This is a genomic window from Spongiibacter taiwanensis, from assembly GCF_023702635.1.
Taxonomy (GTDB): Bacteria; Pseudomonadota; Gammaproteobacteria; order Pseudomonadales; family Spongiibacteraceae; genus Spongiibacter; species Spongiibacter taiwanensis.
The window spans coordinates 741508-797866 of record NZ_CP098455.1 but is presented as its reverse complement, the minus strand read 5'-3'; the positions used below and the strand labels follow the sequence as shown (position 1 = coordinate 797866).

The following is a 56359-nucleotide window of genomic DNA, read 5'->3' as shown; positions in this document are numbered from 1 at the left end:
AGTTCGGCTGTAAATACGTGCTGAAGCAAACTGAGAGCATCAAGCTGGAGATTAACTTCGCGCTGGATTCTGATGCGATCCCGGCAGCTTACCGTGGCGAGCTTGAAAAAGTAGCGTCGTTCATGAAGAAGTATGGCGGCGTAAAAGCGGTGATCGAAGGTCATGCTGACAGCACCGGTGCAGCGGCGTACAACAAGCAGTTGTCTCAGCGCCGTGCGGATGCCGTTCGCAACGCGCTTATCCAAGGGTATGGCATTGAGCCAAATCGTTTGAGCGCGGTAGGTTACGGCGAAGAGCGTCCGGTAGCGAGCAATAGCACTGCTGAAGGCCGCAAGGCTAACCGTCGAGTAGTGGCGGTAATGGAAGCCGAGACCGAGCGTTAAGGGCTCCGTTGCTAGTGTGTTGAAAGCCGGGGCGTTCGCTCCGGCTTTTTTTTGGCTTGCCGCTATGACACAACTACCGGCGGGACAGTGACGTACGCGAAAAGTGCTGTGATCCAGTCGGTAAAAATACGGATATCTATACGTGCAATATCATATTGGCGTGATACTGTAGAAAACAGTGGTAGGGGAGCTATCAACTACTTAATCCAATGAAGGAATGTTTTTGGCCAAAGGGGAAAACTATGGAAAAGCGTTCAATTTGTGCCTTTATCGTCGGAGCCGCGTGTGTCAGCTCTGGCGCAATTGCGGAGACTGAGGGAAAGTGGTATCTGAACCCTGCAATAGGGTACCAGGTCTTCGATCATTCTCAGGATCTGGATGAAGAAGCTACCGCCCTGTTCGGTATTGAGAAAGAGCTGAACAATGACTGGGGTTTGGAGCTTCGGGCAATCTATTCCGATGCAGATAACTACCGGGGCAACCCTGCCGGTGATGCCGAGGTAGCCTCAGCCGGTCTGGATGTTCTGCGTTATTTCAAAACACCAGGCAGCAAGGTCACGCCTTACATGGCGTTTGGTATGGCCCACGCCCAAGCTGATTACGAAGGCATTCACAACGACGTGTACACGCAACTTAATGTTGGTGGCGGTGTTCGTTACGCCTTGAGTGAAAGCTGGTCGTTGCGTGGTGACGCCCGGATGCTTTACGGCACAGACAACGAGACGCGCAATGGCGTCGTTTCTCTGGGTGTCAGCTATGCCTTTGGCGGAACCAAGACCGCAGCGCCCGTGGCTGCCCCCATGGATAGCGACGGCGACGGTGTGGTTGATAGTGCAGACCGTTGTCCAAACACGCCGGCGGGTGTCGTAGTGGGCAGTGATGGTTGTCCGCTGGATAGCGACGGTGACGGCGTAGCTGACTACAAAGACAAATGCCCAGGTACGCCTGCTGGTGTCTCGGTGGACAGCAACGGTTGTGAGTTGAAGCTGACAACCACTGAGAGTCTGAAGGTTGAGGTGAACTTCGACTTTGACTCTGCGGTGATTAAGCCGACTTTCAAACCCGAGTTGCAGCGTGTTGCTGACTTCCTCAACAAGCACGGCAATGTTAAAGCGGTGATTGAGGGGCATGCCGATAGCACCGGTGGTGAAGGCTACAACCAAGGTCTGTCCCAGCGTCGTGCCGATGCCGTACGCAACGCACTGATCAACGACTTTGGTATCGCTCCCAATCGCTTGAGCGCAGTTGGTTACGGTGAGAGCCGTCCGATTGCGAGCAACGCGACTGCTGAAGGCCGTGCCAAAAACCGTCGTGTTGTCACGGTGAAAGAGAGCAAATAAACGCGTTATTTGCGCTGTGAGAAGGGGGCCAATTGGCCCCCTTTTTTTGTCGCTGAAATCGTATTAATCTCGATTCCTGTGGTCGGCGCCAGGTTCCAATCGTGCAATTCCTTGATTGTTAAAAAATATAATAAAAACAATGAGATGAGCTGCTATTTTGTGTGGGAGCTTGGCTTGTAAATCGCCTTGGCATGGTTCTTGTAATTCTCTTCCGAAATTGACTGAAAACGCCCTTTTTTCACCATTATGGTGCGTTATTTCAGGGTTTGAATAAATTTAAGTGACCGATTTTGGTGCGGTCGCCGGGAGACATGCTTCATGATTTTTGGCCGCAAAAAGCGCAAGCCAATTACGATTGCCGATAAAAAAGTGGTTGAGTGGAAATACGCCGTCTGCGGGTATTGCTCTACAGGCTGTTCAATTGAGGTGGGCTTGAACGAGGCCGGAAAGCCGGTCGCCAGTCGGGGCAAAGGTAATGCTCCGGTCAACCAGGGCAAGCTTTGTATCAAAGGCATTTTTGAGCACGAGCTCAGCGCTACACCGGGTCGGGGTACCCAGCCATTGATGCGCAATAAGACCTACGAGGCCTTTCAGCCGGTGGAGTGGGACGCTGCGCTGGATCGTACTGCTGAGGAGTTCAAGCGAATTCAGGCGAAGTACGGACGCGATAGTGTTGCCGTGGTGTCAACCGGGCAGCTGCTGACCGAAGAGTTTTACACCCTGGGCAAGTTGGTCAGGGGAGTTATCGGCACCAATAATTACGACGGGAATACAACGCTGTGTATGGCCTCCGCGGTGTCAGGCTACAAACGCAGCTTCGGTTCTGACGGCCCGCCCGGCTGCTACGAAGACTTTGAACACACCCACTGTCTGATGGCCTTTGGGTCCAATCTGCCCGAACAGCACCCCATTATTTACTGGCGGCTGAAGGAGGCCTTGGAGAAGCGCAAGTTTCCGCTCATTGTGGTGGACCCTCGGGTGACCATGTTTGCCCAGTTCGCCGATATTCATTTGCCGATCACCCCCGGCACCGATCTGGTTCTGTTGAATGCATTGGCCCATGTCATCCTCAAAGAGGGGCTGCAGAAGCAGGACTACATCGACGCCCACTGCAATGGCTATGACGAGCTAAAGGCACTCGTCGAGAAATACGATCCCGTTACCGCTTCCCGAATTTGCGGTATCGACCCAGACACCATCAAACATGTGGCGCGGATTTATGCGAAAGCCCCCTCCGCGATGAGCATCTGGACCATGGGCATCAACCAGAGTACCCACGGTACCGATGGCGTCTGTGGCATTAATAATCTCAATCTACTTACCGGCAATATCGGCATTCCCGGTGGCACCAGTATGTCGATCACCGGCCAGTGTAATGCCATGGGTACCCGGGAATGGTCGTCCTGTTCCGGCTTGCCCGGCTACCGCATGTTGGAAAAGCCGGAGCACCGTGAGGAAGTGGCCAAGTTTTGGGGCGTGGATGAAAGCTTTTTCCCCGCCAAGCGAGGCCTGCAGCAGACCGATATTTTCCCCGCCATTGAGTCGGGTGAGATCAAGGCGCTGTGGATTGTTGCTACCAACCCGCTCACCTCCATGCCCAATCAGCCGCGCATCAAAAAGGCCCTGGAGAAACTTGAGTTCATGGTCGTGCAAGACGGTTATCAGGATTGTGAGACGGTGAATTTCGCCCATGTGTATCTGCCTGGTGCGGTGTGGGGCGAGAAAGAAGGTGTGCAGACCAATACCGAGCGGCGGGTAAATCTGGTACGCAAATTTGTGGAACCGCCGGGTGAGGCCAAGCCTGACTACTGGGTATTTAATGAGATGGCCAAACGCTTCGACAATGGTCGAAAAATGTCCTTCCCCGAATCCACCTCGGCAATATTCGACGAGATGAAGCTGCTCTCAAAGGGACGTGGGCGCAATCTCGATATCTCCGGGATGAGTCACGACCTGATTGAGGCCCAACGGGGCATCCAGTGGCCGATGCGGGAAGGGGATGACACTGGCAGTCCGCGACTCTACAGCGATGGGGTATTCCCGACACCCAACGGCAAAGCCAATCTACTGGCAATGGATTACATCGAGGACAACGAAACTCCGGATGCTCAGTATCCATTCTGGATGAACAGCGGCCGGGTTGTAGAGCATTTTCACACCCGGACCAAAACCGGAAAGATCGGTAACCTGAACAAGTTCAGCCCAACTCCCTACATGGAAATGAACCCGGATTCTGCGAAGGAGCAGGGCGTGCGCCACCAGCAGTATGTGCGCCTGGTGTCGCGCCGGGGCGATGCGGTGGTGATGGTGCAGCTCACCCAGCGGGTGCCGCGAAACATGTTGTTTATTCCGATGCACTATCACGATTGCGTTAACCGCCTTTCCCTCGGGTTGCTGGATCCCTATTCGCGTCAACCGGCATTTAAACAGTGCGCGGTGAGGATTGAGCACATTGACCAGAAAGAGGCAGCGCGTCTAAACGTCGAGCGCAGAACATATTAACGGGAGGCGCTGTAGGGGAGACGGAAAACGCCAAACTCGATAACCGTTTGCGTGGCTAAGCCAAGACAAGCCCGCTTTTGCGTTTCCCATCTCCCGTCCAGCATCCAGCAAAAAGGTTTTACACAATGTGGAAAGTTAGAGACGACGAACCCCAATACGCATTCTTGAAAGAGCCTGCGCCCCGTGAGGTGAATTTTTACGAGGCGCCCATCGACCTGATTGCCCGCAGTGGCGGCGCAGTGCCGGCCGGTCGCGAAATGTTTATTAACGAAGAGCCGGGGGTCGGCAGTAACCCTAACCGCAACAAGCAGCACGCCTTTCACTTCACCGCGGATAACTGCATTGGTTGTCACGCCTGCGAAGCGGCTTGTAGTGAAAAGAACGACAATCCGGCCCACATCAGTTTTCGCTCGGTGGGCTATGTCGAGGGCGGAACCTACCCTGATTTTCGCCGCATGAATATCTCCATGGCCTGCAACCACTGCGACGACCCGGTGTGCTTGAAGGGCTGTCCGACTCGCGCCTATACCAAACACGTGGAATACGGCGCCGTGCTGCAAGATCCGGAAACCTGTTTCGGTTGTGGCTACTGCACCTGGGTATGCCCATACAACGCCCCGCAGCTTGATCCAATCAAGGGCCAGGTCTCCAAGTGCAATATGTGTGTTGACCGCTTGGAGGTTAATCTGAAACCTGCCTGTGTATCGGCCTGTCTGGGTAACGCCCTGAATTTTGGTGTGGTGGAAGATCTGCCGGAAAATCGTGAACAGGCAAAGCTGTCGATTCCGGGTTTCCCCGACCCGGCGATTACCCATCCCAATATCCGCTTCCAGCAGACTCGCAACATGCCCGACGAGGTGACCCGTCCCGATGGCATGCCAGTGAAATACCATAAAGCCGAGGATGGCCAATATCGACCTGTGGTAGATCAGAAAAAGGGTGTTGAGAAAAAGTGGAGCCTGAAAAAGCTTAGCTCCCGCGAAAACCCCTTGGTGATTTTTACCCTAGTGAGCCAGACGGCCTTGGGTGCCTTTTTTCTCAGCTTTTTGGGTGCAGAGTTCGGTGTCGATGCTCTGGTGCAACTGCGTGACTCCGTGATGTATGTTCCTTTGATAGCCGTCGCGGTGGGCTTGGCGGGGCTCGGCATGCTGATGTCGGCCACCCACTTGGGCAAACCGCTGCGGGCCTATCGAGGGTTCAATAATTTGCGCCACTCACCCGTGTGCAGGGAAGGGCTCGGTATGTTGCTGTTTATGGTGTTTGGTGGCCTGCACCTGTTGGCAATGCTGCCGGAGAATCCCGTGTTTATTTCCTGGCTGGGTGAGTGGGGCCAGTACCGTGGCCTTGCAACGGTGTTCGCTTATCTAGCGTTGATATCTGGCGGTGTGGGTTTGTACTACATGTACCGCTGTTATCGAATCCCTGCCCGGCCATTCTGGAACCACTGGCAAACGGGTAGTGCCTTTGTCGGTAGCAGTGTAACCCTAGGGGGGCTGCTGGTTGCGGTGATGGGTTTGCCAACACTGCTGTTTATTGGTGGCGATGCCGGGGCATTGATGGGGATCGTCCTGGCAGGTGTGGTAGTGGGGAGTGTGATTGAGTTGATTGGTCTGTGGCGCCATGCCGCCGATATGAACCTGGCCAACAATGAGGGCAGCGTATCGCACTATGTTCAGAGCACACTGTTTGGCAAGAGTTACTGGCTGCGAAATGGCCTGCTCGGCGCAAATGCTTTACTGGCAGGGGTGATGCTGCTGTTCGGTATGGAGGTAACGGGTACCGGCCTGGTATTGCTGGCCAGCCTGCTGTTGTCGGCCCTTGTCGTCGCCACGATCGGTCGGGCCCTGTTCTATGTGCTGGTGGTGCCTACCACGATGCCGGGGGCGTTCTTCTGGAAGAATAAGGATTTTGAGGAGCATGCCAAGGAAATTGGCCTGGCGAACCTCCCTCAGGTCGGTGTGGTGGCGCACGGGCATTGAGCCGCTGGGGATAGACGCTCTGGAAATCGAATCTCGGGAAATCGAACCCGGCGTGTCCCTGGCGACAGACAATATACTCCTGCGGCAAGTCGTCGCCGGCTCTTGCGGTGGGCTAAGTCTGGCGGCAGCGCGGAATCGCTTAGCCCGGCCCTCTGGACATGGCGAGTATGCGGCTAAGTTCGGCGTGGCTGCGGCCGCTGTCTTGGCGCAAATTGTTGAAGCATGCCTGAATTTTGGCCAGGTCGCGTTTGGAGGTGGGGGTGTCTGTGTCGATAACGCCTTCAGTGCGTAATGCAATGCACACATCGCGGCTGAGGATAAAGGTATCTTTGCCGACAAAACGCAGGAAATAGGCACCAGAGTTGCCGCCCAATCGGCTACCGTGCTTTTTCAAGTAGGCCCAAAGACCGATGGTGTCGTCGTCGGGCCAGTCGGCGAGAAACTGGCCAACACTGCCGTGCTGTTTGATTAGATCGAGCACCATCATGGCATTTTCCTGAACCGCCCTGACCTTGCTCAAGTTGCGAATGATTCTGGGGTCCCGGGCCAGGTTTTCTAATTCCTCTGGTGAGCGCGAGGCAACCCAGACAGGAATGAAATGATTGAACACCGTTTCAAAACCAGACCACTTCTGCTCAACCACTCGCCACACGAAGCCTGCGCGAAAAATACACGCGGCCATTTCTGCCAGATAACGATTGTCGGGCGTTCGTATCAATGTCTGAGGGCTGGCGGGACTGGGGAGCTGCTCTTCAATAGCGGCGATGCTGCCGTGATGCTCGATCGCTTGAGTGAGAAAGGACTTGTAAAGGGAGGGCATGGTGTTTTCCGCAAATGTCGATAAGAGCCACATGCTCACTGTTAGTGGAGCATAGTTCCAGATATCGGTGTTCTCGTCAAAGCACTAGCGGCTGCTAACGCCGTCTTGCTCGGGCTGTTGTCACACAATTGCCGCCGTTTTGGCATAAATCTGTAGGCTGCGTGTCGCATTCGCTCTTTAGCATCGAGCTACAAAAAAATCCGCTCGATTGAGGAGATGTTATGCAGCTTAAGAAAACCGCATTGGCGCTGGGTATTGCGCTAGCCTGTCCCTTTTTTCTCGCCGCCTGCGACGGCGATGATGGACGCAATGGCCGTGACGGCGCAGACGGACAAGCCGGGTCGCCAGGTGCCGCTGGATCACCGGGAACACCCGGCGCGCCCGGTAGCAATGGCGCGAATGGCCTGGTAGAACAAACCACTCTCTATGCCGGGAATGAGCAATGCTTTAATGGTGGTGTCAGATTGGATTCGGGTCCAGACCTGGACGGTGATGGCGAACTGGCCGAGTCAGAAATCACCGCAACCTCTTACCTCTGCACACCCACTCAGGTGAATGACAGCAAAAACTTTAATCGCATTGCTGCCTTCCCCGTGTGCCTCCAGTTGGATGCGACCTGCGACGTGGATGACACCACCGCTGCCGAAATTGTGGCTGCCAGCGAGGACGGCTTGACCTTGATTTATTCCGACAGCCCCATGGAGCAAGTCGGTTTTGTCGATATTACTGACCCCAGTAAGCCCTCCGGTTTGGGTGTGTTGGCGCTGGCGGGTGAGCCAACATCGGTGGCGGTGAAAGGCGATTTTGCCCTGGTTGTCATGAATACCTCGGCAGACTTTATTAATGTGTCCGGCGCATTGGCGGTGGTGGATATTGCCAGCCGCAGTGTTGTACGCAGTATCGACCTGGGTGGCCAACCCGATTCTGTGGCCGTTAGCCCAGATGGCCGTTATGCCGCCATCGCCATTGAAAACGAGCGCGATGAAGACCTAGGTGACGGCGCGCCGCCACAACTGCCGGCGGGGAATTTGGTGATCGTGGATCTGGTCGGTACACCTGGGGAGTGGGTAACTCGCACGGTCGAGCTCACTGGCCTTGCTGATCTTTATCCGAGCGATCCCGAGCCTGAGTATATCGACATCAATAGCGACAATATTGCCGTGGTGAGTTTGCAGGAAAACAACCACCTGGTGTTGGTCGATTTGAGCGATGGCAGTGTGGTGAATCACTTCAGCGCCGGTAGCGTTGATTTGGACCAGATTGATACCGACAACGAATCCATTATCAGTTTTACAGACAGCCAGAAGGGTGTGCTGCGTGAGCCCGACGGCGTGACCTGGTTGTCTACTAGCTACTTTGTGACCGCTAACGAGGGTGACCTGGACGGCGGTAGCCGCGGCTTCAGTGTTTTTGATACCGCTGGCGCAGTGATATATGAAACGGGCAATCAGCTTGATTTGCTGACTGCGCGGATTGGTCACTACCCCGATGATCGCTCTGACAATAAAGGCAACGAGCCCGAAAACGCCGAGTTTGGTGTATTTGGTAGTGAGCGCTATTTGTTTGTGAACTCTGAGCGCGCCAGTGTGGTGTTTGTCTACGATGTGGCTGATCTGCGCAACCCGGTGTTCAAGCAGGTACTTCCGGCGGCCATTGGTCCCGAGGGCGCGCTGGCCATCCCCGGCCGTAATCTGCTGGTGGTCGCCAGTGAAGAGGATAGCCGGGACGATGTCTTCCGTTCAGCCCTGAACATCTACCAGTATGGGCAGGCGTCAGCGAACTATCCTTCCATTGTTTCCCAAGACCGCATCGATGGCACGCCGATTCCCTGGGCGGCCCTGTCAGGCCTGTCGGCTGATCCGGTTAACAGCAAACTGGTTTACGCCGTGGATGACAGCTACTACCTGCAAAACCGCATTTTTACCCTCGACGTCAGCAGCAGCCCTGCGGTGATCAACAAAGAGACCTACCTGGTGGATAGCAATGACATCCTGGCAGCCTTACCCGCTGGTGTTCGCCCGGCCGGGGCGATCAACGCCGACAAGACGGTGAATATCGATCCTGAGGGCATTGCCAAGTCGGCCGATGGCGGCTTCTGGATTGCCTCTGAAGGTTCTGGGAACCTTGTTGACGGTCCAGTGGCGAGTCAGAATTTGCTGGTAAAAACCGATGCTAAAGGGGTGATCACAGCCGTAGTGACTCTGCCCGATGGGGTAAACGCGCTGCAGCGTAACAACGGCTTTGAAGGTGTAGCAGAGTTTGAAGGTAAGTTGTATGTCGCCTTCCAGCGGGCTTGGCAGGGCGAAACCAATGTGCGAATCGGCATTTACGATATCGCCGGCGATAGCTGGCGCTTCCTGTTCTACCCCCTCGATGCAGTCGAGTCACAAAACGGTGGCTGGGTAGGCTTGTCAGAAATCACGGCCATTGGTGACGACGAGTTTATGGTAATCGAACGGGATAACCAGGGCGGTCCCGATGCCGCCATTAAACGCTTGTACCGCTTCAGTGTCGCCGGCCTGAATGATGGCGACTTGGTGACAAAGAGCCTGATCCGGGATGTATTGCCAGGCATGCAGGCGCTGGGTGGTCTGGTCACCGAAAAAATCGAGGGTACCGCACTGCTGAAGAATGGCGATGTGTTGATGGTCAACGACAATGACGGCGTTGAAGACAGCAATGGTGAGACCAACCTGATGAACTTGGGTGATATTCTCTAGCATCACTGCCGAAAGTTGAGGCCCGCATTAGCGGGCCTTTTTTTGTGCGGCTGCCGAGTGTCATTGAAATTCCAGTGGCAGCTGTTTAAACCCGCTGCCGTCGTGCTCTTCTGTTTTAAATCGAAGACCGAGGCCGATAAGTCGAACGGGCATGTTTAGCCGCTGCCAGGCCTGGCTGAGTAAATCCCGATAAACATCTGACGGTGGCACTGCCGCATCGACCCGACGATCCACCGTGGTAATCTGAAAATGCCGGCTTTTCAGTTTTACAAAAGCGCCACAGATAGCGTCAATATTTGTATTGCTGCGCTGTAGCCGCTGCTTCAGCTCTTCAAGTAGGGCTTGGGTCTGGATCTGGGCGGCCTCCTCGGTTTCGATATCCTCCCGATAGGTGTGTTCGACGCTCACCGACTTGCGTGGCCGGCTGACAACAACAGGGCGGTTGTCTTCTCCTCTGGCGCAGTGAAAAAGATGCTGACCAAAGCGCCCGTACCGGGTGACCAGTTCGGGCAGTGACAGGGCTTCCAAATCGCGACCGGTAAACAACCCCGCCTCGTGTAAGCGGCGGGCCATGACTTTGCCAACGCCATGAATTCGTTCAACCGGCAGTGCGGCGGCAAAGGTCGCTGCTTCGTCGGGGCGAATCACCTTCAGACCATTGGGTTTATTCCAGTCACTGGCCACCTTGGCGAGAAATTTATTCGGTGCCACTCCGGCAGAAATGGTAATCCCTACTTCCGCTTCCACGGCCCGTCGAATCGCTTGGGCTATCAGCGTCGCGCTGCCTTGGCAATGGTCGCTGTCGCTGACGTCCAGATAGGCCTCGTCCAACGATAGCGGTTCGATCAGCTCGGTATAGCGAGCGAATATCTGACGAACCTGGAGCGCGACCCTGCGGTATTTTTCCATTGAGGGGGGAATCACAAGCAGGTCAGGGCAGAGCTTTTTTGCCTGCCCCGTTGGCATTGCCGAGCGCACGCCATAGCTGCGCGCGAGGTAGTTGCAGGTGGCAATAACCCCGCGACGATCCGAGGCGCCGCCGACGGCCAGGGGCAGTGTCGCCAGGCTTGGGTCGTCGCGCATTTCAACAGAGGCATAAAAGCTGTCGCAGTCGCAGTGGATGATTTTTCGCATTGTCTCGGGCGGCGCCCCTGCCGATTGCGGTACTGTATATGCGTACAGAATTTAGCAAATGCGCCCTGTGCTGTCACCGGTCTGGGTGCGTATAATCTGGGCAGTGTTTGGCGGTCGGCGAGAAGGGGAAAATGGCATGAGCGTGAGTGATTGGACACCGGCATCATCCCGGGCAGAGCTGGAAATTGATCGGGAGTGGCTGCAGAAATGTCTCGCGATCAGTCAGCAGGACGCCCTGGAGGCGTTGCCGACCCGCTTGAGCGCGGATGAAATACGCGACAAAGCAAACTACATGCAACTTTCTTTGGAGCAATGGCAGTCGGCCGTGACCGATTTCAGCAACGAAGACCTGGTCGCCTTGATTCGTTTCTTTACCCGCGCGGAAATGCTGCTGCCCGGTTGGGAGGCTGGCAAGACTTCGCCGGTGATCGCGCTCAACAAAGTCCTGCGTCTGCGCGGTGAGCGACTGTCGCGGGAGACCCTGATCTGGATTCGGCAAAACAGCGACAATCGCTTTATCCCCAATGGCGGGCTGTAAGCCCGCTGACTGCTCAGTCCTTTTTGTTGTTGAAGGCCGCCAGTTGCTCCGGGGTGGCTTCAGGCTGGTAATTCGCCTTCCATTCAGAATAGGGCATTCCGTACACCCGCTCCCTGGCCGCCTCGTAGTCCACTGATTCGCCCCGTTCTTCCGCGGCGGCTACATACCACTTGGATAGACAATTGCGACAGAATCCGGCCAGGTTCATCAAGTCGATATTTTGTACCTCTTTGTTTGCATCCAGGTGCGCGAGCAGCCGGCGAAATACGGCGGCCTCAATGGCGGTTTGCTGGTCTTCAGTCATTCCTGTTCTCCTTTCCCGGCTTTTTGTCCGGACCTTGTGTTCATTCCCGCAAAATTTGCTATGTTTAACCCAGCCCCGGTAAGGCTAAAAATTGATCAGCCCGCCTGGGTCCGAAGATTGAAAGCGAGCGGCCTACTTCGTCGGCCAAATTTATGTCGAGAGGATAGCAAAGATGGCAAGTAAAAAGATGGACCCTGTCGCCTTGATCAAGAAGGAAATTGAGGCGCTAGAGAAGAAGGTCGAAGCGCTGAGAGAACGGTTGATGGCCGATGCCAACAAGGCCATCGATAAAGCCAAGGATCAGGCAGATAAGGCCAAGGCAAAGCTGAAAGCCGAGCAGGACAAGCTGAAAGAGCTGCAGCAGAAGGCCAAGAAAAATGTCGATGCGCGGGTGCAAAAGCAGCTTGATCGTGCCCACTCTGCGGTGTCGGCGGCCAAAGAGCTCGAGCTGGATGCCCAGGCGCTGATGATCATGGGGCGTGAGCAAATGAAAGAGCTGCGCGAGGACTACCGTCAGGCAAAAGCCATGGCGAAAGCAGCTAAGGATGCCGCGAAGGAGTTTGATAAGAAGGCCAAACCAGCGGCGAAGAAAACGCCGGTGAAAAAGGCCGCGGCGAAAAAGGCGCCCGCCAAAAAAGCCCCTGCCAAAAAGGCCGTCGCCAAGAAAAAAGCGCCAGCCAAGAAAAAGGCGCCCGCTAAAACCGCGGGATAATCGCTCGCCAGTGGGTCGTCGACGCTTGTCAGCAAGCGTCAATCCGCCTCGCGGTCGATACTACGCAGCCGATAAACACGGCGGGGTGGCAGGGCGCTCAATGTGATGTGAGTAGGGCGCTGCCACCTCCTGATTTCAGCTGCCAAGCCTTTTCTCTTTTGCCCGGCCCTACGCCGGGCAACATGGTCGGCTGAGCCATTGCCGAAATACTCGAGGTGCCCTCGGCCAGAAAACTTAGCGGCGGACGTCATGTGTTGCGTCGCGGCTTGTCCGGGGCAGCATTGTTGGTGCGGGTACGCGTAGATGCTGGCCCATTTATTTTTGACTCGGGAAGCACTCGCCAATGGACCTCGTTCAGACCTTATGCCCCGGTTGCTATGCCATTAACCGGCTTCCCCAAGACCGGCTGCAAGATAAGCCCCAATGCGGCAAATGCAAAGCGCCATTGTTTCAGGGCAAGAGTCTGGCCCTGGACGATGCCGGGTTTGATCGCTTCCTCCAGCACGAGCAGGTGCCATTGGTGGTCGACTTCTGGGCCCAGTGGTGCGGGCCATGTCGCAGCTTTGCCCCGGTTTTCGAGGCTGAGGCAGCGCGCACAGAGCCCCTGGCTCGGTTTATCAAACTCGATACCGAGCAGGCCGTGGCCACAGCACAGCGATTCGGCATTCGCAGCATTCCAACGTTGATGGTCTTTCGCGGCGGCGAGATTCTGGGGCAGCAGGCGGGTGCATTGTCGGCCACAGCCTTCGCCCAATGGCTGGCCAAACAGGGAATTCGGCCATCATGATGCCGCTCGGTTGGCGTTAACAGACTGTCTGAACGGCGCGCTCCTCGCCGCCCCGCTGCTGAGGTAGAATCGGCCGCTATGACCGATCTGCCGATTTTTGACATTCTACCTGCCCTTTGTCAGACCTTGTCCCAATGCGATGCCCTCGTATTGGAAGCACCTCCTGGTGCGGGGAAAACCACCCAGGTGCCGCTCGCCGCCTTGAACCTGGAATGCCTGGGCGGGCAGCGCATTGTGATGCTTGAGCCTCGTCGGCTAGCGGTCAGGGCGGCGGCCCAGCGCATGGCCGAGTTGCTGGGCGAGAAGGTAGGGGAGACGGTGGGCTACCGGGTCCGGCTGGAGTCCAAGGTGGGGCCTAACACTCGAATCGAGGTCATTACTGAGGGGATACTGACCCGCATGCTGCAGGAAGACCCCTCGCTGGATGGTGTGGGCTTACTCATATTCGACGAGTTTCACGAGCGCAGTCTGGACGCCGATCTGGGGCTGGCGCTGGCTCTGGAGGGGCGCCGGCTGTTAGGGGATCTGCGCGCGGCGCCTCTGAAAATCGTAGTTATGTCTGCCACCCTTGATGGCAGGCGGGTGGCCGAGCTGCTGGGAGGCGCGCCAGTGCTGCGCAGTGAGGGGCGGCAGTTTGACGTTGACGTCGAGTATCTGGCGCCCTACCAGCGCGGTCAAAATATTGTGCCGGAGGTGGCCAAGGCGATCCGGCGTGCATTGGCCCAGCACACCGGCAATGTCCTGGCGTTTCTGCCAGGCGAGGGCGAAATAGTGCGTTGCCAGCGCGCGCTCGAAGAGCAGCACCAGCCGGGTATCGTCATTTGCCCTCTATACGGGAATCTCTCCCTGGAACAGCAACGCCAGGCCATTGCGCCGCCGCAGTCAGGGCAGCGCAAGGTGGTGCTGGCCACACCCATTGCCGAAAGCAGTATTACCATTGAAGGCATCAGCGTGGTGGTGGACAGCGGTCTGCACAGAGGTCCGGTGTTCGATCCCCGCAGTGGCATGAGTCGGCTGGCAGTGCAGCGTATTTCCCAGGCCTCGGCGGCGCAGCGCTGCGGACGGGCTGGCCGTCTCCAAAGCGGCTATTGTTATCGGCTTTGGAGTGAGACTCAGCAGCGCGAACTGCCAGCGCATTCGCAGCCTGAAATTTTGCAGGCGGATTTGGCCGGCGCGGCGCTGCAGTTACTGAAATGGGGCGTGGCAGATCCAGCGCAACTCCGTTGGCTCGATCCACCGCCCGCCGGCGCCTTTTCGCAAGCGCTCAGTTTGTTAAATGCCCTGGGTGCGCTGGCGCGTCAGCCGAGCGGAGAGTGGGCGCTGAGTGAACACGGGCTAGCGATGAGTGAGTTAGCCGTGCATCCGCGACTGGCGCATATGCTGCTCGTGGCGCGGGATATTGGCTGGACCTATCTAGGGTGTGATCTGGCGGCGCTATTGTCGGAGCGCGACACGTTTTCTGGGCAAGGCAGTGACCTGTCGTCCCGGTTGGCGGCGCTGAGAGGCGAGTCGTCGGGCGGCTTTTCGCGGGGGCAATTGGTCCGGTTGCGACAGCTACGGGATCGTTTCAGGGTTGCGCTAAAGAGTCGGGCAGTCGGCGAGACGGCCCCGGTGGAAGACAGCGATTCTCCCGGGGTATTGCTCGCGCTGGCCTATCCCGACCGTATTGCCCGGCAGAGAGAGGGGCAGGCAGGCCGCTATCAGCTGAGTAATGGCCGGGCAGCGGTGCTGAAGGCGGAAGATGTGCAATTTGGCGAACCCTGGCTGGTAGTGGCCGAGCTGGGAGGCCACCAAGGGAGTCGAGAAGAGTCTATCTGGCTGTCAGCCCCCTTGCGCGTCAGTGCCTTTGATGGCCCTCTGATTGACCTGTGCCGTGAGGAGACCCGCGCTGACTGGGATGAGCAGCGAGGTCGCTTTATTGCTGAGCGCCGGCGAATGGTCGGTGCGCTGTGCGTGGATGTCGAGCCCCTCGGGGGGCTCGATGGCGAAGAAAAATCCCGGGCGCTGCTCGGCCTGTTGCGAGACAAAGGGCTGAACCTGCTCAACTGGTCTGAAGAAAGCCTGCAATTGCGCGGCCGAGTTAATCTGCTGGCCTCCTTGTGGCCGGGGGAATGGCCCGACTTCTGTGACAAGGGGTTGCTGGACGGGGCGGCGCATTGGCTGGCGCCCTATCTTGCCAATGTGAACAGTCTGGCCGATTTGCAACGCCTGGACACCGGCGAAATGCTGTTGGCCCTAATGCCCTGGTCCCAGCGCCAGTCACTGGACCAGCTCGCGCCAAGCCACATTCGCGTGCCTTCTGGGTCAAGGGTAAAAGTTGACTACTGCAAATCCCCGCCGGTGTTAGCTGTGAAACTGCAGGAGATGTTTGGTTGTGAGCATACCCCGCTGATTGCTCAGGGGAAGCAGGCTGTGATGGTGCATCTGTTGTCACCGGCCCGGCGGCCATTGCAAATCACCCAGGACCTGGCGGGCTTTTGGCGGGGCAGTTATCAGGAGGTGAAAAAGGAAATGAAAGGCCGCTACCCGAAACACCCCTGGCCCGATGATCCGCTGCAGGCTTTGGCCACTGCCAAGACAAAAAATGCGATGAACCGATGAGCAGCCCCATGACGGTCGGGAAATGTCGCGCTCCAGTGGCGCTTGTGTAAGTCAGATGTCCAGAAATGAAAAAGCCGGGCGCGATGGCCCGGCTCAATTCAAGCGAAACGCTTAGAAGCGACCGGCGATACCGATCAGGAAGCCGTCAGCGTCGATGCTGCCGCCGCCATCAACGTCAGCACTGCTGTCGAAGTAAGAGAAGGCCAGCTCAATGTTGGGTGCGACGAAGTAAGTGACGTCCAGGGTCACGGTGTCTTCTTCGTATTCGTCGATATCGATCATGTCGACAGATACACCAATGCCAAACTGGTTATTGAAGTAGTAAGTGGCACCGGCATTCAGTCCGTAACCGTCTTCTTCGTCAGCATCAATGAGCGATGCGCCCAGATCGTAGGCAATTGAAGCGCCCTGTGCCAGCGGGCTCACACCGTGCAGGTCCACAGCCAGGATATCCAGGTCAGCGTCTTCTTCATCGGTCGTGTTGTAAGAAACCACGACATCAGTGGTGTCGTTCAGGTAGGTACCGATGCCCACGCCGAAAGTATCGGCGTCTTCATCGCCATCGTCTTCGGAAGCGTAGTTGGCTTCGATGATCAGGTTAGTTCCGGTAACAAACCGGCCGCCGAAACCAAACGTATCGAGATCATCGCCGTCGTCGGGTGAAATGCTGGAGTAGTTGAAATCGACAAATGAAGACTTGTCCAGGAATGCGGCTTCGGCCAGTGGACCTTTGCTGGTGTCAACTTGCTCGAAGTGCAGCTCACCGTACAGGCCGGTCAGGTCAAAATCGGTGCCCTCGACGTCGCCTTGGCCGTAAGCCGCACCTACTTCAAACTGGTAGGCGTTGGCATAGCCGGAAACGGCGGCTGCGATTGCAATGCTGAGTAACTGCTTTTTCATGTGGAACTCCCCCTATGGATTTGCGCCTTACGCTAAACGCGTTTTTTGACGGCGATATTTCCGTACTGTGAACTTTTCCATATTGATGCATTGTTTTTGTGCGAAAGCGCGAAAAGCGACCTCTCGCGGTGCAAAAACACACTGAGCATATCACAGAGGCTGAGAAGTAAACGTGTAGATATTGTGAAAATTGCAGAAAACTCTGGCGCTTAGCGGCGGAAGCTTGTGTTTATTCTGGAATTGGTATAACGCATTTGCTGCGGGGCAAAGCTCAGCGTTGGCCGTAGTGGCGAAACTGCTGCAGCACCTGCTCCATGTCCGTGTCGGTGAGCAATACCGGGCCGCCATTTTGGAGGCTGAAGTGATAATTGCTAGCCAAGGCCTCAACCTCTCTGGCAAGTCCCAGCGCTTGCTCAATGGTGTCGGCGACGGCCACCTGACCGTGGTTGGCAAGCAAACAGGCGCGGCGGCGATGCAGAGCAAGGCTAACATTCTCTGCCAGTTCTGCGCCGCCAAAGGTGGCGTAATCGGCGCAGGGAATATCGCTACCGCCGGCGACAGCGATCATGTAGTGGAAGGCGGGGATGGTCCGACGCTGGCAGGCCAATACTGTCGCAAAGGATGAGTGGCAGTGGGTAATGGCGCCGTAGTGTGGGTGATCCTGGTAAATGCGGTGGTGCATGAGCCACTCGCTGGAAGGCCGCAGTTGTCCCTTGCTGGGGTGGCCCTCATCATCGACAAAGACCATGGCCTCGGGGGTGGCCGCCTCAGCGCGCAGACCGCTTGGCGAGATCAACATGCCACCGTCGACCCGAACCGACATGTTGCCACTGGCCCCCGGAGAGAGGGCCAGTTCAGCCATGGCCCGCAGTGCATTGGCCAGGGCGTGACGGGGTTCGGCTAGAGACATTACTGACTGTCTCGCAGGGCCTGAATGCGTTTTTCCAGCGGCGGGTGAGAGCTGAACAGGGCGGCAAAGTCCTTTTTGCTAGGTGTGCTGATGCCAAAGGCGGTCATCTCACCCGGCAGGTCGTTGGGCAGACCCTGCTGCGCCTGTAACCGCTGCAGGGCGGCAATCATATCCTGCTTGCCGGCCAGGCTGGCACCGGCGTGATCCGCCCGATATTCCCGCCAACGGGAGAACCACATCACGATCGTGGAAGCCAGAATGCCCAGTATCATCTCGGCGATGAAGGTGGTGATGTAAAAGCCGATACCGTGACCGCGCTCGGTTTTGAACACCGCCCGGTCGACCGTATGACCAATAATGCGGGCGAAGAACATCACAAAGGTATTCACGACCCCTTGGATCAGGGTGAGGGTGATCATGTCGCCGTTGGCCACGTGACCAATCTCGTGGCCGAGCACGGCGCGGACTTCGTTGGGCCGCATCTGCCTGAGCAGGCCTTCGGAAACGGCAACCAGCGCGGCGTTGCGGTTCCAGCCGGTGGCGAAGGCATTGGCCACGGGCGAGGGGAAAATACCGACTTCCGGCATGGCAATGCCAGCTTTGTCAGAGAGTTCTTTTACCGTGTCCAGCAGCCAGCGTTCATCGCTGTTGCGGGGTTGGGTGATGATTTCGGTACGAGTAGCCCGTTTGGCCATCCACTTCGATAAAAACAGCGATACCAGTGACCCGGCCATGCCGAACACGGCACAGAACACCAGCAGTGAGCCGAGATTGAGATCGACCCCGTTTTGGGCCATGTAGGTCTCAACGCCGAGGAGGCTCAGCGTGATACTCGCCACCAGGACGATGGCCAGGTTTGTTGCCAGAAACAACAAGATTCGCATCATTGCAGTAAAAGCCTCAGTAGTGGACTGGAAATGAATCTGGGGGCGACCGCGGCGCTTTTCAAGGGCTTAGTCGATCAGCCCGCCGGTATCATGTGAGTCCGTATCACTGCCTCTAGAGTGCGTCCTGCGCCTTGGTATCAGCGCTGTCGGATTCGTTGGCATCGGGCTCAGCCTGAGCCGTCTGTGCTGAATCAGCCCCGCTATCGGCTGCGGCTGCCAAGGGAATTTCCGGGCCCGCCTCAACTTGAGGCTGGCCATTTTTGTCTACTTCACAAAGCAGGGGTTCTGCCCGTAGGGCAATGTCTTTGCTGCTGTGTTCAAACACCAGATTGACGGCCTCATCACGGTGAAGCGTGCGATAGAGCAGGCGTCGGTCGCTGCCGTCCAGCCAGTTTTGCTGTTTTCCCAGATAGTGTCCATGCTGATTTCTGATAACAAAAACCTTACTCATAGCGGGGGTGCGGGCTCCGGATTGCGTTGTTGAAAAAGTTAGTCGCCCAGCAGAGCGGCCTTCGCGGCGTTGAGCTGGCTGGCCAGATAGTCATTGCCGCCCCGGTCGGGGTGGAGCTTCTGCATTAACTGGCGGTGAGCGCGAATAATGTCGTCTTCGCTTGCGCCCTCTTTCAAGCCGAGCACAGCCAGGGCATCCGCTTGGCTCATGTTACTGCCTCGAGGCGACGAGGCCTTTTCGCCTTGTTGGCCCTGGGCGGATTGGCCGCTCAGCCGTTGCTGCAGGTGGTTGACGATGAACTGGCGAACAAATGGCGCGGCCGCGCCGATGAGCCCGGCGATCCAGTGGACCTTGCCTGTCAATGACAGCACGACCAGGCCCGCAGCGGCTGAGGCAATAATCAGGGTGGTGTAAAAGGGGCGGCGTTGATCCGCAGGTTTGCTCTGGGCAATCTTGACCAGCCGGTAGATGACGTACAGCGCGGCGGCAGCCAGAAGAAGTCGTATGATCATTATCTCAATCCAGGCTTTCCCGGCGGCGATGGAATCGCTGGCCGGGAATGAAGTAAAAAACGCCAAATCAGGCCGACTTTGCTCCGACCTGTCAAAGGCACGTAGTATAGAGCTTCCCGATTGCCAGACCCACCGTGTTTGGTTGTTATCCTGCAAGAGAGCCCCGTTTTGATTGCCTCCCGATATGCCCAGCGCTTTGTTTTGTTCCAGAATTTGTATGAAGTGAGCCAGCAGTCGGATCAACAGGATTGGCAGACACTGGTTGCCAAGTTGAGCCAGGGCCAGCAGTTGGCTCAGCGAGCGCAGCTGGAGGAACTGGCCGACAAGTTTGCGGCAGGTCAGCAGGTGGTGATGGAAGAGCTGCGCAGTGGCGGCATGTTTCTACCGTGGGAGCTTGGCATTCTGCAACTTGGCTTAGCCGCAGGGGACTTGCCCACCGCTTACCGGCGGCTCGCCGAACACTATCGGCTATGTTGCGATTTCGCCCAGCGCCTGCGCCATTATTCGCGTTTGCCCATGGTACTGGTGCTGGGTTGTGGGGCCGTGATGCCGTTGATGCTCATGTTGACTGGCTATCTCAGCCTCAGCTCGGCCCTGTGGTCGCTAGTGCTCGCCTTTTTTCCGGTGTTAGTGGCTATGGGGCTTGCCGGCATGCTAATCCGGCCGCCCAGCCCACGTCGGTTGCAGGCGCTGATGTTTAGCCTGCCCGGTGTCGGACGGGGTCTGCATTGCTATCAAAATTATCTGTTTGTGGCTAATTTGGCCCAGTGCATTGGCGGTGGCTTGGCGCTGCCACAGTCACTGCGGCAATCTGCCCGGCGCATGCCGGAAAGCCCGGCAAAAGGGCGCTTCATTCGCCTGGCGGCGCAGGTGGAAAAGGGGGAATCCTTGTCGACGGCGCTGATGGCCAACGGGATTTTGCAGGGCGTATCGCTAAACAGCTTACCGAAGGGCTTGGCGGCTCAAGAGGCGCCGGCCCAATTGAGTCTGGCAATTCACCAGGCAAGTGAGCAACAGCTGCGCTACTGGGGCGCGGCGCTGCCCTTTACCTTGCTGGCGCTGGTGCCTTGGGTCATTGGTGTTAATGCATGGTTTCTCGGGAGCTGAGTTGCTTGAGTTCACGCAGATAGTGGCGACGGCCTGACAGCTCCTGCTCGATAGCAAAGCGTTCGGCATTATTTTGCCATTCTGCGTTTTTCAACAGTTCCCACAATTTCCGACTGCAAAGGTTCTTTACGTTAATTTCACTATTTTGATTGTTCACTTTCATTCTCCTTGAGTCATCGACTCTACCTTTGGTCCCTTCACGCTTGTCTCTGCTTCCTTGTGCGAGGTGATTATTGACAAGTCAGGTTGCAAGGGTATGACAATACGATTTTTTCCTTCGTTTCCTGTAGACTGCGGCCCTTTTTCAAAGGCCGGTTTTTAGCAGCTGGCATATTCCAGATTGCTCAGCCCCTTATGCTGGGGGCATTGCCATGGAGAAATTACCATGAAGCAAGAGGTCCTCAGCGAAGCGGCCTGGCAACGAATTGTCGAGTTTGCCGCTGACAAAGCCACGCCATGCCTGGTACTTGATTTGCAAACCGTGCGTGACAAGTACCGTGAGCTTATCGAGGCTTTTCCCTTTGCCGGTGTTTATTACGCGGTCAAGGCAAATCCCGATGCAGCAATTATCCGCTGTCTCCAGGAGCTGGGTGCCCATTTCGATATTGCGTCTGTGTTTGAACTGCGCAAGCTGCTGGAACTCGGCATTGCCACTGATCGAATGAGCTACGGCAACACCATTAAAAAGTCTGCCGATATTGCCTTTGCCTTCGAACAGGGCGTGTCGCTGTTTGCCAGTGACTGTGAGTCCGACATCAGAAAGCTAGCAAAGTTCGCGCCAGGCAGCAGGGTTTACATCCGGGTGCTTACTGAAGGCTCCGAAACGGCGGACTGGCCGCTATCGCGGAAATTTGGTTGCCAGGCGGATATGGCCATTGAGCTGATCCTGCTGGCCCGGGAGTTGGGATTGGTGCCCTACGGCATTTCCTTTCACGTTGGCTCCCAGCAGCGGGACATTGGCACGTGGGATGCGGCAATCGCCAAGGTGCGCTTTATCTTTGACCGTCTGGCCGAGGCCGATATTCACTTGGAAATGATCAATATGGGCGGCGGCATGCCGGCCAATTACGCCAATCGACACCACGATATTGCGGCCTATGGTGCCGCTATACGGCGCTTTCTGGATGAGGATTTTGGCAACCATGAGCTGCAGGTATTGATTGAGCCAGGTCGCTCGCTGGTTGCCGAGGCGGGGGTGTTGGTCAGCGAGGTGATTCAGGTATCACGCAAATCCCAGGATTCCCTCGACCGATGGGTGTATCTGGATGTGGGGTTGTTCGGTGGGATGATCGAAGCCATTGGCGAAGCGATTCAATACCCCATGGTATGCGATCGCCAGGAGGGCGAGCTGGATGAAGTGGTGATCGCCGGACCCACCTGCGACAGCATGGACATTCTCTACGAGGATCACCGTTACAGCCTGCCACTGGACCTGCAGGAGGGCGACCGACTCTACTGGCTGACCACCGGCGCCTACACCACCAGTTACAGCTCTATCGAGTTTAACGGGTTTCCGCCGCTACAATCCTATGTTGTCGACGAAGGGTAAATGGCGAGCTAGAGCTCCAATTCCTGGTACAGCAACAGAGCCGCCGCCGTCGAGGCGAGCAACAGGGCGTGGTCCTCGGGCAGCTCTTGGAGTAGCCAGACGCGCCCAGCGTTAATATTTTCCACTGCTGCCACAACCTGCCGACCCTGGCGAATGATATAGCCCATGCCATCAATGGGCCACTGATGGCCCGCGGCCTCACGGCTGCTGCTGACCAGATAACTGTTGCCGTCGCTGCTGTAAAGTATCCCCTCGGCCTTGGCCTCATTATTAAAATCGCTAATCAGCAGCAGATATTCTTGTCCGTCGGCGGTGCTTATGGCGCAGCTGAAGCGCTGCTGGCTGTCGATGATCCAGCTGAAGTCCTCATCGGGCCGATGATCAAAATCCAGCGCTTCGAGGCTGGCTTGCTGAAAGCAGGCAATGCGATTGGGGGTGGCGCCGCCGCTTAACACGAAGCGATAGCCACCTTCTGCGCTGCTCATCTCGTAGCCGCCGACCTTCCACTGCTGGCTGCTCTGCCAGTCCCGATCAATGATACCGCTGCGATAGGGGCCGAAACTAAGCTGCTGCTTTAGCAGAAAACCGTAGCGACCCTTTACCGGGTACACCGTAGAGTGGGCTAGAAATGTTTGGGGCAGAGCCAGTTCAGGAACCTGGCAGCCGACCAGCCCAACAAACAGCGCGGCTAGCACCGAGCCGAGCGCGCCCCGGAGAAGTCGGCTAACGGTGGGGTGAGTCACAATGGACTGAGCAAACGCAGCGAGGCAGTGGGCCATGTGGCGAATCCAGGCAGATGACGATGCATCATCCGCCCGGATGGACGTGCGGTCAACAATCGTCGATGACAGCGTCAACAAAGTAGTGGTACTCGTTGCCGACCTTCTCTTTCACCAGCCCGTGGCAGTCGGTTTCGAAGCCGGGGAAGCGGGCGTTGAAGTCGCGAACAAACTGCAGATAGCGAACAATGGTCTTGTTGAAACGCTCGCCCGGGATTAGCAGCGGAATGCCGGGCGGGTAGGGGGTCACCAGCATGGCGGTGACCCGACCTTCCAGCTCGTCGATGGGCACCCGCTCAACCTGACGGTGGGACATTTTTGCCCAGGCGTCGGCGGGAATCATCGCCGGCTCGATATTGGACAGGTACATCTCGGTGGTGATGCGGGCCAGGTTGTATTCCTTGTAGACACTGTGAATGCCGTTACAGAGGTCGCGCAGCCCCACCTTTTCGTACTGGGGATACTTGTTGGCAAACTCGGGCATAACCCGCCACAGCGGCAGGTTCTGGTCGTAGTCGTCCTTGAACTGCTGCAGCTCGGTCACCATGGAGTTCCAACGCCCCTTGGTGATGCCGATGGTGAACATAATGAAAAAGGAATACAGCCCGGTTTTTTCGATTATGATGCCGTGCTCAGCCAGGTACTTGCTGACAATCGATGCCGGGATGCCGTAGCTGTCGAAGTTGCCGTCAACGTCGAGCCCCGGGGTGATAATGGTGGCTTTAATCGGGTCGAGCATGTTGAAGCCCGAATCGATTTTGCCAAAGCCGTGCCAGCTGTCATCCGAGTGAATGACCCAGTCGTCCCGGTCGCCAATGCCTTCTTCGCTGAGCACCTCAGGCCCCCAGACTTTAAACCACCAGTCGCTGCCGTAGTCGGCATCGACTTTGCGCATGGCGCGGCGGAAGTTGAGGGCCTCCTCGATGGATTCTTCCACCAGTGCGGTGCCTCCTGGCGGGTCCATCATCGCCGCAGCGACGTCGCAGGAGGCGATGATGGCGTACTGGGGGCTGGTGGAGGAATGCATCAGATAGGATTCGTTAAAGCGATGGGTATCGAGTTTTCGCTTCTCGCTGTCCTGCACCAGAATCTGGGAGGCTTGGGATAAGCCCGCCAGCAGTTTATGGGTGGACTGGGTGGCAAACACCAGGGTGTCTTCAGAGCGCGGGCGACCGCTGCCAATGGCGTGCATATTTTCGTAAAACGGGTGGAAGGCGGCGTGGGGCAGCCAGGCTTCGTCAAAGTGCAGGGTGTCGATGCTGGCATCGAGGATGTCTTTGATCTCTTCGACGTTGTAAACGATGCCGTCGTAGGTGCTCTGGGTAATGGTCAGAATGCGCGGCTTTTTCTCTTTGGCGTCACGGGCAAAGGGATGTTGTTCGATCTTCTGGCGAATCGCTTCGGGATCGAACTCACTTTTTGGAATCGGGCCGATAATGCCATAGTGGTTGCGGGTGGGCATCAGAAACACCGGAATCGCCCCGGTCATAATGATGCTGTGCAGAATCGATTTGTGGCAGTTGCGATCCACCACCACGATATCGCCGGGGGCGACCACCGAATGCCAGACCACCTTGTTGGAGGTGGACGTGCCGTTGGTGACAAAGAACAGATGGTCGCAGCCAAAAATACGGGCGGCGTTGTGCTCACTGGCGCTGACTGGCCCGGTGTGGTCCAGCAGCTGACCCAGCTCTTCGACCGCATTGCACACATCGGCGCGGAGCAGGTTTTCGCCAAAAAACTGGTGAAACATCTGGCCGACGGGGCTTTTCAGAAAGGCGACGCCGCCGGAGTGACCGGGGCAGTGCCATGAATAGGATGAGTCGCTGGCGTAGCCCATCAACGCGCGGAAGAAGGGTGGCGCCAGGGAGTCCAGGTACTTGTTGGCCTCGCGAATGATGTGGCGAGCGACAAATTCCGGTGTGTCCTCAAACATGTGAATAAAGCCGTGCAGCTCCCGCAAAATTTCGTTGGGGATATGGCTTGAGGTCCGGGTTTCACCATACAGAAACACCGGGATATCGGTGTTGCGCTGGCGGACGGCTTTCATAAATTCGCCGATGGCGGCCAGGGTTTGGCTGGCCGATTCCTCGTCATCGCTGAACTCTTCATCGTCAATCGACAGGATAAAGCAGGAAGCCCGGCTGGCTTGCTGGGCAAAGGCGGTCAGGTCGCCGTAGCTGGTAAAGCCGACCACCTCAAGGCCCTGGCTGCTGATGGCATCGGCCAGATCGCGAATGCCCGAGCCGGAGATATTCTCCGAGCGAAAATCTTCGTCGATGATGACAACAGGAAAGCGAAATTTCATATCGTTACTCGCAAATAGCGCCGCAGCGGATTAAACAATGTCTGGTCATCAGTTTGCACTGACTATTTTGCCCATGATGACGAAAATATATGACCAGCGAATGTTGCTGAATGTAGCGTAGTCAAAAACCTGGCAGGGCGGTTGGCCAATGGGCGGCTTCAGGCCCAGGCAACGCCAGGTTTTTCGTACTGGGTAGTTGGATTTTGCAAGATAGTACCCCGCCAGACTGACATCGAAAACCCGACACCGCTGCAAATTCAGTTTGATCGGCGATTTCAGCCAAAAAAAGCCCGCCCCATCAGGATGGGGCGGGCTGAGAAAATGTCGCACGGTTGATTGGGTCTGGGTCAATCCAGACTATCGATCAGGTACTGGGGCAGCGCAAAACAGCCGGCATGCAACGCCGGATTGTAATAGCGGGTTTTTATGCCGCTGTCCTGATAGCGGGCGGCCAGGGTTGCCTGGGGAGTCTGCCATAACGTGTTGTTATCGCTTGCCCAGGCAAAAGTCATGATGCCACCGATATAGGTGGGCACCGCGGCGGCGAAGAAGCGGGTGTCGGCAAAGAAAGGCGACAGCCGCTTTTGGGTGGTGCTGACTTCATCGGGTTGCATAAAGGCGACGCCATTTTGCGCCGCGAACACGCCACCGGGTTTCAGGCAGCGCTTGATGCCCTCATAGAATGGCGAGGTGAACAGTACCTCGCCGGGGCCGATGGGGTCAGTGCTGTCAGACAGAATGACGTCGAACTTGCGCTCGGTGCTGGCGACATACTCGATGCCATCGCCGATCACAATTTCCGCGCGCGGGTTATCGTAAGCGCCGGCCGAGTGACGCGGCAGGTATTGCACGCACATGTCGATAACAGCTTGGTCGATTTCAACCTGCACTGCGCGTTCAACACCCTGGTGTTTGAGGACTTCTCGCAGCAGGCCGCCGTCGCCACCGCCAATGATCAACACATCTTTGGCTTGGCCATGGGCAAACAGGGGGACGTGGGCGAGCATCTCGTGATAGATGAACTCATCCCGCTCGGTAGTCTGAATAATGCCATCCAGCGCCATTACCCGACCAAAGCTGGTCGACTCGAAAATCACCAGGTGCTGATGCTCAGTCTTGTTCTCGAACAAGATCTCAGCAACTTCGAAGCCCTGGTGATATCCGTGGTGGAGGGTTTCGTTAAACCACTCAGACATTACCCATGTTCCCGCGCAGGTTTTCACCAACCTCTACCCGGGAAGGGTTAAATGCCTTTTGCAGAATACCGACGGCAAGCTCGGGTTTGGCGTCGCCACACATGAAGACATCAAAGGCAGCATAGTCGCGCTCGGGCCAGGTGTGTACGCTGATATGGGATTCCGCCAGCACAGCAACACCAGAGATGCCACCATTGGGAGTGAAGTGGTGCATGTGAATATGCAGCAGGGTTGCACCGCACTCGCGCACACAGTCCAAAAAGGCTTGTTCCATACGGGGGATGTCATCGAGGTGAGAAGCGCCCCACAGGTCGATGATCAGATGCGTGCCGGCAAATGCAACGCCGTCACGAATAATGAAGTGGTCCAGATTTTCGTCCGATTGGCTAATCGGGGTGCAGCTAGCCGCACTGGCCTCCAACTGAGGCATGAGATCCAAGCTTTTCATTTAGCATAAATCCTCCGCAGGGGTGAAAGAAGCGGCGATTTAAACGTTTTTTGTTCTAAATAGCAACCCTAAAGTTGGCAAATAAGGACCTCGAATTTTTACTTATAAACTAAGGGCTTATCCACATTTTCAGGGGGCTTGCCCCGAGCCTCCCGAGGGGCGGGGGCAGGCTGGCTTTTTGCCTTTAAAAGGAGGCATAGTACGGCGAGCAAAATTGCCGTCATTCGCTTGTTGGTTACCGACCTAATAAGGAGCAGCTATGAGCGTGCTAGATCGTTATCGCAAATCGGCGCTGATGCCCAGCCCGGAAGAGGCCTTGCCGGGACGGGAAGTGCCCATCACCAAACCGGGTCAGCACACGGTACTTGGAACCTCAATGGCGCCGCCCTTCCCTGAGGGGATGGAACAGGTGTTATTCGGAATGGGCTGCTTCTGGGGGGCTGAGCGCAAATTCTGGCAGGTGGATGGCGTTTACACCACGGCGGTGGGCTATAGCGGCGGTTATACCCCCAACCCGAAATACGAAGAAGTGTGTTCAGGGGCGACCGGTCACAATGAAGTGGTGTTGGTGGTCTTCGACCCTGCCAAAGTCAGCTTTGCCACCCTTTTGAAAGTGTTCTGGGAAAGCCACAACCCCACTGAAGGCATGAGCCAGGGCTATGACGTGGGCACCCAGTATCGCTCCGGCATCTATTGTTTTGGTGATGACCAGCTTGCCGAGGCACAGGCCTCGCGGGAAGTGTTTCAGCGGGTGCTGGCTGAGAAGAAATCCCGCCTGCCAGCGATCACCACCGAAATTGTGGCGGCGGGGCCGTTTTATTATGCCGAGCCTTATCATCAGCAGTATTTGGATAAGAATCCGCAGGGGTATTGTGGGTTGGGGGGCTTGGGATTGAATTGTGGACTTGATGGATGAGGTGATATTCACCTTGGTGGTGTTGGTGTTTTAGGTTTGGTTGCTGGCACGCTGTTGGGTTTTGTTTCTGGCGGAAAGTAGCTGTTTCGCCCAGCAAGGCGAAAAAATGCTTTCAGAAAATGAAGATAACCCGACAGGGCGCCATAGCCCACCGACAAAACCGTATACCAACGCGAACACGATCCTGCGGCGAAGCCGCAAAAACCTACCCCCTCCGGCAGGGCTGGGAAACCCGCTCTCCAGTCTCCAAGTTCAGCATCGTCATGCAATTGCCCCACACGCAACCGGTGTCGAGGCCGATCACCTCGTCACGTCCGGTGTTGCCCTGCAGTGCTGCCCAATGTCCAAAAATGAGCTTTTCACGTCGGGGTGAATGGGGTGCCCACTCAAACCAGGGCCGATAGCCGTCGGGCAGGTTGTCGCCGGTATCTTTGTAGTCAAATTCCAGCTCGCCCTGACTGCCGGTCAAGCGCATGCGGGTAAAGTAATTGGTGATGCAGCGCAGGCGGGCGACACCGCGCAAATTGTCGTCCCACTGTGCGGGCTCATTGCCGTACATATCTCGAAGAAAGTCATCCAGCCCCGGTCCTTGTAAGGTGGCCTCCAGTTCGCGGCTCAGGGCCAGGGCCTGGTCGCTGCTCCAGATATGGGGAATACCGGCGTGGCTCATCAGGTAGTCGCCCTCGGCGGGGCGATAGGCAAGCGGTTGGTGGCGCAGCCAGTCCACCAGTTCTGGTAGATCCGGGGCGGCCAGCAGTGCCTGTAGGGTGGAGTGGCGACCGCGTTCGGTGGCGCCTCTGGCCAGGGCCAGGGTGTGGAGGTCGTGATTGCCGAGGGTGATTCTCAGGCTGTCGCGGATGCGATAGAGAAAACGCAGGGTATCCAGGGAGTCGGGCCCGCGGTTGACCAGGTCGCCGACCAGCCAGAGTTGATCGCGATCGGGATTGAATGCGACCGTTTCCAGCAAGGCTTGCAGGGGCGCAAGGCAGCCCTGTAAATCGCCAACGGCAAAGCGGCGCACTAGTGCAGCGCCGAGGGTTGGGCCAGGGAAAACACCCCAATGGGGGCAATGAAGGGGCGGCCGGAGGCGCTGATCATTTCGTAGCTGCCTTCCATGGTGCCAACGGCGGTGCTAATGACGGCGCCGGAGGTGTAGCGAAAGGACTCGCCAGGCTCGATCAGCGGTTGTTTGCCGACCACACCCTCGCCGTGAACCTCCTGCACCTCATTGTTGCCGTCAGTGATAATCCAGTGGCGGTTGAGCAGACGCACCGCTTCATCGCCGCTATTGGCGATGGTAATGGTGTAGGCAAAGGCGAAGCGGTGACTTTTTGGCTCGGACTGCTCCGCAAGATATTCGGTTTCGACAGTGATGCTGACGGTTCGATCTGGCATGGGGTCTCGGTGTCGGCTGTTGAAAGTGGCGTTACTGACCGGCGGTCAGGTGATTGGCGATGGTAACAAATTCCGCCAGGGCGAGCTTTTCCGGGCGCAGCCCCGGATCAATACCGAGGTCTTCCAGGGCCTCGCTGCTGATCAACTCTTTCAGGTTGTTGCGCAGGGTTTTGCGGCGTTGATTAAAGGCGCTGCGCAGGACCTGCTGCAGGGTGTCAACGCTGTTTGCGGGGTGGGGTAATTCGGTGTGGGGCGTTAAGCGGACGATGGCCGATTGCACCTTGGGCCGAGGGGAAAAGCACTCCGGCGGCACTTCAAACAGGTTTTCCACCTGGCAATAATACTGTGCCATGATGCCCAGGCGGCCGTAGGCCTTGCTGCCGGTCTCGGCGGCCAAGCGCTCGACGACTTCTTTCTGCAGCATAAAGTGCATATCTGCAATACCGCCTTGCTGGGACAGCAAATGGAAAATCAGCGGGGTGGAAATGTTGTAAGGCAGATTGCCCACTACCCGAAGTCGGTCCTTGCCCGCCAGTGCTTGGATATCAAATTTCAGGGCATCGCCCTGGTAGAGGTGAAAGTGGCTCAGGTGGGAGAATTTCTCCTCGAGGATCGGTACCAGATCCCGGTCCAGCTCAATAACTGACAGTTCGCAACCCGATTCCAGCAGCAACTCCGTGATGGCCCCTTGTCCCGGCCCGATCTCCAGCAGCCGCTGACCCTCTCGGGGGTAGATGGCAGAGACGATGCGGCGGATGATCCCCTGGTCGTGAAGAAAGTTCTGGCCAAAGCGTTTTCTGGCCCGGTGTTTGGTTTCCATTAGTGGCCCCTTCCTGCCTTGGCAGTGGCCATCGAAATAGCGGTGCGAATCGCAACTTCAAAACTGCCGGTATCGGCGCTGCCCTTGCCGGCCAGGTCGAGCGCGGTGCCATGGTCGACCGAGGTCCGGATAATCGGCAAGCCGAGGGTGATATTAACGGCCCGGCCAAAGCCTTGATATTTCAGCACGGGCAGGCCCTGGTCGTGATACATAGCTAACACCGCGTCACATTGGTCGAGGTATTTGGGTTGAAAGGCGGTGTCGGCGGGGTAGGGTCCACTGAAGTGCCAACCCTGGTCGCGCAGCTCCTCAAGGCAGGGGGAGATGGTGTCGATCTCCTCTCTGCCCATATGGCCGCCTTCGCCGGCATGGGGATTGAGCCCCAGCACCATAACCCGCGGCTCGCTCAGGCCAAACTGCTGCTGCAGGCTGCCCTGCAGAATGTGGCAGACTTCCAGCAGCGTGTCCCGGGTGATGGCCGTGGGCACGGCACTCAGCGGCAGATGGGTGGTCACCAGGGCGACCCGAAGCTGCTCGGTGGCTAACATCATTACCACTTTGTCTACCCCGCAGCGCTGGGCCAGAAACTCGGTGTGGCCGCTGAAGGCAATGCCGGCATCATTGATGACGGATTTTTGCACTGGCCCGGTGACCAGCCCGTGGCAGTGGCCTGCCAGACAGGCATCAGTGGCCTGGGTCAGGGTAGCGAGTACGTAGTGCGCATTGGCCGCGGTCAGCTGTCCCGGCAGGGACGCAGTGGCCAGTTTCACCGGCAAGCATCTGATGTGACCCTGGCGATGGGGGATGGGGGCGGCGCTAAAATCGGCCGGGCTGCACTGCAGCGGCAGCTTGAGCGCCGCCGCGCGCTGGGCTAAGAGATCGGGGTCGGCAACGGCCACCAGCTCAGCGGGCCAGTCTTGCTGGGCCAGCTGAACGAGCAATTCGGGACCGATGCCTGCAGGTTCACCGGGGGTGATGGCGAGCCTGGGGGTCATTAAATTTTTTCGTCGACAAAGGCCTCGCTGCGGATTTTGCGCAGCCAGCTCTCCAGTTCCTGATCAAATTTACGATCATGCAGGGCGCGCCGTGCCAGCTGCTCGCGCAACCTATCGGTCATGTCTTCCCGGCGGCGGTCTTCCACCATGATGATGTGCCAGCCGTAGGGCGATTCTACCGGCTCGCTGATTTTGCCCACCGGTGTGTTGTCCATGGCCTGTTCAAACTGGGGCACCAGCTGACCGGGAGAGGTCCAGCCAAGACTGCCGCCCTCTTGGGCAGAGCCGATATCTTCAGAGAATTTCTTTGCCAGGTCGGCAAAGGACTCGCCATTTTGCACCCGGGCTCTCAGGTCCGCGGCGAGCTGGCGAGTCGCCGCTTCGTCGCGAATGGCTGAGGGCTTGAGCAGAATGTGGCGGACCTTGGTCTGGTCTACCAGCTCATTAACACCGCGGCTGCCCAGCATTTTCACCACGTGGTAGCCACTGGCGCTTTGCAGCGGGTCAGCCACCTGGCCGTCGCGCAGTTTGGGCGCCACATCGGCGAACAGACCGGGCAAATCGTTTTGTTTACGCCAGCCCAGGTCGCTTCCGCTGACATCGGCGAAGGGCAGTTTGTCGTAGCTGGCGCCGTTACGCAGGGCGTCGGCCACTTTACGGGCTTTCTGCAGCGCTTCTTGACGTTGGCCATCGGTGGCGTCGGAGGCGACCGGAATCAGTACGTGTGCCAGGCGGTAATCTGGCGAAGTGCGGGACTGGCCCTCTTCGGATTCGAGGTAATTCGCCACTTCCTGCTCGGTGATCTGGATGCGTTGATTCACATTCCCGGCTTGGACTCGCTGAATCAGCATTTCCCGGCGTACCTGCTCGCGCAGCTCGAGGTAGGAGGTGCCGCTGGAGATCAATGCCTGACGGAACTGCTCCAGGGTCATTTTGTTTTGGGCGGCGATGCGGGTGACGGCCTGGTTCAGTTCTTCGTCTTCAATTCGCAGGCCGACGCGATTGGCCATCTGTAGTTGAATGCTTTCCAGAATTAACAGGTCGAGCACTTCTTTGCGCAGTTGTTCATCCGGGGGGGCGCTCTGGCCGGCTCGGGCAATGTTGGTCTTGATGGTATCCAGCCGGTGATTCAGCTCGCTGGTGAGGATCACGTCATCGTCGACAATGGCCGCGATACGGTCCAACCATTGCACATCTGCACGGGCGACAACGGCGGACACCACCAGCAAGCCAGCCAGTAAAATTTGAGTTAAGCGCATGTTATTCATCAGATTGGTAACCAAAAATACTTTCCTCAAGCGCGCTGGTTACGGCTGTTCCCAGACCGCCCAGGCCCTTTAATTGAAATTCCACCAAAAATGCGGAGTCGCGTTCGGTGCGCCCGGTGGTGGGGCTATTAGACCCTAGCACATCGTCAGGTTCCAGCGCCTGCTGGTAGACCATCCTGACCAGCCAACAGCAGTTCTGGTACTCGGCACCCACCAGGTTTTCCACTGGTCGACTGTTTTCAAAGTCGTATTGGGTTTTCGCGAAGACTTTCCATTGATTATTAATGGGCAAACTCAATGACGCGTCTGCCTGGCGAATGTCTGACTCCAGACCGCCAAATTGGTTGCCCTCACGGCGGAAGGTGTAGCCCACGTTAAACAGGACGCCTTCGTCGCTGCGCAGATGGTAGCTCAGATTGCTCTGATTAATCATCCCCTGGCGGGCATCGAGCAGCATGTCGGTGCTGAACCAATGGTTATCGTGGGGCAGGAAACGCACCTGAGTGGCCAGGTCTGAGTTGCTGCTGCGGCGCTCTTCGTCGCCCGGGAGCTGTACCCGGCCATCGTTAAAGTAGTAGAGCTGGCCCACGCTGACGGTCAGCATCTCCCGGCCCACGTCGTTGTTGATGAAGCGGCTGCTCACCCCGACTGCCACCTGGTCGGCGTCGTCGAGCCTGTCGTGGCCGGTAAAGCGGGTGTCGCGGAATAGTTGCTGGTAGGTGAAGGTGAGGGCGGAGCTGTCGAAATCCGGCTGGTCGCTCTGGTCTTCGTATTCCGAGTAGCGATAGAACACCCGAGGTTCCAGCGTCTGGGTCCAGGCTTGCTCCTGAAAATTCAGTGGCCGCTCAAAATACATGCCGGCGTCCAGCGTGAACTGGGCGCTGCTGGCGGCGGGGTTCTCTTCGAGGCCGGCGCTGCTGGCATCCTCCAGGTCGTAGGCCACATGACGGCTCTTATAGGCGGGCTCGATAAAGCCCCAGCGCCAGCGCATGGGCAGGCTGACACCGGCGGCGCCATAGAGGCGTTGGCCAGTCACGTTGGTGCCGCCGTCAGCGATGCTGTCCCGGTGGTCAAATTCGGTGTACTCAACTTCCAGGCTGGGCTCGAGGGCAAAGTTCTTTGCCGGCGACACATAGGTCAGGCCAAGTTGCGGCAGTTTCTGGTAAGGGTCGTCCACCGCGGCGATGGTTTGGTAGCGCTGTACTTCAACGGTGCCGTGCCAGTTGTTGGCGCGATAGTGCATGGCAGCCTGTTGGTTGAGGTGGGTGCTGCGCTTCACGGCGAGGTTGGCCAGCCCCAGATCGGTAAAGTAATCCTCGTCGCTGACCCGGGTGAAGTCGATCTCGGTTTCCCACTCGTCGTTGATAAAGCCCTGCTCGTTAACCCCGAGCAGCCAGCGGTCGATATCTTCTTTCTGGTCATTGGCCAGGTAGCCGGTATTGATTTCCCACTCGCTGTAAGGGTTGAGGTAGCGGAACTCGGTTTCCAGCGCTTCGCCGCGCTGCTCGATAAAGCGCGGCGCCAGTGTTAAGTCGTAGTTGGGTGCCAGATTGATGTAGTAGGGCACCGAGATGTCGAGACTGCCATCGGCCACACCAAAGGTGGGAAACAGAAAGCCGGTGGCCCGGCGATCGTCCACCGGGAAATTCAGGTAGGGGGTGTAGAACACCGGAATATCGTAAATGCGCACCACGGTGTCCCGGGCAACGCCACGCCCGCTCTCGTAATCGAGGCGAATTTCATCGGCGTGGAGGGACCAGGTTTCCTTGTCCGGGGTGCACTGGGTGTAACTGGCCTGCTCCAGCAAAAAACTGGTGGCATCGGGGCGGGCGATACGTCCGGCGGCGCCTCTGGCGCCAGCGTCATAGGCGAGGATTTCCGCCTGCTCAAGTTCACCCAGGCCGCGATTGGTGTCGATCTTGGCGTACTGGCCTCGCAGCAGCACACCGGGCTGGCGCAGCACCACATTGTCGCGCAGCACCACGGTGCTGTTGGCGCGGTCGTATTGGGCGTAGCCTGCGTCCAGACTGAGACTGCCTTTGCGCAGCTCAACCTCGCCGGTCATGGTGGCTTTGGGACCGACCGATTCAATGGTGCCGGCGGAAACATTCAGGGGGGCATCAATGGGGTCGGTATCGGCGCCGGGCCAGTCCCGCCTGGGTTCAACAAAGCGACCCTCGCAGCCGGGGGCCGTTTCGCAGCGCTGGTTGGGTGCCAGGTAGTCGTTGGGCAACCAATTCCAGTGGCGATAATATTCCGGCAGGTCGGCGGGTAACTCGCCAACGATCGGGTGGGGGTTGCTGTCACAGCCGGGGGCGGGGGCCATCTGTCCATAGCACAGCCCGCTCAGGGCGAGCATGGCAGGAAGAGTTAGAAGTCGTGATGCAGACATGCAGTGTAAATATGTTGAAACCCGGTGGAGCCCCCTTGGCGAAGGTGGATAATAAAGCATTCTCTGCTAGGATGCCCGCCTGTATCGCGAAAAGCTGAGAAATCCCCGCCCTGTCATGAGTGCCTTAACATCCGAGTTGTTACAGTGGTGCCTGAGCGCCCTGGCGCTGCCTGCCGATCAAGCCGCCAGTGAGCTGACGGTAGTTTCCGGGGATGCCAGTTTCCGCTGCTATTACCGCCTGCAACTCAACGATGGTGGCAGCGTGATTGCCGTACACGCGCCGCCAGACAAAGAAGACAATGAGTCCTTCGCCCGCGTTCAAGCCCTCCTTCACAGCCACGGTGGCCGGGTACCGGCGCTGCTTGCCTGGGATCGGCCGCGGGGCTTTCTGCTTCAGGAAGACTTTGGCGATCAATTGCTGCTGCCGCTGCTGACTGACCTTGACGCCGCCAATCATTACTACCGTCAGGCGATGGCGCTGCTATTGCCAGTGCAGGGCATTGGCCTCAAGGCTGCCCAGTTGCCGGAGTACGACCAGCCGCGCCTGCGCAACGAAATGCGGTTGTTCCCCCAGTGGTTTATTGAAGGCTTGCTCGACTACCGCCTGAGCGCGTCTGAAACCGCCTTGCTCAGTGGCGTATTTGCCCAATTGGAGCGCTCGGCGCTGGACCAACCCCAAGTGCTGGTGCACCGGGATTTTCACAGCCGAAATATCATGTGCCTGGCCGGCGGCCAGCTTGGCATGATCGACTTTCAGGATGCGGTGCGAGGGCCGGCGACCTACGACCTGGTTTCCCTGCTGCGAGATTGTTATGTCGCCTGGCCGCCCTCCCAGGTCCAGCAATGGGCGTTGGAATACCGGACGATGGCCCAGTCTGCAGGGGTCTTGCCCGCCATGACTGAGGCTGACTTTCTCCAGGCCTTTGATTGGATGGGCTTGCAGCGCCATATCAAGGTGCTGGGCATTTTTGCGCGGCTTAAATTGCGCGACGGCAAAACGGCTTACCTTAAAGATCTTCCCCTGGTGATGGCTTATACCCTGAGTGTGGCCCGGCGATACCCTGTGTTTGGCGATTTTGTCAGCTGGTTTGAGGATCGTCTTCTGCCACTGGCCCGCAGCCAGGACTGGTATCGGGATGTTCGCCTGTGAAAGCGATGATTCTGGCGGCGGGTCTTGGCACCCGGATGCGCCCCCTGACCGACCACTGCCCAAAACCGCTGCTCAAAGCGGGGGGCAAACCCCTGATCGATTTTCATCTGGAGAAACTGGCAGCGGCAGGTTTTGATGAGGTGGTGGTGAATTGTTCCTGGTTGGCCGACCAGTTGCTGGCCTATCTCGACAATGGCGACCGTTACGGCCTGCGGCTGACCCTGTCCCGGGAAGATGAGCCCCTGGAAACCGCCGGCGGCATTATCAAGGCCCTGGATCACCTGGGTGACGAGCCCTTCTTACTGGTTAATGGCGATATTTGGACGGACTACGATTTTTCCCGGCTTTTCGGTTTGCAGACCGAGGGCGCACACTTGGTGTTGATCGACAATCCGCCCCATCACCCGAGCGGTGACTTTCATCTCAGCGGCGCGGGACAAGTGAATGAAAGTGGCGAGGGCCCCCGGTATACCTATGCCGGGCTCAGTGTCTGGCATCCCCGTTGTTTTGCCGGCTTTTCTCAGGGTCGCCGGGCGCTGAAGCCATTAATGCAACAGACAATGGCATTGGGGCGGCTCTCTGGTGAACGTTTTGGCGGCCACTGGTGGGATATCGGCACCCCCGAGCGCCTCGCTGCGCTGGACCTGTTTTTACGCAGCGCCGGCCTGGACAGCTGAATCGCTCCCGGCATTCACGTAAAATGGCGGCGGCTCACCCTTCAGACGACTAACTCGCAGGAAATACCATGGCTGATTACTGGATTGCTCCCTCCATTTTGTCCGCAGACTTTGCCCGCCTGGGCGAGGAAGTCGATACCGTATTGGAGGCGGGGGCCGACATTGTGCATTTCGACGTCATGGACAATCACTACGTGCCCAACCTCACCATTGGGCCCATGTTGTGCAAGGCCCTGCGCAAGCACGGTGTAAAAGCGCCGATTGATGTGCACCTGATGGTCAGCCCCGTTGATCGCCTGATCGGCGACTTTGCCGAGGCCGGTGCCAGCATCATTACCTTTCATCCCGATGCGTCCATTCACGTTGACCGCTCCCTGCAGATGATCCGCGATGCGGGTTGCAAGGCAGGGCTAGTGCTCAATCCTGCGGTGGGCCCTGAGGTGTTGAAATACGTGATGGACAAGCTGGATATGGTGCTGCTGATGTCGGTGAACCCCGGCTTTGGTGGGCAGAGCTTTATCCCATCAACCCTGGACAAGGTCAAAGAAGTGCGGGCCATGATTAATGCCAGCGGTTTTGATATTCGCTTGGAAGTGGACGGCGGGATTTCCGCCAAGAACATCGCCGATGTCGCCGCCGCCGGTGCCGATACTTTTGTGGCCGGCTCAGCGATCTTTAATCAGGACGATTACAGCGCCGTGATCGAGCAGATGCGCGCCCAACTGGCCAAGGTATGACCCGTCTCGCCGAACTGCTCAAGGGCCGCGAATTAAAGGCCTTGCTGTTTGATCTCGATGGCACATTGATCGACAGCGTGCCTGACATTGCCGCCGCCGTTGATCGCGCGCTGGCGGCGAACGCTTATCCGCCTGCCGGCGAAGCCAAAATTCGCCAGTGGGTGGGTAACGGTGCGCGTAAGCTGGTTGAGCGCGCAGCAGCCAATGCGCTGGAAGTGGCCGAGGGTGCCGCCCCCGACGCGGTAGTGGAAGCACTGCTTGCCAGTTTTTTCGATTTTTACGGCAAAGCCTCCTGTGTAAAAACCTGCCTCTATCCCGGTGTGTTGGAAGCCCTTGAATACTGGCAACGACAGGGCATCGCCATGGCCTGCGTCACCAATAAGCCCGAACGCTTCAGTCGGGATATATTGATTGGCCTGGAACTCGATGGCCTCCTGCCGGTGCTGGTGGGCGGTGATACCTTGCCCCAGCGCAAACCCGACCCGGCGCAACTGTATCTCGCCTGTGAACAACTGGGTGTGGCCGTGGAAAACACGGTGATGGTGGGGGATTCGCGCAATGATATCGATGCCGCCAGGGCGGCGGGGATGCCGGTCGCCTGTGTGAGCTACGGTTACAATCACGGTGCGCCGGTGGCTGAGGCCAATCCTGACCTGTTGGTTGATCACTTCGCCGATTTGTTCTGATTGCGCTGTCCAGTGATGTTTTTCGGCCACCGGTCCAGGTGAGCTGCCTGGACCGGTGGCTGTCGCTGAAACTGAGAAGCAAACTGGGCGCTTGCCCCTTGTTTCTTAGGGCAAAGGGGTTCCAGTGCTCCTAAAACCACACAGTCAGCTCAACGCCAAAACGGCGGGGGTAGGGCACGGTGGTGAATTTGGTCATGGTGGTCGGGTCAATCTGCAGGCCGGTTTCGGTGTCGTTGTCGGTCAGGTTTTTGACATAGAAGGCGATTTCATAGCTTTCATCGGCAGATAAAAACGCGACCCGCGCCCCGGCGTCCCAGAATTCATCCACCTGATACACGGGGTCATTGGTGGCGGAAAAGTGCTGCTCGGCCACATTCACCGCGTCAATATGGAAGGTCAAGGTGCCTGCATCGCCTAGGGGCTGGCGATAATCCACAGCAAAGTTAACGGTATATTCCGGCGCCTCAATCAACTCGTTTCCCGACAGGTCTTCACCGTTGAGCACCAGCTCCTCATATTCGGTATCCAGCAGGCCCAGGCCAACACTGAGCGTGAGTTTGTCGGTGGCCTGGTAGCGGGTTTCCAGCTCCAGCCCCACAATGGCGGATTCCCCGGCGTTGACCAACTGCTGCTGACCAATACCGGCCACATTCTGGAACTGCTGGTCGGTGAAGTCGTAGTAGAACACCGCGCCGTTGAGTGTCAGGCGGCGGTCCAGCCATTGGGATTTGATGCCCACTTCGTAGGACCGCAACTTTTCCGGATCGGCGACGGTCAGCTCGTCGGGGGAGGACAGTGCCCCGCCGTTGATGGCGCTGCTGCGGTAACCGTAAACAAACTGGCCGTACACCATCAACTCGTCGGTGAAATATTTCTGCAGGCCCAATCGGCCAGTGGGCTCCTCGTCGTGATAGGTAAGATCGCCTTGGGGAGGAATGCTGGGGTTTACCTGAAAATCCTCCAGACTGCCTTTGTCGTCGGTGTAGCGCAACCCGCCATAGAGCTGGTAGCCGTTGCCAAAATCGTAAGTGCCGTCGGCGTAGATGGCGTAGGACTCCCGATATTGGGTGTAGCGCTGATCCAGGGTGACGCCGGCCAGGGGGATCTCCTGAAACAGGTTGTAAACTGTGTTTACATCAACTTTATCTTCGAAGTAGTACAGGCCCGCAATCCAGTTAAAGGGACCGCCGTGGTTGGACGACAGCCGCAGGTCCTGGCCCATCTCCCGATTTTTGGCGCCAAAATCAATGTGCAACAGGTTCTGGGCGGTGCCGTCACCGTCGGCCTCATTGAGAAATTCCCCTTCCAGGAAGGAGGTGATGGAGGTCAGGGTCAGTTCGCCAATATCTTTGTTAATGGTCAGGTAGCCGCCGTCGCCCCGGACTTTGATCCGGCCGCCTCGGTCGCTGGCCAGTTCATCGGTGCCCATCGGGCGACCGTTATTGGGGTTGGTGCGGGGATTGACGCCCAGGGCGTTGGTGCCACCAGGTCCGGTGCCGTAGGTGATGGCGCCGATGGCCTGCGGGTCGCTTTTGTTTTGGAACAGCCGCAGGGTAGCGTCCAGATCATTCTGTTTATACCCCAGGGTCAACCGGGCCGCCTGGCGGTCAATATCTGACATGTCCTCGCCCCCGGGGTTGACATTTTTTATGTAGGGGTCGGACTTGGCGCCGGTGTAGGCCAGTCGCGCACTGAAGCGGTCTTCCACAATGGGGAACTCGCCAATAGTCTGGATTTCCCGGTAATTTTCCGTGCCGTAGCCGACGGTGAGCGAGCCCTCTTGTTCAAAACTGGGGGCCTTGGATATCACGTTAATGGCCCCGGCCGTGGTGTTTTTGCCAAACAGGGTGCCCTGGGGGCCCCGCAGCACTTCGATGCGTTCAATATCAAAAATCTGGGCCCCGCCCAGGTAGGACGCACCAATATAAACTTCGTCGTAGAAGACCCCGGTAGGGGAGATGGCATTGAGGTTAAACTCAGCGGTGGATACCCCCCGCATGGAAAACTTGGGTTGGGATTCATCCCCCAGCACCGACACTCTCAGGTTTGGGGTCTGGCGGGCGATTTCGGTGCCGCTGTCCATATTGGCGTTGCGCAGCAGCTGATCGTCCAGCACTGTCTCGGAAATGGGGACATCCTGGAGGCGCTGGTCCCGCTTTTGGGCCGATACGATAACCTCTTCTACCGGGTACTGACTGGGTGCGTTGTCTTTGCCTTGAGCAATACCCGGCGACGGGGCAAACAGTGTCAGCAGAGCGGGGGTGGCAGTAGCGAAAAAACGATGAAATGTTCTACTCATATCCGCAATCCTTGTGGTTGAGTGACGGTTTGAGCAGGTCGACGCACTGCGTGTCAGTGGCGGCCCGCCCGGATACCGCTGCGTTATCATTGTTGATGCAGCGTCACGACCTGAGTGTAGCGAGATTTTTGGGGTTTGCAGTGGTTTAAAAAGTAAAAAAAGATGATTTGCGAAATAATTGCCAAGGCATATCCGAGCATCTGTGTCATAGATTGATTGCGAGGTGAGGGAGGGGGCGAAGTGACTGATTGCTCACGGGCGCCGGTAAGCAAAGCGTTTGCTGTGCGCCCTCCATGCCATTTTCTCGCACTCGCAGGCAGGAGTGAGCATATCCGGCACAATGCGGTTCTCGGTGACGAGCCGCTGGCGCAATACGCTCTGGCTTTCCAACTCACCGCCGTGGCAGATGTGCTGGACTTCCAGTTGTTGTCGATCCAACAGGTACTCGCTAATCAATAAACTGCGATGGCACACGGCGGGGTCTTTTTCTGCGCAGAGCAGTGCGATTTGCAGGCCTTTGTCCAGACCGGTGGTAAGCCGCCTGATCCCCTGTTGAAACAGCGCCGATTGCTGCAGCCGCTCAAATTGCACTTGCCCGCTGCTGTCGTAGTGTTCCGGGTTCTTTGAGCGGGGCCCGAGCTCCTCACCCAAATACACGTAGTGAATGCCGCAAGCTTTCAAGCTGCTGGCAAGGGCGGGCTGATGAAAATCGAAAAAGGCCTTGCTGTAGGGCACTGAGCGAACATCTGCCACAGCAGTGATGTTGTGTTGCTCAAGCTGCTGCAGGAAGGCGCTCAGGTCTTTGGTGGCATAGCCAATCGAGTACAACATGGTGAATGCTTGCAGCGCGACCTCAGGCCGCGCAGGAAAACAGGAAATTACTGATCAGTTCCTTGCCCCCTTCGGTAGCGAAGGATTCGGGGTGAAACTGAATGCCGTGGATGGGGTAGTCCTTGTGCTGGATGCCCATAATCTCAAAGTTGCCGCCCTGGCGAAGCCGGTCGAGATCGTCAAAGCTGTCCCGTGGGTAGTCGCCGACGAGGGCTGTCAGCGTCAGGCAGTCGGGGAAGCTTTCCGCTTCGGCCATCAGCGAGTGGTAGCGCATCACTTCCAACTGGTCGGGAATGTTGGTGAACATGCCGCTGTTGGTGTGGGTGATCGGGCTGATTTTGCCGTGCATCGGCAGCGGGGCTTTCACCACCTTGCCGCCAAATACATGGACAATGCCCTGCATGCCCAAGCATACCCCGAGCAGGGGAATCCGCTTACCCAGCTCGCCGATCACCTGGGCGCACACACCAAAATAATGCTCGTCATCGGGGGAGCCCGGGCCGGGCGAAATAATAATGCGATCGGGAGCCATCGCGTCGATGTCTGCCAGGCTCAGCTCGTCGTTGCGCTTCACAATCAGGGTGAATTCACTCACTTCGCCACGGTTTTTTGCACTGGTGAGAATCTCGCCAATGTACTGGTATAGGTTGTAGGTGAAGGAGTCGTAATTGTCGATAATCAGTACTTTCACGCTTGCGACCCCTTTGCATCAGTTACCATAAATTTGTCTAACACCTTCTTTGTGCCGGCAAACTTGCGTCGAATTTCCTCCCATTCATCGTCGGGGTTGGAGTCGTAGACATTGCCGCCGCAGGTTTGCACGTAAGCCTGTTCACCGCTGGCAAACACCGTGCGGATCGGGATGGCAAAGGTGCAATCGCCATTGAAGGCAAAGTGACCCACCGCGCCGCCGTAGGGGCCGCGACCTTCGCCCTCCAGCTCATTGATGATTTTCATGGCTTCGATTTTAGGAGCGCCGGTAAGGGTGCCCGCAGGGAAGTTGCTGGCCAGGGCAGAAAACATATCCTGGTCTTCAGCGATAATGCCAACTATCTCGCTGGATATGTGCTGTACGTGGCTAAACCGTTTGATGTCCATCAGGCTGCGCACCTTGACCGTGCCGAACTGGGCCACCCGGCCAATGTCATTGCGGTGCAGATCGACGATCATATTGTGCTCGGCGATTTCCTTGGGATCGTTCAGCAACGCCCGGGCCAGCGCAGTGTCTTCTTTGGGGTCGGCTCCGCGGCGGGTGGTGCCGGCCAGGGGGAAGGTTTCCATTTCGCCCTGACGCAGGCGGAACAGTAGCTCCGGACTGGCGCCAATTAATTTTTGCTCGCCAAATTTCACGTAATACATTTGCGGAGAAGGGTTAATCTCGCGCATTTGTTCGTAGATGTTGATGGTGTCGCCAACCAGGCGAAAGCGCTTCTTAAAGCCCACCTCGGTCTGAAAAATTTTGCCGTCGATAATGTCCTGCTTGACCTTGAGCACCGCTGCGCGGTGATCTTCACGACTCATGGTTTCACCCAGCGGGGTGATTTGCAGCTCGCCGTTGACCGGCTCCGGTGCGGCCATCAGGGACTCAATCTCTTGCAGGCGGCTGTCGTCGTAGTGGAAATAGATCACCTCGCCGGTCATCTTGTCGAGAATCAGACCGTCCTTGAACAGGCCAAAGCGAAAGGCGTCAAACATCTCGCTGGCACAGATGTTCAGACTGGGTTCAAAGTAATTCATTGCGTCATAGCCCAGGTAACCGGTCAGACCGCCAGCGTATTTTCGCGAGATAATGTTCTGGGGCATGATCTGCCGGAGCAGGGCGTAAGGGTTGTCGCTGGGGTAGTCCACCCGGTCGCCATTGCGCTGTTCAATGGTCAAGGTATTGCCGTTGGCGTAGATCAACTGCTCGGGGTCAAAGCCAATAATGGAATGCCGGGCCATGTGGCTGTCTTCACCCAGGGACTCCAGGTAAAAGCAGTTGTCGAAGCGCTTCTCGATCTTCTTAAACAGACTGAAAAAATCGCAGTCGGCGGTGAGGGTGATGTAGTGGGGTTTGCGCGGCAATTGCAGGCGCGGGGGCTGCTGGCTCATAGAAACTCTTATTTAACTCAATTCGTATTGTGTTTGGTGTCGCTTTTCAGGGCGCGGGAGCCCCGGGTCACAGTGGCAATGCCTACCCCCAGTTGCTCGGCAATTTGGCGCTGGGGAAGGCCGGCCTCGAGCAGCCTGAATATCTGCAGTCGCTTGCTCACTTCGCTGAACTCAGAGGGAGTGAGTAAATCGCTCAGTAAGTCCTCCAGCGTCTGGGGGTCTTTGGCCGAGAAAAGGTGCTCAACCAAATCCTGCCGGTAGTGCTGATCCTTGTCTTTTTCAGGCATATAACGAGCTTAACTGGGAGGCTGGCTTGCCAGCCGTACTAATGTACTAGTACACTATCACATATTCGGCCTAGGTCAATACGATAGCTCAGATTTATTTCTGGGCCGCGATAGGCGGATTGGGGCCGTCGCGATTGGCTGGGTTTGTGCGCGGCCTTTGCGTACAATGCCGGGCCTTACCCAGACGGAATCGCCGCGCGGGTCTGGCGTCAGAGGGGAGCAGGCAACAGCGATGCTGTTGATGATCGATAATCACGATTCTTTTACCTACAACGTCGTTCAGTATTTTATCGAGCTGGGCGCGTCGGTTGAGGTGCGCTTCAGTGACGGTATTACTCTGGCGGATATCGAGGCGCTGGCACCGAGCCATATTGTGATTTCTCCCGGCCCTTGCACACCCAATGAGGCTGGCGTGTCAGTGGCGGCGATTCGCCATTTTGCTGGTCGCGTGCCGATACTGGGCGTTTGCCTGGGCCACCAGAGTATCGGCCAAGCCTTTGGTGGCCAAGTGGTACGAGCCCGGCAGGTGATGCACGGCAAGACCTCGGCGATCTATCATCAGAATAAAGGGGTGTTTCGCGGTTTGAACAACCCGCTGACCGCGACCCGTTATCATTCGCTGGTGGTTGATCGGGCAAGCCTGCCCGACTGCCTGGAAGTCACGGCCTGGACACAAACCGCTGCGGGGCAGGTTGACGAAATTATGGGGATTCGCCATACCTCACTGGATGTTGAGGGAGTGCAGTTTCACCCGGAGTCGATCCTGTCTGAGCAGGGCCACGAGCTATTTCGAAACTTTTTGGAGCGCTGACATGAGTGAGAGCATGGACATCAAGACCGCCCTGGGTCGGGTGATTGAGCAGCAAAGCCTGACCACCGTCGAAATGAGCGATGTGATGCGCAGCATCATGACCGGCCAGTGCAGCGATGCCCAAATCGGTGCTTTCCTGGTGGCACTGCGCATGAAGAGCGAGTCGCTGGACGAGATCGAAGGTGCCGCCCGGGTCATGCGTGAGCTGGCTACCCCGGTAGCGCTGGGTGGCTTGGACCATGTGGTGGATATTGTCGGCACCGGCGGTGATGGCGCAAATTTGTTTAACGTGTCCACCGCCAGCAGTTTTGTGGTTGCGGCGGCCGGCGGCCATGTGGCCAAGCATGGCAATCGCTCGGTGTCCTCCAAAAGCGGCAGTGCCGATCTGCTCGAGACGGCAGGCATTAATTTAAACCTGACACCAGAGCAGGTGGCCCGCTGCATTAGTGAGGTTGGCGTGGGCTTTATGTTTGCGGTGAATCATCACAGCGCCATGAAGCATGCCATTGGCCCGCGCAAGGAGATTGCCCAGCGCACTCTGTTTAATATTCTCGGGCCGCTGACTAACCCGGCCGGTGCACCCAACCTGCTGCTGGGGGTGTTTAACGGCGCTCTGTGTCGGCCGTTGGCCGAAGTGCTCAAGCGCCTGGGGGCCCGCCATGTGATGGTGGTGCACTCCAAGGATGGTCTGGATGAAATCAGTCTGGCGACCGAGACCCAGGTTGCCGAACTAAAGAACGGGGAAATCACCGAGTACACCATAACGCCGGAGTCGGTGGGTATCGCCAGTCAGTCCCTGGTGGGGCTGGATGTGCAGGACAGCGATGCCTCCCTCGCGCTGATTCGCGACGCCCTGGGCAAGCGCGAAACACCAGCGGGGCAGAAGGCCGCAGAGATGGTTGCACTGAATGCCGGCGCCGCGCTCTATGTTGCGGGGGTGGCGGCCACCCTCAAGCAGGGTGTCAGTTTGGCGGAGGATATTATTCAAGTCGGCGCTGCCCTCGAGAAAATGAGTGAGTTGTCGGTTTTCAGTCAGGGGTTTGCAAATTAATGGCAGTACCAACCATTTTAGAGAACATCGTTGAGCGCAAGTGGCAGGAAGTTGCCCAGCGCAGTGCCGTGGTCAGCTCAGATGAGCTGCAGGATCGGGCCGCCAAGCTCGATCCGCCCCGGGGTTTCGTCAAGGCCATGACCACCAGGGTGGCCAAGGGTGAGGCGGCGGTCATTGCCGAAATAAAAAAGGCCTCGCCGTCCAAGGGCGTGATTCGCGCAGATTTTAATCCGGCAGAGATTGCCAAGAGCTATGAAGCGGGCGGCGCAGCGTGTCTCTCAGTACTGACCGACGCCGACTTTTTTCAGGGGCACGAAGCCTATCTGCAAGAGGCGCGAGCAGTGTGCAGCCTGCCGGTGATTCGTAAGGATTTCATCGTTGCGCCTTATCAAGTCTACGAGGCCAGAGCCATTGGTGCCGATTGCATTTTGCTGATCGCCGCTTGCCTGAGCGACTCGCGCATGTACGGCTTGAATGAGCTGGCCCGGGAGTTGGGGATGGACGTGTTGATTGAAGTCCACAATGAGGAGGAACTCAGCCGGGCGCTACCGCTGGGGAATAAGCTGATTGGGATAAACAACCGCAATCTGCACACCTTTGAAACCTCTCTGGATACCACCTTTGATCTGCTCGACAAAATTGGCTCGGAATACCTGGTGGTAACCGAGAGCGGCATCCACGACCGCGCCGACGTTGAGGCCATGCGCCTGCACGGTGTTCACAGCTTTCTGGTGGGTGAGACGTTTATGCGTGCCCCCCAACCGGGAGAGAAACTGGCCGAGCTGTTTTTCAGCGAGGGTGATTAATCTTCATCCGGGTCTCCGCCGCGAGGCGGGGACGCAGCGGCGTGCATTGGCTAGATCCTGCGCGATTTGTGGCGCTGGGTGGCTGTCTTTTTTGACCTTTATTAAAAAATCCGATCGAAGTCCTTTTTTGCAACAATCTTCGGGGTAATCTTCCGTTCTTTGGTCTGATGAGCGTTCAGTCGAGCGGTCACGGATGTGCTTACCAACGGGGCCTTTTGCCTCTTTCTTAATGTCATGGAGTTGATATGCGCTCATTGAATTTTATTGGTGGCGAAAAGGGTGGTGTGGGCAAATCGGTGTTAGCGCGGGTAATTGCGCAATACTTTATCGATCGCGAGCGGCCCTTCATCGGTTTTGATACCGACCGTTCTCACCAGTCTCTGCGGCGTTTCTATGCCGACTACGCCAGCGCTACCGTGGTCGACAGCTACGAGGGCCTGGATGCAATTGCCGAAGGTCTTGCTGAGGACGAGGAGTGTTCTGCCCTGGTGGACCTGGCAGCCCAGACCTTTACCCCTCTGGCGAGCTGGATTCACGACTCCGATTTGCTTGGCGTATTGGAAGAATTATCCGTCGCCGTGAATTTCTGGCATGTCATGGACGGCAGCGGCGAGTCTGTGGCGCTGCTGGAATCCCTGTTCGACACCTACGGCGAATCAGTCAATTATGTGCTGGTCTTTAATCAGGGCCGGGCGTCAGATTTCTCGATCTTTGCGCAGTCACCGCTCAAGGCCAGGGCCGAGTCTCTCGGCGCTGTGATGATCGAGTTGCCAAAGCTGCACGAGGCGTCGATGCGTAAAATTGATCTGCATAACACCAGCTTCTGGGCAGCGGTCAATGTGAAGGCATCGGGGAAAGAAGGGCTTGGCTTGCTTGAACGCCAGCGGGTCAAGGTCTGGCTGCAGAAGGCCTACGAGAACCTCGATCAGGTCCTCTGACATCGCGGTGCCCGGTGTTAACGTACAATTGAGTCTTGTTGGTTGATGCTGGCCCTCTGATGAAAAAATTGCTCCTTGTCGCCCTCGTTTTTATTTTGGTTCAGAAATGGGGAGCGATCACCGCCTACTTCAATCCGCCGCCGGACTTCAGTCAGCTGCACAGCGAACCGGTGGTGATGTACGCCACCGAGTGGTGTGGCTATTGCGCCCAGGCCCGGGAGTTTCTTGCCCAGCACAATGTGCCGTACTTTGAATACGACATTGAGACCTCCGAGGAGGGAATGCGTCAGTACAAAGCGATTGGGCGACGGGGCGTACCGGTAATGCTGGTGAATGGCGAGGTGGTGCAGGGCTACCGCCCTGACAAAATGGCTGAACTGTTGGGCCTCTGACGATTACATTCGCTGACGATAGTTTTGCGGCGGTACGCCGGTCCAACCTTTAAATGCGCGAGTGAAGGCGCTGGTTTCCGAGAAGCCGGCGCGCAGGGCGATCTGCTCAATAGAAAGGTTGGATTTGCCCAGCAAATACAGCGCAGTATCCCGGCGGCACTGGGTTTTCAGATCGTTGTAGGTGGTGCCCTCCTGGGCCAGACGGCGGCGCAGGGTCTGGGGATGCAGCCCCACCCGGTCGGCGATATCTTCCACACTGGGCGAATCCATCAGGTTGCGGTTGAGAATACTGCGCACCTGGGTTGACCAGCTCATTTGACGGTACTGCTGAATCAGCAGCACCAGATTCGGATGCTGCAGAAAGCGGCGCAGGGACTGTTCATTTTGCGCCAGGGGCAGCTCGGTGAGGCTGCGGTGAAAAATCAGGCAGCAGCGAGATTTGTTGAAGTACACCGGCTGACCCAAAAACAGATGGCGATAGTCCTCGGCATGATCCGGTGCCGGATAACTCAACTCGGCCGCTGTCAGTGGCAAATGCTGCTTCACCAGCCAGCTGGCAAAACGGTGGGCGTTGAACATCATGTGCTCCCAGGCATAGATCTGCAGGGGAGAGGTGATCTTGCCGGGGGAGAACACCAACCTCGCCTCATCGCCCTCTAATTCCAGGCTCGGCTGAATTCCAAACTCAAACATCTGATAAAAACGGCAAAAGCGCGACAGCGCGTGGCCGAGACTGGTGCAGTGGATCACTGCGTGACACATATTGCCCCAGGTGCCCATCAGGTAGCGCTGGGGCGTGTATCCCAGGCCCTCATCATTGAGGGACTCCATCACCAGTGCCTGGAGCTTGCCGAATTTCACCGCCGAGATGCGGGCCTGGGCGTTGTGCTGCAATTCGGGGGGCAGGCCACATTGCTGCATCAGGGCGTCCGCGCTAAGCCCCGCGTCGTTGACATTGGCAAGAATGGCGCGGACAAAATAATTGGAGATGGAGATGCTGCGCATGGACGCAAAACTGCTCATGGTCCGCCTTTTTGTTGTTTGGGTCTGCTGGGCCGATAAGAGTTGGGCATTATACGCTGCACCGGGGGCGCTGCGGAAATTGGTGACGGTTGGAAAATGACTGTCGCCGGACTTTCGGATAAATGCCAACTCGGTATGATCGCCGGATTTAGTAGCGGGAAAGCCATTCTCTGCTAGCCTGAAAACGGGGGCAGCCTTTCGGCCAAGGCCCTAATTTTTCACAACGGGAGTATCATCGATGAAAACGCGAGCTGCGGTCGCTTTTGGCGCTGGAAAACCACTGGAAATTTGCGATGTGGATTTGGAAGGCCCCCGCGCCGGCGAGGTAATGGTGGAACTGCGTGCCACCGGCGTGTGTCACACCGATGCCTTTACCCTGTCTGGGGATGATCCAGAGGGCGCCTTTCCCACCATTCTCGGTCACGAAGGCGCTGGCGTCGTGGTAGAAGTGGGTGAGGGGGTGAAATCGGTTAAACCCGGTGATCATGTTATTCCCCTGTATACCCCGGAATGTCGCGAGTGCGATTACTGCCTGCACCCGCGGACCAATTTGTGTCAGGCCATTCGCGGCACCCAGGGCAAGGGCGTCATGCCCGACGGCCACAGCCGTTTCTCACTCGACGGCAAATCGCTGTTGCACTACATGGGTTGCTCAACGTTCTCCAATTTCACCGTACTGCCCGAAATCGCCGTGGCCAAAATTCGCGAAGATGCGCCCTTTGACAAGGTGTGCTACATCGGCTGCGGGGTGACCACGGGGGTAGGTGCCGTTGCGTTTACCATGAAGGTGGAGCCCGGTGCGACGGTCGCGGTATTCGGTTTGGGCGGTATCGGGTTGAACGTTATTCAGGGCGCGAAAATGGTCGGCGCGGGCCGCATCATCGGCATTGATATCAACCCCAGTAAGGTGGAATTGGCCCAGCGCTTTGGCATGACCGACTTTATCAACCCCAAAGAGGTCGACAATGTGGTGGATGCCATTATCGACCTGACCCGAGGCGGGGTGGATTACAGCTTTGAGTGCATCGGCAATGTGGATGTCATGCGCCAGGCCCTGGAGTGTTGTCACAAAGGCTGGGGGCAAAGCTGTATTGTTGGCGTCGCTGGCGCGGGCAAAGAGATTGCAACCCGGCCCTTCCAACTGGTTACCGGTCGTACCTGGAAGGGCACCGCCTTTGGCGGCGCCCGGGGACGGACCGACGTACCAAAAATCGTCGATTGGTATATGGAAGGGCGGCTGAAGATCGACGAGCTGATTACCCACACCATGCCGCTGGATGACATCAATAAGGCCTTTGACCTGATGCATTCAGGCGAAAGCATTCGCTCGGTGATCAAGTATTAATTGGGAGGCTAAATGGAACAGCTAGCCAATCAGCGTTGCTTTGGCGGTCAGCAGCAGCGCTATCGCCATCGTTCATCGGTGCTCGACTGTGAGATGACTTTCTCAGTGTTTTTGCCGCCTCAGGCCGATGCCGGCGCACCGGTGCCCGTGTTGTACTGGTTATCGGGGCTGACCTGCACGGACGAAAACTTTGTGACCAAGGCCGGTGCCCAGCGGGCCGCCGCGGCCCACGGCGTTGCCATTGTGGCGCCGGACACCAGCCCCCGGGGTGACGATGTGGCGGACGACCCCGAGGGAGCCTATGACTTTGGTCTGGGGGCCGGGTTTTATGTGGATGCCACCCAAGCGCCGTATGCGGCGCACTACAAGATGTATTCCTACATTCTTGAGGAGTTGCCAGCGCTGATTGCCGGGCACTTCCCGGTGGACGGTGAGCGGACTTCGATTTTTGGGCACAGCATGGGCGGTCACGGCGCCCTGACCCTCGCCCTGAAGAACCCGGGCCGATTCAAGTCAGTGTCGGCTTTTGCTCCGATATGTTCGCCCACGCGGTGCCCCTGGGGCGAGAAGGCCCTGGCCGGATACTTGGGGGAGGACCGAGATCAATGGGCGGCCCACGATGCGAGCCTGCTGCTGGCTGCGGCCAGCGAACGGCTGCCCATGCGGGTTGAACAGGGTGGGGCGGATAATTTTTTAGCCGAGCAGCTGCGCCCGGAGTTGCTGCAAGCGGCGGCAGCCTCCCGGGACTATCCCTTGGATTATCGCGAGCACCCGGGCTATGACCATAGCTATTTCTTTATCGCCAGCTTTATCGATGAGCATATTGCCTTTCACGCAAGCCATTTAAAATAACGCGGTAGCGCCGAGGACGTGGCCGAGAACCTCGGTCACGTTCATTTTTTTCATTCCAGGTGCACCCACGCTTTCATAGCGCCATCACCCCGATTATTCCTCACTAATTTCCCCGCGCCATTGAATCTGCCTGGCAGGCTGCGCACAATGAGTTTTCACGCAGGCAAGCAATTGAGGAGTGGTGATGAAGGATGCCCTTTCAGTGTTGAAGCAGTCCGCCCCTGTTATGCCGGTGGCAGCCTTCAAATCGATGGATCACGCAGCGGCCTGCGCCGACCTGTTTGCCGAGGCGGGGGTGCCCGCCGTTGAGGTCACCCTTCGCCACCCCGATGCCTGGCAGATGATCAAGCTGTTTAAAGAGCGCATGCCTGGCGCGTCGATTGGGGTGGGCACTGTGGTGAATCGTCGGCAGATGCTCAGAGCCATGGATGAGGCCGATTTTGTCATCAGCCCCGGCTTTTCCAGCGAGTTGTCGGCGATGGCCCGCAAGACCTTGACCACTTACATTCCTGGCATTGCCACCGCGACGGAGTTGATGGCGGCCATGGCAGAAGAGCACTCGGTCTTTAAGTTGTTTCCAGCCTCAGCCATTGGTGGGGTCAAGTTATTGAAAGCCCTTGCCGGCCCCTTTCCCGATGCAGTGTTCTGCCCCACTGGCGGTATCTCCGTAGAGGATTATCAGGACTATCTGGCCCTGGATTGTGTGCACTGCGTGGGTGGCTCCTGGATTGTGCCCAGCGAGCAGGCACTGAAAGAGGAGCGGGCCGCCTACCTGACCATGCTCCAGTCGCTGTACGCCAAGCCCTAGATCTTGAGTTAACCGTAAAAGGTCGCCGCGCCCTGTTCAGGGGTGCCGGCGTTGGCCCGCATCACGGCAAATAAATCCCGACCAAAGCCATCGTGATAATGGCTTAAATCGATGCTGGCAGCAGTGCGCGCCGACAGCTCGTCGCTATTCAAGGCAACATTGAGGGTGCCTGCTTCCGCGTCGAGGCGCAGCATATCGCCGGTCTGCAGGCGGGCAATTGGGCCGCCGTCGACAGCCTCGGGGTAGAGGTGAATGGCGGCAGGCACTTTGCCAGACGCACCTGACATGCGCCCGTCTGTAATCAGGGCGACTTTGTAGCCCCGCTCCTGCAATACACCGAGGTAGGGCGTTAATTTATGCAGCTCGGGCATGCCGTTAGCGCGCGGGCCCTGAAAGCGCACTACCGCGATAAAGTCCTTTTCCAGCTCGCCAGCTTCAAAAGCGATTTTGATTGCCTCCTGGCTGTCAAATACCACCGCAGGCGCTTCGATAATCCGCTGCTCGGGTTTGACGGCCGAGACTTTAATAATGCTGCGGCCCAGGTTGCCGGTTAGCAGGCGCATGCCGCCATCGGGCGCAAAGGGGGCTTCGGTGCCGCGCAGCACCGTTTCATCTTCACTGACCATACTCGCCGGTGTCCACACCAGGGAGTTGCCCTCTAGCGAGGGAAGCTGCGCATAGTGATCCAGGCCCTTACCCCACATGGTATTCACATCCCGGTGGAGCAGGCCGGCCGCCAGCAATTGATGGATGATAAAGGCGGTGCCGCCGGCGGCATGGAAATGATTCACGTCGGCGGTGCCGTTGGGATAGATTCGACACAGCAGCGGCGTTGCCCGGGACAGATCTTCAAAGTCGTGCCAGTCCACTTCAATGCCAGCGGCCCTGGCAATGGCGATCCAGTGAATGCTGTGGTTGGTGGAGCCGCCGGTCGCCATCAAGGTAACAATGGCGTTAACAATGCTGCGCTCATCCACCACGTCACACAGGGGCGTGTAATTTGGTCCCAGGTCAGTGATTTTGCAAACCCGCTCGGCGGCGGCTTCGGTGAGCTTTTGGCGCAGCAGATTGTTGGGCGGCACAAAGGCATTGCCGGGTACGTGCAGGCCCATCGCCTCCATCAGCATCTGATTACTGTTGGCCGTGCCGTAAAAGGTGCAGGTGCCTTCGCTGTGATAACTGCTGGCCTCGGCCTCCAGTAGCTCTTCCTTGCCGACTTTGCCCTCGGCAAACAATTGCCGAATGCGCGCCTTTTCATCGTTGGGCAGCCCTGAGGCCATGGGGCCGCCAGGCACCATAATGACTGGCAAGTGGCCAAAGCTCAGTGCGCCGATCAACAGGCCGGGGATGATCTTGTCGCACACGCCAAGACACAGCGCGGCATCAAACATGTTGTGGCTCAGGGCAATTGCAGTACCCATGGCAATGTTGTCGCGACTGAACAGGCTGAGCTCCATGCCCTCCATGCCCTGGGTGACACCGTCGCACATCGCGGGAACACCGCCGGCCACCTGGGCTGTGCAACCCATGCTGGCCGCGGTTTGGCGAATCAGCTCGGGGTAGTCTTCCAGGGGTTTGTGGGCCGACAGCATGTCGTTGTAGGCGGTGACAATGCCGATATTGGCCGCCTCCTCCAGACGAATGCGCCCCTTGTCGTTCTCCCCGCAAGCGGCAAAGCCGTGGGCCAGATTACTGCAGGACAAATGGCCCCGCTGTGGGCCCCGGCGACGCATGGCCTGGCATTTGTCGAGGTAGGCGCGGCGACTCTGTTGGCTGCGCTGGCGAATGCGTTCAGTAACGCGATCAACGACGGGATGCATAGGGTGCTCCGTTTTGGTCCGTTTTCAGTGACTGCAATAGATTGTTGCAACAGCCGGGTATCAGCGACTTGCTAGTTGCCAGGTACGTGGCTGCGGCCGCTCGGGTTCAGGGTGACCAGAAAATATCGACTGGGGCCCGGCTCTGGTGAAGTACTTTGGAAATCGGGTAATCGGCGTCCTTGAACAGGGCCCGCTCCAGCAGCTCGCGTTTGGTTTTGCCGGTCAGTTGCACAAAAATGTGCCGGCTATCGAACACCGCCGCAGGGGTGAGCGACAGACGCGGGTAGGGCGCACTGTTGGGATGAACGGCAATGCAGCGCTGGGCGCAGGCATTTTTCAGGCCGGGATATTCTGGCGCGTCGGCAAACCAGGAGGCGGTGTGACCATCGCCGCCCATTCCCAGATGGACCACGTCCAGGGGCCAAGGGAGCTCATCTAGGCGCTCTTCGGTGGTGAACTGGCCATCCACCGGCGACAAGTCCTCGGTTTTGAGGGGAAGGTACTGGCACTGGCTGGCAGGGCCCTGGAGCAGGGTTTGGCGCAGCAAGTGTTCATTGCTGTCGCTGTGATCTGCAGGCAGCCAGCGTTCGTCAACCAGCAGTACATGGATGCGGGACCAGTCCAGCGGTTTTTGGGCAAGCAGGGTAAACATCTCTTTGGGGGTACTGCCACCCGACACCGCCAGGCTGGCCTCACCGCGCTCTGCCAGGGCAGCATCCAGCAATTTGGCGATTTTTGTGGCCAATGCCTGATTCAGCGCGGCGCTGTCGGGCAAGCTGTTCATTAAGGGTTTATTGCTCATGCCAACTCCGATTGGATTTTTCCGGTAGTGCCAGGGCGGCGCTGGGACCCATTGTGCCGGAAACATAGGACTTGGGTTTTACCTGGGCATCCTGCCATGCATCGATAATGCCATCGACCCACTGCCAACAGGCCTCGACCTCGTCGCGCCGCATAAACAGGGTTTGGTCACCTTCGAACACATCGAGCAGCAGTCGCTCGTAGGCTTCGTGGTGCTGGGTTTCATCGTGTAGATCGGCGTCCAGATTCAATTCAACCTGCTCCAGCTTGAGTTGACGGCTGAGGCCGGGCTTTTTGTTGAGCTTGTATAGCGTGATGTTTTCTTCGGGTTGCAGGCGAATGACCAGCTTGTTGGACAAATCATTTGGGTCGCCTTCAAACAAAGAGAAGGGGTGCTTCTTGAACTCCACCACAATTTCCGAGAAGCGTCGGGTCAGGCGCTTGCCAGTGCGCAGATAGAAGGGGGTTCCCTCCCAGCGCCAGTTGTGAACCTCGGCCTCGATGGCGACAAAGGTTTCGGTGTTGTCACTGCTTTCAAATCCGGTTTCTTCCAGAAATCCGGCCACGGGCTTACCGTGAATGGCGCCGGCCTGGTATTGACCGCGAACGGTTTTGGCCTTGGCGTTGTCGGCGCCGATGGGGCGCAGGGCGCGCAGAACCTTTACCTTTTCATCGCGAATGGTATTGGGCTGGAGGTTGGCAGGGGGCTCCATGGCCACCAGACACAACAGCTGCAACAGATGGTTTTGCACCATGTCGCGCAGGGCGCCGGTCTTGGCGTAAAAATCGCCCCGGCCCCCCACGCCAATATCTTCGGCCACGGTAATTTGAATGTTGTCGATGTGCTGGCTGTTCCACAGGGGGCCGAACAGGGCGTTGCCGAAGCGCAACACCAGCAGGTTTTGCACGGTTTCTTTGCCCAGATAGTGGTCAATGCGAAAGATATTTTGCTCGGGAAACACCCGCTGCACTTCGCTGTTGATCGCCGCACAGCTCTTTAAATCGTGACCGAGTGGCTTCTCCAGCACGACAGCGGCGTTGGCATCGACCATCCCGGAGCTGTTCAGGTTCCGGCAGATCGGGGTATACAGTGTCGATGAGGTGGCCAGATAAAAGACATTGCGGTGAGGGACCTCGCGCTTGGTCGCCTCAGCCAGCCGGGCGTAATCTCCCGGGTCTTCCACATCGAGATGGACAAAGTGCAGCTTGGCGGCAAAGTTTTGCCAGTGCTGCTGATCCCAGAAGTGCTTGGGCAGATACTCCTGCATTTTGTCGAACACCAATTGCCGGTATTCGGCATCACTGCTGGCCGAGCGCCCCAGAGCGTAAATGGCGCTGACCTTGTCCAACAGGCCTTCTCGCTGCAGTTTGTAGAGCGCAGGCTGCAGCTTTCTCAGCGAAAGATCGCCGGTGCCGCCGAAAATAACCAATTGGGTGTAATGGGGAATACTCATTGCCGCGTCACAGTTCCTCGTTGCTGGCCCCTGGGGGCCGGTTTTCGGATGTTCCGTCGCCGCTGAAGTGGGCGCTCGGTGTCGCAGTGCAAGCCCGTTAAAAACAGCGTTTTGGGTTGAGCTGTTGTTTGTTATATCACAGCTGTAGATAAACAACAGGGGGCCACCGGGATTGCATGGGCCCTTTTTTGCTGGCGTTTTTTGCAGATTCCGCAGCACAAATGCATTGCTTCAGCGCGGCAAATTGGCGGCTATCGAGCAGTTTGTTGATCTAGATTAAGAGTGTAGCGGCGGCTTTTTGCGACATTTAACGGGACCACAAAATTTTGCCCGCTATTTGCCCAGTAGGAGATTCGCCATGAGCGCTGCCGCCGCCAACACTCCCATGGAGATTAACACCGTTCTCTGTGTGATCGACCCAACCACCCCTGACCAAACTGTATTAGCCCCCGCCCTGCAGGCGGCGGCAGGCAGTCAGGCATCGTTGCATTTGTACGTGTGTGTGGCCGCCACCGCGGCAACCAGCCCGAAGGGTGAGTCGGGTCTGGCAGCTGAGAAGGCGCGTTACCAGGCCTGGCTGGATTCCATGGCGGCACCGATTCGGCGCGATGGAGTGACCGTGACCACGGAAGTGGAAAGTGGCAGTGACTGGCGTGGCGCAATTGCGCCAGCCGCTGAGCGCTGCGGTGCAGGGCTGATCGTGAAAGCCAGCTTTCGCCACAGCGCCCTGCAGCGCCGGTTGCTGCAAACCTCTGACTGGACACTGTTGCGCGCTGCCCGCTGCCCGGTACTGTTGGTGAAAGACGAGAGCAAAACCCCCGTCGCCTCGGTGCTGGCCGCCTTGAAT

53 protein-coding genes (2 of these 53 running past the window's edge) are annotated in these 56359 nt (G+C 57.5%); 25 read left to right on the top strand and 28 right to left on the bottom strand.

The window, feature by feature from the left end; translation table 11 throughout:
- From NCG89_RS03850 to NCG89_RS03835, 4 genes are all read left to right on the top strand, one after another.
- Positions 1 to 383, top strand: partial view of an OmpA family protein gene (locus tag NCG89_RS03850; protein WP_251088456.1) — the final stretch only. Its footprint begins 724 nt before the window's first position; only the last 383 of its 1107 coding nucleotides appear in the window; the start codon falls outside the window, past its left edge; the stop codon is at positions 381 to 383.
- Between the two features lie 242 nt (positions 384 to 625).
- Complete coding sequence (locus NCG89_RS03845; protein WP_251088455.1) at positions 626 to 1723, top strand: OmpA family protein; 1098 nt, start codon at positions 626 to 628, stop codon at positions 1721 to 1723.
- A 318-nt stretch (positions 1724 to 2041) separates the two neighbouring features.
- Positions 2042 to 4225 carry a molybdopterin oxidoreductase family protein gene (locus tag NCG89_RS03840; RefSeq protein WP_251088454.1) on the top strand — a complete coding sequence of 728 codons (2184 nt, stop codon included), beginning with the start codon at positions 2042 to 2044 and terminating at the stop codon, positions 4223 to 4225.
- Positions 4226 to 4350: 125 nt separating this feature from the next.
- A complete protein-coding gene (locus NCG89_RS03835) occupies positions 4351 to 6204 on the top strand; it encodes a DmsC/YnfH family molybdoenzyme membrane anchor subunit (RefSeq protein WP_251088453.1) in 1854 nt (617 codons plus the stop codon).
- Between the two features lie 139 nt (positions 6205 to 6343).
- On the opposite strand, the gene NCG89_RS03830 is transcribed toward NCG89_RS03835, so the two are convergent.
- A complete protein-coding gene (locus tag NCG89_RS03830) occupies positions 6344 to 7024 on the bottom strand; it encodes a DNA-3-methyladenine glycosylase I (protein ID WP_251088452.1) in 681 nt (226 codons plus the stop codon).
- Between the two features lie 221 nt (positions 7025 to 7245).
- On the opposite strand from NCG89_RS03830, the gene NCG89_RS03825 reads away from it, so the two are divergent.
- Positions 7246 to 9744, top strand: a complete 2499-nt coding sequence (locus NCG89_RS03825; RefSeq protein WP_251088451.1) for an esterase-like activity of phytase family protein — start codon at positions 7246 to 7248, stop codon at positions 9742 to 9744.
- A gap of 60 nt (positions 9745 to 9804) precedes the next feature.
- Here the strand turns inward: NCG89_RS03825 and dinB are convergent, their stop codons facing one another.
- A complete protein-coding gene (gene dinB, locus NCG89_RS03820; RefSeq protein ID WP_251088450.1) occupies positions 9805 to 10878 on the bottom strand; it encodes a DNA polymerase IV in 1074 nt (357 codons plus the stop codon).
- Between the two features lie 136 nt (positions 10879 to 11014).
- Between dinB and NCG89_RS03815 the strand changes: the two genes are divergently transcribed.
- Entirely contained in the window at positions 11015 to 11416 is a 402-nt protein-coding gene (locus tag NCG89_RS03815) for a hypothetical protein (RefSeq protein WP_251088449.1), read from the top strand.
- Between the two features lie 13 nt (positions 11417 to 11429).
- Here NCG89_RS03815 and NCG89_RS03810 read toward each other — a convergent pair whose 3' ends face one another.
- A complete protein-coding gene (locus NCG89_RS03810) occupies positions 11430 to 11720 on the bottom strand; it encodes a DUF1244 domain-containing protein (protein WP_251088448.1) in 291 nt (96 codons plus the stop codon).
- Positions 11721 to 11892: 172 nt separating this feature from the next.
- Between NCG89_RS03810 and NCG89_RS03805 the strand changes: the two genes are divergently transcribed.
- The 3 genes from NCG89_RS03805 to hrpB all read left to right on the top strand — a co-directional run bounded on the left by NCG89_RS03805 (position 11893) and on the right by hrpB (position 15820).
- Positions 11893 to 12432: a hypothetical protein gene (locus NCG89_RS03805; RefSeq protein WP_251088447.1), complete on the top strand. Its 540-nt coding sequence runs from the start codon at positions 11893 to 11895 to the stop codon at positions 12430 to 12432.
- Between the two features lie 343 nt (positions 12433 to 12775).
- Positions 12776 to 13219, top strand: a complete 444-nt coding sequence (gene trxC / locus NCG89_RS03800) for a thioredoxin TrxC (protein WP_251088446.1) — start codon at positions 12776 to 12778, stop codon at positions 13217 to 13219.
- Between the two features lie 78 nt (positions 13220 to 13297).
- Entirely contained in the window at positions 13298 to 15820 is a 2523-nt protein-coding gene (gene hrpB, locus NCG89_RS03795) for an ATP-dependent helicase HrpB (protein ID WP_251088445.1), read from the top strand.
- Positions 15821 to 15931: 111 nt separating this feature from the next.
- Here the strand turns inward: hrpB and NCG89_RS03790 are convergent, their stop codons facing one another.
- The 5 genes from NCG89_RS03790 to NCG89_RS03770 all read right to left on the bottom strand — a co-directional run bounded on the left by NCG89_RS03790 (position 15932) and on the right by NCG89_RS03770 (position 19480).
- Complete coding sequence (locus tag NCG89_RS03790; RefSeq protein ID WP_251088444.1) at positions 15932 to 16720, bottom strand: porin; 789 nt, start codon at positions 16718 to 16720, stop codon at positions 15932 to 15934.
- Positions 16721 to 16991: 271 nt separating this feature from the next.
- The gene (locus NCG89_RS03785) at positions 16992 to 17630 is read right to left on the bottom strand and encodes a class II aldolase/adducin family protein (protein WP_251088443.1); all 639 of its coding nucleotides are present in this window, start codon (positions 17628 to 17630) and stop codon (positions 16992 to 16994) included.
- A complete protein-coding gene (gene htpX, locus NCG89_RS03780; RefSeq protein ID WP_251089332.1) occupies positions 17630 to 18514 on the bottom strand; it encodes a protease HtpX in 885 nt (294 codons plus the stop codon). Before htpX ends, NCG89_RS03785 begins: the two co-directional genes overlap by 1 nt.
- Positions 18515 to 18629: 115 nt before the next feature.
- Positions 18630 to 18968, bottom strand: a complete 339-nt coding sequence (locus tag NCG89_RS03775; RefSeq protein ID WP_251088442.1) for a hypothetical protein — start codon at positions 18966 to 18968, stop codon at positions 18630 to 18632.
- A 38-nt stretch (positions 18969 to 19006) separates the two neighbouring features.
- A complete protein-coding gene (locus NCG89_RS03770) occupies positions 19007 to 19480 on the bottom strand; it encodes a DnaJ domain-containing protein (RefSeq protein ID WP_251088441.1) in 474 nt (157 codons plus the stop codon).
- A gap of 168 nt (positions 19481 to 19648) precedes the next feature.
- Between NCG89_RS03770 and NCG89_RS03765 the strand changes: the two genes are divergently transcribed.
- On the top strand, positions 19649 to 20587 hold the full coding sequence (locus NCG89_RS03765; RefSeq protein ID WP_251088440.1) for a type II secretion system F family protein: 939 nt from the start codon (positions 19649 to 19651) through the stop codon (positions 20585 to 20587).
- Here NCG89_RS03765 and NCG89_RS03760 read toward each other — a convergent pair.
- Positions 20562 to 20744, bottom strand: coding sequence for a hypothetical protein (locus NCG89_RS03760; RefSeq protein WP_251088439.1), 183 nt, complete (start codon positions 20742 to 20744; stop codon positions 20562 to 20564). The two genes, NCG89_RS03765 and NCG89_RS03760, sit on opposite strands and share 26 nt — an antisense overlap.
- 228 nt (positions 20745 to 20972) lie before the next feature.
- Between NCG89_RS03760 and NCG89_RS03755 the strand changes: the two genes are divergently transcribed.
- Positions 20973 to 22136, top strand: a complete 1164-nt coding sequence (locus NCG89_RS03755) for a type III PLP-dependent enzyme (RefSeq protein ID WP_251088438.1) — start codon at positions 20973 to 20975, stop codon at positions 22134 to 22136.
- 8 nt (positions 22137 to 22144) lie between these two features.
- Here NCG89_RS03755 and NCG89_RS03750 read toward each other — a convergent pair whose 3' ends face one another.
- The 4 genes from NCG89_RS03750 to speD form a co-directional block, all read right to left on the bottom strand.
- Entirely contained in the window at positions 22145 to 22996 is an 852-nt protein-coding gene (locus NCG89_RS03750; RefSeq protein WP_251088437.1) for a hypothetical protein, read from the bottom strand.
- Positions 22968 to 25223, bottom strand: a complete 2256-nt coding sequence (locus NCG89_RS03745; RefSeq protein ID WP_251088436.1) for an arginine/lysine/ornithine decarboxylase — start codon at positions 25221 to 25223, stop codon at positions 22968 to 22970. The genes NCG89_RS03750 and NCG89_RS03745 overlap by 29 nt, the downstream gene beginning before the upstream one ends.
- Positions 25224 to 25570: 347 nt before the next feature.
- Positions 25571 to 26419: a polyamine aminopropyltransferase gene (speE, locus tag NCG89_RS03740; protein WP_251088435.1), complete on the bottom strand. Its 849-nt coding sequence runs from the start codon at positions 26417 to 26419 to the stop codon at positions 25571 to 25573.
- The gene (gene speD / locus NCG89_RS03735) at positions 26412 to 26867 is read right to left on the bottom strand and encodes an adenosylmethionine decarboxylase (protein ID WP_251088434.1); all 456 of its coding nucleotides are present in this window, start codon (positions 26865 to 26867) and stop codon (positions 26412 to 26414) included. Before speD ends, speE begins: the two co-directional genes overlap by 8 nt.
- A gap of 259 nt (positions 26868 to 27126) precedes the next feature.
- On the opposite strand from speD, the gene msrA reads away from it, so the two are divergent.
- A complete protein-coding gene (gene msrA, locus NCG89_RS03730; protein ID WP_251088433.1) occupies positions 27127 to 27783 on the top strand; it encodes a peptide-methionine (S)-S-oxide reductase MsrA in 657 nt (218 codons plus the stop codon).
- A 205-nt stretch (positions 27784 to 27988) separates the two neighbouring features.
- Here msrA and NCG89_RS03725 read toward each other — a convergent pair whose 3' ends face one another.
- From NCG89_RS03725 to NCG89_RS03700, 6 genes are read right to left on the bottom strand one after another with little or no spacing between them, the layout of a single operon-like run.
- Positions 27989 to 28804: a symmetrical bis(5'-nucleosyl)-tetraphosphatase gene (locus NCG89_RS03725; protein WP_251088432.1), complete on the bottom strand. Its 816-nt coding sequence runs from the start codon at positions 28802 to 28804 to the stop codon at positions 27989 to 27991.
- A complete protein-coding gene (gene apaG / locus NCG89_RS03720) occupies positions 28804 to 29178 on the bottom strand; it encodes a Co2+/Mg2+ efflux protein ApaG (protein ID WP_251088431.1) in 375 nt (124 codons plus the stop codon). Before apaG ends, NCG89_RS03725 begins: the two co-directional genes overlap by 1 nt.
- A gap of 31 nt (positions 29179 to 29209) precedes the next feature.
- The gene (rsmA, locus tag NCG89_RS03715; protein ID WP_251088430.1) at positions 29210 to 29998 is read right to left on the bottom strand and encodes a 16S rRNA (adenine(1518)-N(6)/adenine(1519)-N(6))-dimethyltransferase RsmA; all 789 of its coding nucleotides are present in this window, start codon (positions 29996 to 29998) and stop codon (positions 29210 to 29212) included.
- A complete protein-coding gene (gene pdxA / locus NCG89_RS03710; RefSeq protein WP_251088429.1) occupies positions 29998 to 30993 on the bottom strand; it encodes a 4-hydroxythreonine-4-phosphate dehydrogenase PdxA in 996 nt (331 codons plus the stop codon). Before pdxA ends, rsmA begins: the two co-directional genes overlap by 1 nt.
- Entirely contained in the window at positions 30993 to 32252 is a 1260-nt protein-coding gene (locus NCG89_RS03705; protein ID WP_251088428.1) for a peptidylprolyl isomerase, read from the bottom strand. Before NCG89_RS03705 ends, pdxA begins: the two co-directional genes overlap by 1 nt.
- Before the next feature lies 1 nt (position 32253).
- Positions 32254 to 34587: an LPS-assembly protein LptD gene (locus NCG89_RS03700; RefSeq protein WP_251088427.1), complete on the bottom strand. Its 2334-nt coding sequence runs from the start codon at positions 34585 to 34587 to the stop codon at positions 32254 to 32256.
- A gap of 181 nt (positions 34588 to 34768) precedes the next feature.
- Between NCG89_RS03700 and NCG89_RS03695 the strand changes: the two genes are divergently transcribed.
- From NCG89_RS03695 to NCG89_RS03680, 4 genes are all read left to right on the top strand, one after another.
- On the top strand, positions 34769 to 35803 hold the full coding sequence (locus NCG89_RS03695) for an aminoglycoside phosphotransferase family protein (protein ID WP_251088426.1): 1035 nt from the start codon (positions 34769 to 34771) through the stop codon (positions 35801 to 35803).
- Between the two features lie 5 nt (positions 35804 to 35808).
- On the top strand, positions 35809 to 36480 hold the full coding sequence (gene murU, locus NCG89_RS03690) for an N-acetylmuramate alpha-1-phosphate uridylyltransferase MurU (protein ID WP_432757888.1): 672 nt from the start codon (positions 35809 to 35811) through the stop codon (positions 36478 to 36480).
- 68 nt (positions 36481 to 36548) lie between these two features.
- A complete protein-coding gene (rpe, locus tag NCG89_RS03685; RefSeq protein ID WP_251088424.1) occupies positions 36549 to 37217 on the top strand; it encodes a ribulose-phosphate 3-epimerase in 669 nt (222 codons plus the stop codon).
- The gene (locus NCG89_RS03680) at positions 37214 to 37903 is read left to right on the top strand and encodes a phosphoglycolate phosphatase (protein ID WP_251088423.1); all 690 of its coding nucleotides are present in this window, start codon (positions 37214 to 37216) and stop codon (positions 37901 to 37903) included. The genes rpe and NCG89_RS03680 overlap by 4 nt, the downstream gene beginning before the upstream one ends.
- A 130-nt stretch (positions 37904 to 38033) precedes the next feature.
- Here NCG89_RS03680 and NCG89_RS03675 read toward each other — a convergent pair whose 3' ends face one another.
- The 5 genes from NCG89_RS03675 to NCG89_RS03655 all read right to left on the bottom strand — a co-directional run bounded on the left by NCG89_RS03675 (position 38034) and on the right by NCG89_RS03655 (position 43411).
- Positions 38034 to 40202: a TonB-dependent receptor gene (locus tag NCG89_RS03675; RefSeq protein ID WP_251088422.1), complete on the bottom strand. Its 2169-nt coding sequence runs from the start codon at positions 40200 to 40202 to the stop codon at positions 38034 to 38036.
- Between the two features lie 252 nt (positions 40203 to 40454).
- Positions 40455 to 41033 carry a DUF488 domain-containing protein gene (locus NCG89_RS03670; RefSeq protein ID WP_251088421.1) on the bottom strand — a complete coding sequence of 193 codons (579 nt, stop codon included), beginning with the start codon at positions 41031 to 41033 and terminating at the stop codon, positions 40455 to 40457.
- Between the two features lie 22 nt (positions 41034 to 41055).
- The gene (locus NCG89_RS03665; RefSeq protein ID WP_251088420.1) at positions 41056 to 41724 is read right to left on the bottom strand and encodes an anthranilate synthase component II; all 669 of its coding nucleotides are present in this window, start codon (positions 41722 to 41724) and stop codon (positions 41056 to 41058) included.
- Positions 41721 to 43124: an anthranilate synthase component I family protein gene (locus NCG89_RS03660; protein ID WP_251088419.1), complete on the bottom strand. Its 1404-nt coding sequence runs from the start codon at positions 43122 to 43124 to the stop codon at positions 41721 to 41723. Before NCG89_RS03660 ends, NCG89_RS03665 begins: the two co-directional genes overlap by 4 nt.
- Before the next feature lie 17 nt (positions 43125 to 43141).
- The gene (locus NCG89_RS03655) at positions 43142 to 43411 is read right to left on the bottom strand and encodes a Trp family transcriptional regulator (RefSeq protein WP_251088418.1); all 270 of its coding nucleotides are present in this window, start codon (positions 43409 to 43411) and stop codon (positions 43142 to 43144) included.
- Between the two features lie 232 nt (positions 43412 to 43643).
- Between NCG89_RS03655 and NCG89_RS03650 the strand changes: the two genes are divergently transcribed.
- The 5 genes from NCG89_RS03650 (at position 43644) to NCG89_RS03630 (ending at position 47409) form a co-directional block, all read left to right on the top strand.
- Positions 43644 to 44222 (top strand): anthranilate synthase component II, encoded by a 579-nt coding sequence (locus NCG89_RS03650; RefSeq protein WP_251088417.1) that lies wholly within the window; start codon positions 43644 to 43646, stop codon positions 44220 to 44222.
- Positions 44223 to 44235: 13 nt separating this feature from the next.
- Positions 44236 to 45273 (top strand): anthranilate phosphoribosyltransferase, encoded by a 1038-nt coding sequence (gene trpD / locus NCG89_RS03645; protein ID WP_251089331.1) that lies wholly within the window; start codon positions 44236 to 44238, stop codon positions 45271 to 45273.
- Positions 45273 to 46079, top strand: coding sequence for an indole-3-glycerol phosphate synthase TrpC (gene trpC / locus NCG89_RS03640; RefSeq protein ID WP_251088416.1), 807 nt, complete (start codon positions 45273 to 45275; stop codon positions 46077 to 46079). Before trpD ends, trpC begins: the two co-directional genes overlap by 1 nt.
- Positions 46080 to 46324: 245 nt before the next feature.
- Positions 46325 to 47017, top strand: a complete 693-nt coding sequence (locus NCG89_RS03635; protein ID WP_251088415.1) for a P-loop NTPase family protein — start codon at positions 46325 to 46327, stop codon at positions 47015 to 47017.
- Between the two features lie 59 nt (positions 47018 to 47076).
- Complete coding sequence (locus NCG89_RS03630; RefSeq protein ID WP_251088414.1) at positions 47077 to 47409, top strand: glutaredoxin family protein; 333 nt, start codon at positions 47077 to 47079, stop codon at positions 47407 to 47409.
- A gap of 3 nt (positions 47410 to 47412) precedes the next feature.
- Here the strand turns inward: NCG89_RS03630 and NCG89_RS03625 are convergent, their stop codons facing one another.
- Positions 47413 to 48432, bottom strand: coding sequence for an AraC family transcriptional regulator (locus NCG89_RS03625; protein WP_251088413.1), 1020 nt, complete (start codon positions 48430 to 48432; stop codon positions 47413 to 47415).
- Positions 48433 to 48670: 238 nt separating this feature from the next.
- Here NCG89_RS03625 and NCG89_RS03620 point away from each other — a divergent pair, with 238 nt between their 5' ends.
- The 3 genes from NCG89_RS03620 to eda all read left to right on the top strand — a co-directional run bounded on the left by NCG89_RS03620 (position 48671) and on the right by eda (position 51437).
- A complete protein-coding gene (locus NCG89_RS03620) occupies positions 48671 to 49777 on the top strand; it encodes an S-(hydroxymethyl)glutathione dehydrogenase/class III alcohol dehydrogenase (RefSeq protein ID WP_251088412.1) in 1107 nt (368 codons plus the stop codon).
- 12 nt (positions 49778 to 49789) lie between these two features.
- The gene (fghA, locus tag NCG89_RS03615; protein ID WP_251088411.1) at positions 49790 to 50629 is read left to right on the top strand and encodes an S-formylglutathione hydrolase; all 840 of its coding nucleotides are present in this window, start codon (positions 49790 to 49792) and stop codon (positions 50627 to 50629) included.
- A gap of 184 nt (positions 50630 to 50813) precedes the next feature.
- Complete coding sequence (gene eda, locus NCG89_RS03610; RefSeq protein ID WP_251088410.1) at positions 50814 to 51437, top strand: bifunctional 4-hydroxy-2-oxoglutarate aldolase/2-dehydro-3-deoxy-phosphogluconate aldolase; 624 nt, start codon at positions 50814 to 50816, stop codon at positions 51435 to 51437.
- Positions 51438 to 51445: 8 nt separating this feature from the next.
- On the opposite strand, the gene edd is transcribed toward eda, so the two are convergent.
- The 3 genes from edd to zwf form a co-directional block, all read right to left on the bottom strand.
- Entirely contained in the window at positions 51446 to 53257 is a 1812-nt protein-coding gene (gene edd, locus NCG89_RS03605; RefSeq protein WP_251088409.1) for a phosphogluconate dehydratase, read from the bottom strand.
- 106 nt (positions 53258 to 53363) lie between these two features.
- Positions 53364 to 54059 carry a 6-phosphogluconolactonase gene (gene pgl, locus NCG89_RS03600; RefSeq protein ID WP_251088408.1) on the bottom strand — a complete coding sequence of 232 codons (696 nt, stop codon included), beginning with the start codon at positions 54057 to 54059 and terminating at the stop codon, positions 53364 to 53366.
- Positions 54049 to 55512: a glucose-6-phosphate dehydrogenase gene (gene zwf, locus NCG89_RS03595; RefSeq protein ID WP_251088407.1), complete on the bottom strand. Its 1464-nt coding sequence runs from the start codon at positions 55510 to 55512 to the stop codon at positions 54049 to 54051. Before zwf ends, pgl begins: the two co-directional genes overlap by 11 nt.
- A 358-nt stretch (positions 55513 to 55870) precedes the next feature.
- Between zwf and NCG89_RS03590 the strand changes: the two genes are divergently transcribed.
- Positions 55871 to 56359: the 5' portion of a universal stress protein gene (locus NCG89_RS03590; RefSeq protein WP_251088406.1), read on the top strand. 369 nt of this gene lie beyond the right edge of the window; 489 of the gene's 858 nt are visible here — the first part of the coding sequence; the start codon lies at positions 55871 to 55873; its stop codon lies off the right edge, out of view.

What these genes read in the sequence shown, in the direction of transcription:
- NCG89_RS03845 (WP_251088455.1), top strand. Translation starts at nt 626, where the DNA reads ATGGAAAAGCGTTCAATTTGTGCCTTTATCGTCGGAGCCGCGTGTGTC.
- NCG89_RS03840 (WP_251088454.1), top strand. Translation starts at nt 2,042, where the DNA reads ATGATTTTTGGCCGCAAAAAGCGCAAGCCAATTACGATTGCCGATAAA.
- NCG89_RS03835 (WP_251088453.1), top strand. Translation starts at nt 4,351, where the DNA reads ATGTGGAAAGTTAGAGACGACGAACCCCAATACGCATTCTTGAAAGAG.
- NCG89_RS03830 (WP_251088452.1), bottom strand. Translation starts at nt 7,024, where the DNA reads ATGCCCTCCCTTTACAAGTCCTTTCTCACTCAAGCGATCGAGCATCAC.
- NCG89_RS03825 (WP_251088451.1), top strand. Translation starts at nt 7,246, where the DNA reads ATGCAGCTTAAGAAAACCGCATTGGCGCTGGGTATTGCGCTAGCCTGT.
- dinB (WP_251088450.1), bottom strand. Translation starts at nt 10,878, where the DNA reads ATGCGAAAAATCATCCACTGCGACTGCGACAGCTTTTATGCCTCTGTT.
- NCG89_RS03815 (WP_251088449.1), top strand. Translation starts at nt 11,015, where the DNA reads ATGAGCGTGAGTGATTGGACACCGGCATCATCCCGGGCAGAGCTGGAA.
- NCG89_RS03810 (WP_251088448.1), bottom strand. Translation starts at nt 11,720, where the DNA reads ATGACTGAAGACCAGCAAACCGCCATTGAGGCCGCCGTATTTCGCCGG.
- NCG89_RS03805 (WP_251088447.1), top strand. Translation starts at nt 11,893, where the DNA reads ATGGCAAGTAAAAAGATGGACCCTGTCGCCTTGATCAAGAAGGAAATT.
- trxC (WP_251088446.1), top strand. Translation starts at nt 12,776, where the DNA reads ATGGACCTCGTTCAGACCTTATGCCCCGGTTGCTATGCCATTAACCGG.
- hrpB (WP_251088445.1), top strand. Translation starts at nt 13,298, where the DNA reads ATGACCGATCTGCCGATTTTTGACATTCTACCTGCCCTTTGTCAGACC.
- NCG89_RS03790 (WP_251088444.1), bottom strand. Translation starts at nt 16,720, where the DNA reads ATGAAAAAGCAGTTACTCAGCATTGCAATCGCAGCCGCCGTTTCCGGC.
- NCG89_RS03785 (WP_251088443.1), bottom strand. Translation starts at nt 17,630, where the DNA reads ATGTCTCTAGCCGAACCCCGTCACGCCCTGGCCAATGCACTGCGGGCC.
- htpX (WP_251089332.1), bottom strand. Translation starts at nt 18,514, where the DNA reads ATGCGAATCTTGTTGTTTCTGGCAACAAACCTGGCCATCGTCCTGGTG.
- NCG89_RS03775 (WP_251088442.1), bottom strand. Translation starts at nt 18,968, where the DNA reads ATGAGTAAGGTTTTTGTTATCAGAAATCAGCATGGACACTATCTGGGA.
- NCG89_RS03770 (WP_251088441.1), bottom strand. Translation starts at nt 19,480, where the DNA reads ATGATCATACGACTTCTTCTGGCTGCCGCCGCGCTGTACGTCATCTAC.
- NCG89_RS03755 (WP_251088438.1), top strand. Translation starts at nt 20,973, where the DNA reads ATGAAGCAAGAGGTCCTCAGCGAAGCGGCCTGGCAACGAATTGTCGAG.
- NCG89_RS03745 (WP_251088436.1), bottom strand. Translation starts at nt 25,223, where the DNA reads ATGAAATTTCGCTTTCCTGTTGTCATCATCGACGAAGATTTTCGCTCG.
- speE (WP_251088435.1), bottom strand. Translation starts at nt 26,419, where the DNA reads ATGTCTGAGTGGTTTAACGAAACCCTCCACCACGGATATCACCAGGGC.
- speD (WP_251088434.1), bottom strand. Translation starts at nt 26,867, where the DNA reads ATGAAAAGCTTGGATCTCATGCCTCAGTTGGAGGCCAGTGCGGCTAGC.
- msrA (WP_251088433.1), top strand. Translation starts at nt 27,127, where the DNA reads ATGAGCGTGCTAGATCGTTATCGCAAATCGGCGCTGATGCCCAGCCCG.
- apaG (WP_251088431.1), bottom strand. Translation starts at nt 29,178, where the DNA reads ATGCCAGATCGAACCGTCAGCATCACTGTCGAAACCGAATATCTTGCG.
- rsmA (WP_251088430.1), bottom strand. Translation starts at nt 29,998, where the DNA reads ATGGAAACCAAACACCGGGCCAGAAAACGCTTTGGCCAGAACTTTCTT.
- pdxA (WP_251088429.1), bottom strand. Translation starts at nt 30,993, where the DNA reads ATGACCCCCAGGCTCGCCATCACCCCCGGTGAACCTGCAGGCATCGGT.
- NCG89_RS03705 (WP_251088428.1), bottom strand. Translation starts at nt 32,252, where the DNA reads ATGCGCTTAACTCAAATTTTACTGGCTGGCTTGCTGGTGGTGTCCGCC.
- NCG89_RS03700 (WP_251088427.1), bottom strand. Translation starts at nt 34,587, where the DNA reads ATGGCCCCCGCCCCCGGCTGTGACAGCAACCCCCACCCGATCGTTGGC.
- NCG89_RS03695 (WP_251088426.1), top strand. Translation starts at nt 34,769, where the DNA reads ATGAGTGCCTTAACATCCGAGTTGTTACAGTGGTGCCTGAGCGCCCTG.
- murU (WP_432757888.1), top strand. Translation starts at nt 35,809, where the DNA reads ATGATTCTGGCGGCGGGTCTTGGCACCCGGATGCGCCCCCTGACCGAC.
- rpe (WP_251088424.1), top strand. Translation starts at nt 36,549, where the DNA reads ATGGCTGATTACTGGATTGCTCCCTCCATTTTGTCCGCAGACTTTGCC.
- NCG89_RS03680 (WP_251088423.1), top strand. Translation starts at nt 37,214, where the DNA reads ATGACCCGTCTCGCCGAACTGCTCAAGGGCCGCGAATTAAAGGCCTTG.
- NCG89_RS03675 (WP_251088422.1), bottom strand. Translation starts at nt 40,202, where the DNA reads ATGAGTAGAACATTTCATCGTTTTTTCGCTACTGCCACCCCCGCTCTG.
- NCG89_RS03670 (WP_251088421.1), bottom strand. Translation starts at nt 41,033, where the DNA reads ATGTTGTACTCGATTGGCTATGCCACCAAAGACCTGAGCGCCTTCCTG.
- NCG89_RS03660 (WP_251088419.1), bottom strand. Translation starts at nt 43,124, where the DNA reads ATGAGCCAGCAGCCCCCGCGCCTGCAATTGCCGCGCAAACCCCACTAC.
- NCG89_RS03655 (WP_251088418.1), bottom strand. Translation starts at nt 43,411, where the DNA reads ATGCCTGAAAAAGACAAGGATCAGCACTACCGGCAGGATTTGGTTGAG.
- NCG89_RS03650 (WP_251088417.1), top strand. Translation starts at nt 43,644, where the DNA reads ATGCTGTTGATGATCGATAATCACGATTCTTTTACCTACAACGTCGTT.
- trpD (WP_251089331.1), top strand. Translation starts at nt 44,236, where the DNA reads ATGGACATCAAGACCGCCCTGGGTCGGGTGATTGAGCAGCAAAGCCTG.
- trpC (WP_251088416.1), top strand. Translation starts at nt 45,273, where the DNA reads ATGGCAGTACCAACCATTTTAGAGAACATCGTTGAGCGCAAGTGGCAG.
- NCG89_RS03635 (WP_251088415.1), top strand. Translation starts at nt 46,325, where the DNA reads ATGCGCTCATTGAATTTTATTGGTGGCGAAAAGGGTGGTGTGGGCAAA.
- NCG89_RS03630 (WP_251088414.1), top strand. Translation starts at nt 47,077, where the DNA reads ATGAAAAAATTGCTCCTTGTCGCCCTCGTTTTTATTTTGGTTCAGAAA.
- NCG89_RS03625 (WP_251088413.1), bottom strand. Translation starts at nt 48,432, where the DNA reads ATGAGCAGTTTTGCGTCCATGCGCAGCATCTCCATCTCCAATTATTTT.
- NCG89_RS03620 (WP_251088412.1), top strand. Translation starts at nt 48,671, where the DNA reads ATGAAAACGCGAGCTGCGGTCGCTTTTGGCGCTGGAAAACCACTGGAA.
- fghA (WP_251088411.1), top strand. Translation starts at nt 49,790, where the DNA reads ATGGAACAGCTAGCCAATCAGCGTTGCTTTGGCGGTCAGCAGCAGCGC.
- eda (WP_251088410.1), top strand. Translation starts at nt 50,814, where the DNA reads ATGAAGGATGCCCTTTCAGTGTTGAAGCAGTCCGCCCCTGTTATGCCG.
- edd (WP_251088409.1), bottom strand. Translation starts at nt 53,257, where the DNA reads ATGCATCCCGTCGTTGATCGCGTTACTGAACGCATTCGCCAGCGCAGC.
- pgl (WP_251088408.1), bottom strand. Translation starts at nt 54,059, where the DNA reads ATGAGCAATAAACCCTTAATGAACAGCTTGCCCGACAGCGCCGCGCTG.
- zwf (WP_251088407.1), bottom strand. Translation starts at nt 55,512, where the DNA reads ATGAGTATTCCCCATTACACCCAATTGGTTATTTTCGGCGGCACCGGC.